This window comes from Paraburkholderia sp. RL17-381-BIF-C, from assembly GCF_046026435.1.
In the GTDB taxonomy this organism is placed as follows: domain Bacteria; phylum Pseudomonadota; class Gammaproteobacteria; order Burkholderiales; family Burkholderiaceae; genus Paraburkholderia.
The window spans coordinates 57672-114646 of record NZ_JARESX010000015.1 but is presented as its reverse complement, the minus strand read 5'-3'; the positions used below and the strand labels follow the sequence as shown (position 1 = coordinate 114646).

The window sequence follows — 56975 nt, the reverse complement described above, 5'->3', positions numbered from 1 at the left end:
CTATATCGGCACCATCAGCTACACGATCTATCTGATTCACCTGAGCGTGCTGTACGCGCTGTGGCCGCTGCATCTGAACCGCTATGTGACCGCCGCGCTCGCGCTAGCGATCACGCTCGTCTACGCCACCTTCACCTGGTTCGCATTCGAGAAGCGCCTGATTTTCGGCTCGGCGGGCAACGCGCATGCGCCGCTAAAAGCGCAGACGCATCCCCAACCGCAAACGCAGCCCGCAGCGGGCGGCGGCGTCAGCACGGCGCCGCAAGCGCCGCAAAGCCGCGCATGAAGCGCCGCGCATGGCTCGTTGCAAGCGTATGGGCGAGCGCGGCGATGCTCGGATCGGCCGCGCTCGCCACGACGCCGGGCCCGCGAACGCAAGTGCTGATCGAGGCCTACGGCGATTCGACCACGCTCGGCATTCCCTGCAGCGACGGCCATTGCGGCCCGCAGGCGCAAAACGCGGTGACGTATCTACAGGACGAATTGCAGGCGCATCACGGCGGCCAGGTGCGCGTCACGAACTACGGCGTGGGCAACACGATGGCGATGCAACTGCGCGACGGCACGGGCAATCGCCGGGCCGGGCCGACGGCCAGTCTGCCGTGGCAGGAGCGGCTCGCCGCTTCGCCCGCGCAGATCGTGCTGATCAACTACGGCATCAACGAAGTCATGCAGAACCAGACGCCCGAGCAGTTCTACACGGCCGAGACGGCGCTCGTGAAGACCGCTCGCGCGCTCGGCAAACAGCCTGTTCTGCAGACCGCGAACCCGATGCCGGACAACCGGCTCAATGCGCGGCTCGCCACGATGGTCGAGATGACACGCCGGGTGGCCACCGAGCAGCAGGTGCCGCTCGTCGATCAGTTCGCCTACATCAGCAGTTTGCCGGACTGGAAGACGTTGATGTCCGACGGTGCGCATCCCAAGCCGGGGTTGTACCGGCTGAAGGCCGAACAGGATTTTCAGGTCGTCGAACCGTTGGTGCGGCGGCTGCTGGACGGCACGCCGTGAAGCGCTTTTTCAAGTGCGTTTCGCCTCTTCGGCATCTTTGCCGCGGGCGAAAACGTGCTTCTGAGATGTGCTTTCCGAGTGCCGATGAAATGCGCCTTAACCGGCGCGACTGCTTTTTCTTTTTCTTTTAACAATTCCGAAGGCAAGCTATGAGCCAACCACGCAAAGCGATCATCACCGGCGTATCCGGACAGGACGGCGCCTATCTGACCAAACTGCTGCTCGACAAGGGCTACCACGTGACCGGCACCTACCGGCGCACGAGTTCCGTCAACTTCTGGCGCATGCGTGAGCTTGGCGTGCTCGATCATCCGAATCTGCGCCTCGTCGAACACGACCTCACCGATCTCGGTTCGACGCTGCGTCTGCTCGAAGGCGCGCAGGCCGACGAGTTATACAACCTCGCCGCGCAGAGCTTCGTGGGCGTTTCGTTCGACCAGCCGGTGACGACCGCTGAAGTGACCGGCATCGGCGCACTGAATCTGCTCGAAGGCATCCGCATTCTCAACCCGAAGACCCGCTACTACCAGGCGTCGACGTCGGAAATGTTCGGCCTCGTGCAGGCCGTCCCGCAACGCGAGGACACGCCCTTCTATCCGCGCAGCCCTTATGGCGTGGCCAAGCTGTTCGCGCACTGGTCGACGATCAACTATCGCGAGTCGTACGGTCTTTTCGCGAGCAGCGGGATTCTGTTCAATCACGAATCGCCGCTGCGTGGCCGTGAATTCGTCACCCGCAAGATCACCGACACCGTCGCCAAGATCAAGCTCGGCAAGCAGGACGTGCTCGAACTCGGCAACATGAGCGCACGACGCGACTGGGGCTTCGCGCTCGAATACGTGGAAGGCATGTGGCGCATGCTGCAAGCCGATGAGCCGGACACCTTCGTGCTCGCCACCGGCCGCACCGAAACGGTCCGCGATTTCGTGCGCATGGCGTTCGCCGCCGCGGGCTACCAGCTTGAATGGTCGGGCAAGGAAGAACGCGAAACCGGTATCGATGTCGCCACCGGCAAGACTCTGGTACGCGTCAATCCAAAGTTCTATCGCCCCGCCGAAGTGGACCTGCTGATCGGCTGCGCCGACAAGGCTCACGAAAAACTCGGCTGGAAGCCGGAAACCACGCTGGAACAGCTGTGCCACATGATGGTTCATGCGGATCTCGGACGTAACCAGCATCACGAGACGTTCTGATTCGCGGTGACGAGGCGCCGCCGTGCCGGCGGTCGCGCATCGTCACCGGCTGGTGTCTTTTCTCATGCCATACCTCGTTGCGAGAACACGCGAACAGGCGTCGCCCCTTATGGAGCGGCGATTCAAGGAATTCGACCGCCTTTCACCGCGCCCGATAGACCTCCGTTAGATCGGCAACAGTTCGACGCAAAGCACGATGATGTTTCGCAACCGGAGGCACAACCGGTGCCGCCAGGGTCCGTCGTGAAGTGCCAGTCGACCCCGCATTCGTGGCCGTCCTTCGCCATGAATCTATACATGCCCCAGCTCACCGAAATCTGCGTGCCGTTACTGCATGGCGCCCGTATCGCGGCCTGACGATCAGTCAGCTTGCGCACGCCTACGCGCGAAGGCGCCCAACTCAGGACGAGGGAGCCCGCACCGTCGATGCGCTCGCGCAATCCAACAGCCTGTCGTAATGATCTGACAGCAGAACCGGAACGGTCCGATACCTGAAACTCTCGCCATGCGGTCAAATCGGGTGTCGCGCTCAGGCGGTCCCGTCAACCGTTCGCTCCGTTCCCGCCTGGCGTGCACCTCTCCCTGGCTAGTCCCCAACCGCGGCCCATGACCGCCCACACCATTACGGCTGCCGTATTTCATTGTGTGGGTTCAATGGCGGGAGAGTCAGCTTGATCGCATCTACCTGTCAGACGGCTGATTGCAGGCAGCGGGGAATGTTGAAGGAAGGCGCTACGGCAGCCGCCCACGCGCCCACGCCCACGCCCACAAAGGTCAACTACGAGATCGGTGTGGAAAATCGTTTCGTTGTCGAGCGGGTTTTGACCGCATCGAATTGGGCCGCGGGGGCAAAGGGCAGCTATCGGGCGATAACGTTAAACACGCTGGAGGAATTCCTTGAATAAACCGCATCAGAATGGGCATGCCTCGACGCGCCCAAAAGCGCCGCCTGATCCGTTTGTTGAAGTGACTATCGTTTTCCGCGATGCACTGAATCACCCTATCGAGCGGCTCGCTGTGCGCGTTGCAGCCGGGACTGGCGCGGCGCCAGCTCCGATTTGGGTGACCGGCTCTGAGACGGCCCCGCGGCCCGAGTCAGAACCGCCAGCACTAGAGGCAAGGGCGAACAACAGTACTGACGCCGTGACAGACAAAGACGGGTACGCCATAACGATCCAGAGCGCCGCGCGCGGCCAGCCGCTTGATGTCCTGGTCAGGAACCGCCATGGACAATATGTATGGAAGGCAACGGTAACGCCAGCAAAGGACGTGAATGCCTATGTGATCAACAGTCCCGAATATCATCTTGAGGGTGTGACGCAGATTACGCCGCAGAATACATTCGAGCAGGACGTGACCATTCCCGTCATGAAAGACGGCGAAATCATGACGATGGATAGGCTGATTAATGAGTTTGGCCCTTACATCGGCTCCGCTCGAAAGGTCACCGAGCAGGGCAAGGTAAAAAAGGACTTTCCGGCGAAAAGGAATGAAACGCAAAACGATCCCGCCACCGGCAAATCAAAAACCACAATCACGATTGAGCATCATTACCGCGTAGTCGATACAGGCAAGCCGCGAACCATCGCGATAAATCTACTTGCATCCCGGTTGAATTTCCCAAAGAGTCTGGATATTTCCGATGCGAAGTACGCCGAGATTTCGCGGAGAATAAATTGCGAAGTCGCTGCTGTTAAGGCTGTAGCCGAGACCGAATCCTCGGGATTGGGATTCTGTGACAATGGGTTGCCAAAGATCGGCTTCGAACGCCATTATTTTTTTAGAGCATCATTGCCTGTCAACAAAAGAGCCAATGGGGTTTGGCAAAAACAGAGGAATCCGTTCCCGAAGGTGCCTGATTTGTCGTGGCCCAAATCAGGAGGCTACAGCATGGGCGAGCCCGCAGAGAATGGAATCTGAAGAGAAACTATGATAAATATAAGTAAATGGGGGCGCCTGTGCCTGATGACGTTGGCTGCACTTACTTGCAATGCCGCCAGCTCCGCAGAGGCATTGATTTTCGACAACCCTTTTTTTGTGGCAATTCGCGCTGGAGACAATGTCTACGGATACTATTACTCCAAAGACGAAAGGTTTTCCTGTCTATTCATGTTTTCAGGAGTCAACCAGCTTAAAAATATCGATAATAGATCCCCCGCCCAAATAAGAATCGAAACATATAGCCCAAACCTTCACCAGGCATCTTTTGCCTACACGGACAGGGATAAACTGTTTGACGTATCAGGAGATTTATTTGTTAGCTCAGAAAAATGGGTTATTAGAACAGAAAAGCCTCAAGGCGCCTGCAATGGGATCGGAGCAGATTTTGGAAAGTCTCCCGACGATCCCGCTGCGACGCGTTTCACCGTCGAGAAAAAGATCGAGGTCGTTGGGATTGGAATTGCGAACCGGAAGACTTTTTTCTATCGCCAGCCTGGCGCAGAAATAGAGAAAAGATTTTTGCTGAGGGGAGATATTGCGCTGATAATTTCGAAGCGCGGCGACTTTGCCCATGTCCGGTTTGCGAACCCCAACCTGGTTTCGTCGACCCGCGATCCCGTTATTACCGGATGGATACGGTCGGCCGATCTAAAAAACCCCCTTCCGCCCCTTGCGCATTAGTTACAACGCCGCAAGTTCCTCCATGCCGGATGTGATGCCAAAAACCGAGTTCCGCGTTCGCTAAGAATGCGCTCTTGCAAGAAGAGACGCGGCGCCTGATCGCACTGATCAACGCCCCGCGTCTTTTTCATTTCACCGCGCCGCAGGCTTGATTCAGTGCACCCCGCCCGCCGCAATCGCCTCGCTATACACGGAGGCCACCCGTTTCGCGATCACCGCGTTATCGAAGTTCTCGCGCGCATAACGGCGGCATGCCTGGGCATCCGGCAATTTCAGCGTACCGTTGAGCGCGCCCGCCAGTCCGTCCGCGATCGCCTTCGCACCCGTCTGCGGCAGCACCAGATCCGGCGACAAACCCGCCACCGCTTCCGGCAAGCCGCCCACCGGCGTGACCAGCACCGGCGTGCCCGAGGCCAGCGATTCGACCGTGATCAGGCCGAACCCTTCCAGCGCGACGGTCGGCACGACACTGATATTCGCCGCGCGATAGAGCGCCGCCAGATGCTGATCGGGCACGAAACCCAGCAGCTTGACGTTATCTTCCAGACCCGCTTCATTGATGCGCGCCTGCAGTTCGCCCTCGAGCCGCCCCTTGCCCGCGATCAGCAGCAGCACGTCCGGCGCACTGCGCTTGAGCAGCTTGATCGCATCGATCAGATCTTCGAGGCCCATGCGGCGCACCAGACGCCGCACTGCCAGCACGATCGGCCGATCTTGCGGCAATTGCAGTTTGAGGCGCGCCTCGGCCGGAGATATCGGCAGATTGAACTGCTCGACATCCACGCAACCGGGCACGACGCGCACGCGGTCCGGCGCGATGCGATAGCGCGAGGTCAGAATCTTGCCGAACGCCTCGGACAACACGATCAGCCGCGACGAGCGCGCATAGACCGATTGCTCCAGATAGCGCTTGGCGCGCTGGCCAAGCGAATCGGCGCCTTCCACGTGACTCTCGTCGGCCCATGGCCCCTGAAAATGCGAGACCTGCGGAATGCCGCGCGTCACGTCGAGGCCCGGAAACGTGTAGAGCGCAAAGTGCGACGAAATCACGTCCGGGCGCGACGTGCTGAGTTCCTGGCGCAGCGCGCGGCGCGCGGCCATCAGCCGCAACGGCAGCGATTGCGCGGCGGAGCCGAAGCCGTTGATCGCGCCACCGGTGTCGGCGGCTACCTTCGGCGAGCCGGCCACCACGCCGCGCACCGCGACGCCCGCGCCCGGCAGCGCGCCGACCAGCGAGTAGTACATGCGGTCGAGGCCGCCCGCGCGCTCGGGGAACCAATGCATCCCGATCTGCAGCGATTTGATAGAGCTCGTCGTCATGGTTGTGACCCCTGTGCGTTTTGAGAGTTGTGATGGTTAAGCGATGAAACCGCCGGCGGGTCGATACGAACCCGCCGCGTCATTCCGCGCTCTTCTGGCCGGCCAGCGTGTTCAGCGTCAGCGCGTCGGTCTTGGCGACCGCCGCCGCTTCCACCTCGCTGCGCCGGCGATCCTTCTGCTGCCCCGCCAACTGGCGATACAGCGCGATGTATTGCGCGGCCATGCGCGCCCAGCCGAAGCCGGTTGCGAGTTCGTTGGCGGCCACGCCCATCGCACGGCGCGCCATGTGGTTCTCGGCGAGGCGTGCGACCGCGTGGGCCAGCGCCTTGGGATCGTCCGGATCGTCGAGCACGATGCCGCATTCCGGCGTGATGATTTCAGCGCCGCCTGCCGTGCGCGCCGTGACCACGGGCAAGCCCGCCGCCATCGCTTCGAGCAGCGACAGGCTCATCGCCTCATAGCGCGACGGGAACACGAAGGCGTCGACCGAATGCATCAGCACCGGCATCTCTTTCACGAGACCGAGAAAATGCACGCGATGCGCGATGCCGAGCGCCTTCGCCTCTTCCGGGTAAGGACTGCCCGGCAGGAAGCCGGCCACCGCGATCTGCACGTGCTCGGGCAAAAACTTGAGCGCGGCGAGTACGGTGCCGAGATTCTTGCGCGGCGTGCGCAGGTCGCCGACGAACAACAGCAGGAACGCGTCCTTCGGCAAACCGAATTTCTCGCGGTCGCCGGAGGCCGCGGCAAAGCCTTGCGTATCGACGCCGTTGTAGATCACATCGACACGGTTGCCGGGCGTGAGGCCGATCGCGCGGATCTCATCGGCGACCTTTTGCGACACTGCGGTGATGACCTTCGAGCGCCGGTAAGCCCAGCGCTCCAGCAGCGCATTGCAGCGCGTATAGACCGACTGATACGCGGACCACACGCCCTTGGTGAGCCCGAATGGGTAGTACTTGCTGCCGAACCAGCCGCTATGCACGAAGTGCGAGGTGTTGACGTCGGCGGGCATCCACGTAATGAAGCCGTTCACGTGCAGCACGTCGTACTCGCGGCGATGCGCGCGCAGCCACATCGCGCTCTTGAATGCGAACACCTGCTGGCGCAGCAGATTGGTCGGCCACCAGCGGCCGATTTTTACCGGCACCCAGCGGACGTTCGGATGCGCGAGCAGATCCGGCGCGACGTGCGAGGCGACCAGCGTGACGCCGATGTTCTCGTCGAGCGCCGCGCGGGCGATCTCGTGGTTGACGCGCCCCTGGCCGTCGTTATGGCGCACAACGTGCGTGACAATGGCGACTCTCAATCAGTGCCTCCGTGGATAGATAGCGTGCGGTATGACGCATTGGCGCGGTTGATTTTTTCGTAATGCACCGCGGAAAGAATCGAGAAAACACCCATGAAAAGCAGCAGGCCGCCGGTGCCGACCAGCGAATTGGTGAACACCAGCATCGCGAAGGTGGCGAGACTCAGGCTCATGCAGGCAGACACGAATTTATCGTTGCGCAGCTTGAACGACGCGAGCACCGCGCGCGTCACCAGCCAGATAATTCCGGACATGTAGAGCAGCGTGCCGGGCCAGCCGAGCACGAACGGAATGTTCATCACGCCGCTGTCGAAGTTGCCGTACTGGCCGAGCTGACCGCCGTCGTTCGAGAGCTTGGTGGAGGTGCCGGTGGCGCCCATGCCTTCGCCCGATACATCGGTAAAGGCCGTTTTGGCGAAGGTCGCGTAGAACTCGTTACGCGCGGCGTAGCTCTGGTCGTCGTTCAGGTTGACGATGGTGGTCAGGCGCGCCTGCATCCGCTCGGCCACCGGGCCGACCGCCAGCAGCGGCACGCATAGCCCCGCCAGCAACACCGCGCTGGCCACGATACGCACGCGCACCTTGTTGTTCGACTTGACGAGCTGGATCAGCAACGCGATGACCCACCCGCCCCACGTCGAGCGCACGAGGCTCAGCGCGAACGAGAAAAAGCCCAGCACCGCGGCAACCCAGCGCACCCGGTGCGTGGCCGCCATCACGAAGACCATCGCGCCCATCATCGCGAACGCGAACGGTCCCGACGAATTCATCGTGCTGAACACGCGCACGCCCATCGGCACCGGATCGCCTTGCGAGTTCATCTGCGAGCCGAGCATCCACAGCGCGTCCCACTGCGGCATGATGAAGAACTGCACGAGGCCGTAGCCGCCCATCACCAGCATGCCCCAGATGAACGTGTTGACGATGGTGTCGCGGTACTGCGGATACTGGCGCGTGTTCGCCATGATGTGAAAGCCGATCAGGATCGGATAGAGCCAGTTGGCGAGGTCGTAGGTTGCCGCGAGCGGCCCGCTCGACATCACGCCCACGAGGAACGCATAGATGAGCCCGAGCAGGACCAGCAGCACCGGCAGGCCGCGCCGTTGCGCGAGCAGCTTGTAGTAGCGCAGCAGCGACAGCGCGCTGATCATCGTCACCGCGAGCGGTGCGACCTGAATCAGGCTGGTCGGTGTGAACGATCCCTTGGACCAGTCGGCCAGACGCCGCACCTCCGGACTCAGGAACCACAGCCACCACATGAAGCCGATATAGCGCGCCGGGCTCTTGAAGTAGAGCCACAGGCCAGTCAGGATCGCGAGCACCGGAAACGCGAGCGTGAGCACCGTGCCCTGATGCGCGCCGATCAGCAGCGTCGTGACGAACCACAGCAAAGCCTCCGGCAGCCATTCCTTGCGGGCGCGGGACTTGGCCCTTCCCGTGCCGTTCGCGCCTGCGGCGCTTCGCGCAATCGTCGACATCGTTCAGAGACCCCCGCGCGACTGGCGCGCCGGCCGCTCGGACTCGGACACACCCGCAGCCGCCGTCGTCATGCCGGCCGCCGAGCGCGCGCGTGTCGCGGCGCGCGAGCGCAGCATCTCCTGCGTGATCCGCACATGCTGCATGGCGTAGTGCTGCGTGGTCAGATCGCGTGCGAGCAGGCCGGCCGCGGCCGCCTGCGCCTGGCGCAATGCGTGCATGGGCTCGGCGGCGAGCTGGTCCACGGCCTCGCGCAACGCCTGCGGGTTGAACGGCGGGATATAAGACGCCTCGCCGGCCGGAAAATAATCCTGCAACGCGCCGACATTCGTGACCACCATCGGCTTGCCGACCGCGGCGGCTTCGAGCATGACGGTGATGCCGGAGGCGTGCGAATTCGGCCGCAGCGGCACGACGATCACATCGGCCCAGTCGTACAGTTCGTGTTGTTTCTTGATGCCGGAGAACAGCGCGATCTCGACGTTGGGCGCTCGCAGCGAAGCGGGAATGCGCCGCCGCGTCGCGAGCTTCACCGTGTAGCGCGCGTCGTTGCCGAATGCCTTGATGAGCGTTTCCCAATCGCGGTCACGGTCGTTGCCGATGGCGGCGATGCGGATCGGCGTGTGCGGCGTCCATTCGGTGGGCGTCTTGACCGGGAAATCGCGCGTATTCAGACCGTACAGCAACGCCTTGGCGTCGCGATCGAAGTAACGCTGGCACAGCCCGGCGTTTTCGCTCGCGAGCGTGGTGAGCTGATCGGCGCGCGTCATCAGCTTGCGATACAGCCAACTGCGCAGCATGCCGTAAGAAGGCCATTTATCGAGCAGCCACACGCTTTGCGCGAGCAGCAAGGGGCCGTGATCGGCGCCGGCCTTGCGGCCGCTCAGCAGCAGCATGAGCGCCGCCGAGAGCCATTCCTGTTCGGTGTGCGTCCAGATCACGTCCGAGCGCAGCATCTCGGCGCGGTTACGCCACGTATGAATGAAGTCGAAGCCGAGCGCCGCCTTCAGCGCACGGCGCAACAGGCGCACCGGTTTGCCTTCGCGGGCGTCCTGCGAATAGGTGAGTTTGAACGCGTCGGATTCCGCGTGGTGATAGCCGTACAGACAACCAATGTCGTCGCCCTGTCGATAAAAGCGCGGGTCGGCGCCGTAAAACAGATGAACGTGAACTTTCGTACTCATGCAGACACTCCGCTCTGCCGGTGGAAAGGGGCATCGGCGGCCCTGATGCGGGCCGTGCGCCGATGCGCGAACGTGCGGGACGTGCGGCGCGGTGTCGTGCTCACGCGGCGCGGGACAGGGCGCGGCGCGCTTCGTGCGCGCCGGTGCGCACGGCTCGCCAGCGCGTGAGCTTCAGGCCCGCCTGCTTCGAGAGCAGCGCGAGCGCCGCGTGCGTGAGCCCTGGATAAACTCGCGTGCCGACCAGCGTCCACCACCACCACGCGGTCTCGCGGTGCAGCGGCGGCAACTGGTCGCGCAGGATCAGATGGAAGTTGAACGCGGCGTTGCGCAAGGCCGCCATGGTTTGCGCGTCGCGCCGGTCGTCGTCGAAACGCTCGGCGGGAAAGTGATCGACCGCCACGCGCGGGTCGTACATCAGCTTCCAGCCGGCGTTCCTCACTGCCAGGCTGAACGCCATGTCGTTGTGAACCTGTGCGCCCGCGCCGCGCAGGCGCGCGTCGAAGCGGATGGTGCGCACCGCCTCGCGGCGGTAGCTCATGTTCGCGCCCTTCAGAATGTCCACTTCGCGCGCACCGCCCACGCCGAGATGATGATTGCCGATAATCTTGCCGTGCGCCGTGACCTTGCCCACCAGCGGCCGCTCGCCGTCGAGCACGCGGCCTTTCTCGTGCACCCAGTCGCGCCCGCCGAGTGCGCCGAGGCGCGCATCGCTCGCGAACGCGGCCGCAATGCGTTCGACCCAGTCGGCGTGCGGCGCGGCGTCGTCGTCGGTGATCGCGATCACGTCGCCTTTGGCCGCGTCCAGCCCGCGATTCAGCGCCGCGACCTGGCCGGGCACCTCGACCAGCGCCACCGAGAGCGGCAACGCGCCCGGCACGGCCGGGTCGCGCAGGCAGGCGTGGGTCGCTTCGTCGTCGGAGCGCGCCACCACCACTACTTCGTCCGGCAGACGCGACTGCCGTTGCAGCGCGGCGAGGCAGCGCGCCAGATCGGCCGGGCGTCGATAAGTCGGAACCAGTACCGTCACTTTCATCGTGATGTCCTTTATTAACGTCGTTGCGCGAGGTTCGAGTTGCATCCCGAAACGCATCCGGCTCAAGTGCTCAGGTATTCCTGAGCCGCCGCGTAGCCCCGGTCGTAGCCGCCGCGCGAGCGGGCCGGCATGCCGTTGAAAATGCCGCCCTGCACGTGCACGCCGGCCGCGCGCAGACGCTTCAACGCGTCCGCGATCTCGCCTTCGCTGTGTACGCCCGAGCGCATCACGAAGAAGGTCGAACCGGCATACGCGCCGATAATCGACGCATCAGTCACGGCCAGCACCGGCGGCGTGTCGATCATGATCACGTCGTAGCGTTTGGCGAGACCGTCGAGGTATTGCGGCAGGCGCGGCGACATCAGCAGTTCCGACGGATTGGGCGGACGGCGGCCGCACGAGATGAAGCTCAGGCCGTCGACGTTCGAGCTGCGGATCGCTTCTTCCAGCGAGATCTGGCCGCTCAGCAATTCGGACAGGCCGTTATCCGGCACGCCGCCCAGATAGCGTTCCAGCACGCCGCGGCGCATGTCGCCATCGATCATCAGCACGCGCTTGCCCGAATTCGCGAGCAGCACGGCGAGGTTGACCGTCAGGAAGCTCTTGCCGACTCCGGCCATCGGACCCGTCAGCATGACGATGCGGTTCTTCGCGTCCATCATGGTGAACTGCATGGAGGTGCGCAGGCTGCGCAGGCTTTCCACCGTGACGTCCTTGGGCCGCGCATTCGCGAGCACGGAGCGCAGGCGTTCGCCGCCGCGCTGGAAGCTGGTCTCGAGCACGGCCTGTTCGGCGCTCTGCGGCACGAGGCCGAACACCGGCAGATGGAATGCGCGCTCGATGTGATCCGGGTCGTCGATGCCCTTGAACATATTGCGGCGCAGGAACACGAAACCCGTGCCCGCGATCAGCCCGAGAATCACCGCCGCCGACAGGATCAGCGCCTTCTTCGGCTTGACCGGCACGCCCGGACGCAGCGCGACGTCGACGATATGCACGTTGCCGCCGGTGCCGGCCTTCTGCACCGACAGTTCCTGCACGCGGTTGAGCAGCAGCACGTAGATGTCTTCGGCCACCTTCGCGTCGCGCTGCAACTGCACGGCCTTCACTTCGGTGGCCGGCAGATCGCGGAAGCGGTCGGCGTATTTGGTGCGTTGCGCCTGCAATTCGGCCATCTGCGCACGCGCGGCGACGAGCATCGGGTGATCGTCCCCGTAACGCTCGGTGAGCTGCGCCATCTGCAGGCGCAAGCCGGCGATCTGCTGCTCGTACTGCACGCTGCCTTCGAGATAGACCTTGGCCTCGTCGCTCGCGTTGATCGAGCCGGACTGACGTTGATACGCGGTCAAGGCGGCCTCGGCGCGTTCGAGATCGGACTTCAGGCGCGGCTCTTCACTCTTCAGGAAGTCGAGCATCTTGCTCGCGTCGGCCTGCTTGTTCAGCACGTGCTGGCGCACATACGACTCGGCCAGCGCATTGGCCACCAGCGCTGCATGTTCGGGGCTCTTGTCTTCCAGCGAGATCTGGATCACGCCGGTTTGCTTACCCTGCTCCTGCACCGTGATGGCCGACTGGAACGCGGAGATCGCGTCGAGGTCGTTGGCGCGCATCACCGTGAATTCCTCGCCCGGGCGCGCCACCAGTTTGTTGACCATCATGGTCACGCCGCCGCCCTGCTCCTGCTGGCCGACGAGGCCGCGCAGCAACAGCGCGCCGTTTGCCGCATACAGTTCGTAGTGCTGGTCGTCGATCACCTTCATGGTGAGCTTCTGGCCTTCCAGCGCGGGCACCACGTCGATCGAATCGACGTCGGCCTCTTCACCGCCCCATGCGTACGACGACAGACCCAGCCACGGACGCGCCGGCTGACCCGGCGTCGCCATGCGCGCGGCGATGCTGCCGAGGAGCGGCAGCGTTTTCGGCGTGACGCTGAAGTTCAGCTTCAGTTGCTGCACGACCGGGCCGACCACGCCGCGGCTCTTGATGATTTCGATTTCCGCGTCGGTGGGCAGCGAGGTCGAGCCGGTGGTGATCGCGGCACCTGTCTGCGTCTGCGTGAGCGCCTGCGACGTGTTGTCGGACTGCTCGACTCGCACGTGCGCATCGGCGGAATAGATCGGCTTGGCGAGGAAACAGTACGCGCCCGCGATCGCGACGATCACGGCGGCAATGGCGATGAGCCACCAGATGTCGTCGAGGATCACCTGGACCAGTTGTCCGAGGACGACGTCCTCTTCTTCGGTCTTGATCGGACCGGCCATGTGTGGAGAGATTTGGTTGCTCACAGTTCGCTTCCCGTATCGGTTACATCGGCATTTGCTTCGGTCCCGCGCCGCGTCCCTGAAGGACGGCGCGGCGCGGGCCTGACGACGGCTCAGACGATTAGCGCGTCAGCTGTTTCAGGTAGAACAACGTCTGCACACTCGGCAACACCTGCTGCAACACACGGTTGAAGGTGGTCGACGCAGCGGTGCCCACGTACACGACATCCAGCGGGTGCAACTGGAACTGCGAGGACAGCATGATGGCGTCCGGTTGCGTCATGTCGAGGCGGTAGACATCCGGCGTGGTCGGATGGTCTTTCATGCCGCGCATCACGAAGATCTGGCGCGGATTGGCGTCCGTGTCGAGAATGCCGCCGCCTTGCGTGAGCGCATCGGCGATCGTCATGCGACCTTTGATGATCGGCAACTGGATCGGCGTCTTCACCTCACCCATCACGAACACGCGGCTGTCGGTGCGGTCCGGCACGTTGATCACGTCGCCGTTTTGCAGCATCACGTTCTGCGTGGTGTCGCCGCGATCGAGCATGCGGTCGGCGTCGAGCACATAGAGTTTGTTGTTGCGCGTGAGACGTACGCGCTGAATGTCGGCGTCCGCATTCGTGCCGCCCGAACGGGTGATCGCGTCGACCAGCGTGAGCGGCACGTCGCTCATGGCAAGCGGGCCCGGCGTCTTCACTTCGCCGGTCACCTGCACCTTCTGGCCGCGGTACGACAGCACGCGCACGTCGACTTGCGGATTGCGGATATAGCGCACGAGGCCGGCGCTCAACTGATCGCGCACCTCGCCGACGGTTTTGCCGGCGGCCCGGATGCGGCCGACGAACGGGAAGAAGATCGTGCCGTCGGCGGCGATGGTCTGGCCGTACGGGTCGGCCTGGCCCGGCAGCGCGGCCGTATACGGCTGCTGCAAGGCGCCGCCGACCGACTGCGTGGTGTTGCCGCCCGCCGACAGCGTGCTGCCCTGTGGCGTGGTCAGTTCAGGGTGGTCCCACACGGTGATGCCGAGAATGTCCTGCGGCGACAGGCGGTACACGTACTGCGACGGGTCGCTCAGCGTCGAGGGCGGCAGCACCTGCGTCTTCGCGGCGGCGGCTTGCGCCTGCGCGGTCACGACGGCGGCGTCGATCACATGGACCGGATAGGTCTCGGCGGGTTGACTGTCGTGCTGGCCATCGTCTTTCAGACGGGAGGTGTCGAGGTAATTGCCAGGTGCCGTGGCGCAGGCCGACAGAAAGGACGTCAGCAAAAGCGTGGCGGCAAGGTTCGACTTGAAATTCGTGTACTTGCCGTTCGCGAACGAGTGTGCAGCGAGTTTTTTCATCAGCATATTTTTTTCAGCCATCCCATGACCAGATGTTCGATGAGCACGAGACTCTCCCTATAAGCGGTTTCCGCACCGCCATGCGGATCGGCGACGTCGGAATCCGCTTCCCACTTGCCGAGCGGATAGACCTTGCCGCGCGAGGCCGGATCGAGCGCTTCGACGTCGCTCACCTGCGCGCGCTCGGTGACCAGCACCAGATCGGCGTTGCGCACGAGTTGCCGGTTCAGACGCCGTGAGTAGTGGATGCCCGAGGCGACGCCCTGCTCGTCGAGCAGGCGCCGCATCACAGGGTCCATGCCGTGGCCGTTCACCGCGCGCAGGCCGGCCGAATGAAACGCGATCGGCGCCGAATGCGAACGCGACGCCGCGCGTTGCCGGGCCTTGAACAGCATTTCCGCGGCAGGCGAACGGCACACGTTGGCGTGGCAAACGATCAGAACGTTGGCAAACATGGCAGGCTCCGTGATGAGGCGCGTGGTGACGGCGTATCCGTGCGTCTGAACCGGATCAGCGGCCGGCTTCGGCCGTATCCGGCGTTTCCGCCGCTTCCGAGCGCGCGAGCGGCAAGCCGTTTGCGCCGACCTTCGCCGGTGCGTTGCGCAGCGCGTGCTGACGGCCGATCGCCTGATACTCGATGCCGAGTTCGAGCAGCGCGTCCGGTTCGTACAGGTTGCGGCCGTCGAAAATCAGCGGCGTCTTGAGAATCCGTTTGAGCGAATCGAAGTCCGGGCTCTTGAACACCTTCCACTCGGTGAGGATCACCAGCGCGTCGGCGCCAACGGCCGCATCCATCTCTTCCTTCACGAATTCGAGGCGCGCGTGCTGCTGCGGCACGTCCTTCAGATCGAGCGCGAACACACGCTTCGATTCGTCGATCGCGACCGGGTCATACGCCTTCACGCGAGCGCCGCGGCGCAGCAGTTCGGCGATCAGCGGACGGCTCGGCGCTTCGCGCATGTCGTCGGTATTCGGCTTGAAGGCTAGGCCCCATACGCCGAAGGTGCGGTCCGACAGGTCTTCGCCCAGACGCGAGACGATCTTGTGCGCGAGCACTTTCTTCTGCGTGTCGTTGACCGCTTCGACCGCTTCGAGAATGCGCAAATTCGCCTTGTGGTCCGCGGCCGTGCGGATCAGCGCCTGCACGTCTTTCGGAAAGCACGAACCGCCGTAGCCGCAACCGGCATACAGGAAGTCGTAACCGATGCGCGGATCGGAACCGATGCCGCGGCGCACCGCCTCGATATCCGCGCCGACGCGGTCGGCCAGATTCGCGAGCTCGTTCATGTACGAAATACGCGTGGCCAGCATGGCGTTGGCCGCGTATTTGGTGAATTCGGCCGAGCGCACGTCCATGTACAGCGTGCGTTCACGATTGCGGTTGAACGGCGCGTAGAGGCGCTTCATCAGTTCGCGCGCTTTCTCGCCGGGCACGTCTTCGTCGCAACCGAGCACGATGCGATCGGGCCGCGTGAAGTCTTCCACCGCCGCGCCCTCTTTCAGGAACTCGGGATTCGACACCACCGAGAACATGTGCGCGGCATTGCGTTCGGCCAGCTCGGCGGCGATCACCTCACGCACGCGCGAGGCGGTGCCGACCGGCACCGTCGATTTGTCGACGATCACCTTGAAGCCCGTCATATATCGGCCAATATTGCGCGCGGCGGCCAGCACGTATTGCAGGTCGGCGGAACCGTCCTCGTCGGAGGGCGTGCCGACCGCGATGAACTGGATATCGCCGTGCGCGACGGCCGCTTCGACGTCGGTCGAGAACTTCAGACGGCCGGCCTTGCGATTGCGCGCGATGATCTCCTGCAGACCCGGTTCATGGATCGGCACACCGCCGTTGTTGAGCACGTCGATCTTGCGCTGATCGACGTCGAGACAGAACACATCGTGGCCGATGTCGGCCAGACACGCGCCCGTCACGAGGCCCACGTAGCCACTACCGATGATCGTCAGGTTCATGTATTACACCTCGAAAATGGAGTTGATTCAGGAATGCGCTCGCGCGATGCATTGCGCGGCTAAGGCTCAATAAGCGTGCAATGAGCGGGTAATCAGCGGGTCAATATGCGTTGCTGCCCACGAAGCCCTTCCACAGCGTCAGCACGACGATCTTGATGTCGAGCCAGAAGGTCCAGTGCTGCATGTAGTACAGATCGAGCTTGACGCGGCCCATCATCTTTTCGATGCGATCGGTTTCGCCGCGATAGCCGTTGATCTGTGCCCAACCGGTAATGCCCGGCTTGATCCGGTAGCGGTGCATGTAGCCCTTCACCAGATCCTTGTAGATGTCGTCGTGTTCGAGCGCATGCGGACGCGGGCCGACCACCGACATCTCGCCGCGCAGCACGTTGATGAACTGCGGCAGCTCGTCGAGGCTCGTGCGCCGCAAGAACGCGCCGACCGCGGTGATGCGCGGATCGCGCCGCGTAGCCTGGGTGATCTTGCCAACCTCTTCCTTGTGCACGCGCATCGAGCGGAACTTGTAGATCTCGAACTGATTGCCGTCGATGCCTTTGCGCTTCTGCCGGAAGAACACGGGACCGGGCGAGTTCAGCTTCACCGCGGCGGCGATCACCAGCATGACCGGCGCGAGCGCGGTCAACGCGGCGAGCGCGAACAGACGGTCGAACACGCGCTTGGGCAGCACGCGCAGATCGGTGATCGGCGAGGCGGCCAGGTTGATCGCCGGCACGCCGAGTAGATCGACCATCGGCTGATTGAAGAGCGTGAGGCTGCGCACGTCCGGAATGAAGCGGATATTCACGAAGTCGTTGCGCAGGTCCATCACGAAGCGATGGATCGCTTTCTCCTTCGAGATCGGCAGCGCGAGCCACAGTTCGCGGATCGCGCGCTGGCGCACGAGGTGCAGCATGCGTTGATAGTCGCGCTCGACCGGCACGCCTTCGATCGCCTCGCCCGCATCCGGGTCCTCATACGGATTGATCGTGCCGTCCTCGTCGAACACCACGACCGGGCTGAACCCAGCCTCCGGACGGCTGCGCATCTGCTGGATCAGAAAGCGCCCATACGGCGCGCCACCGACAATCGCCACCGCGCGCTGATTGAAGCCCTCGCGGCGCAGTCCGCGCAGAATCGAATAGACGATCACCTTGGTGACGATCAGGAGCACGATGGTCGCCACGGCCCAATAAACGAGCCACAGCCGCGACAGGCTGTCCGAGCGGTGCAGGCTGAAGCTGATCAGCACGCCGGTGATTTCCACCAGCAGCCAGCCGCCCGCGACGCGGCTCAGCATGTCATACAGCGGCTTGCCGCGCCATGACTGATAGATCCCGAGCGCGGGGAAAAACACCACCACCAGCAGACAGTCGAACGCGAGCGAGACGCTTTGCATATCGTCCAGCCACACCACTTTCCCGCTGTGCACGGCCGCCGCGATGGCGGCGCCGAGCGCGACCATGGCGATGTCGATGATTCTCGATAGAACGCTCAGCATGCGCTGCCCCTCAGTTCGTCAGTCAAGTGCCATCCGTTGGTTGATTGAAATCCGGTCCGGCGACGGGACGCACAACGCCGGTATGCGCGTCATGCAAATTCATGCGCGACGCGAAACTATTTGAAGCCGTGCTAATTGCCCTTCTGTTTCCCGTTCGAAAAACCGTCTACACGGCCGGATTGGGAAACGCGTGTCGGAATGAGTGAATACCCTTGTACAGGTATAGATAAAGCGATATTAAAATTCCCGCCGCAAGACCGCAAATATCTCAAATTGTATCGGTCAAAATTCCAGCATTTTTTCTCAATTTTGTTCGGCAATTCTTACCGGATTTGGTGTTTGACTGATGCCCGGCAAGCGTTCATACGAGCCAATTTCGCGCTTTCTGAGCGTTTTCCTACGAAGCTTACGCAGCGCCTTCTGTCGTCATTCTGCGGCATGAATGACGATAAAAAAATGGTGCGGGATTTTTTTCGGGTAATTTTTCTTTTTAAAAAATTATCCGGACATTTTTTTTCACGAAATGGATAAATTTATTGGGCGCTTTATATAGTTTCTATTTAACGCGCTTTTATTGATTCCTGAGTTCGTGATAAAACTCGACGCATTCACCCAGCCTCGAGGAGTCCATCATGACAGCTCCGGTTACGGCCACGCCCGCCGACACCCGGTCTACGCAAGTCAAGTCCCTGAACGTCAAGCTCAAGGTTCATCCCGTGATTCTGGCAGGCGGCTCCGGCACGCGGTTGTGGCCGATGTCGCGCGAACAGCACCCGAAGCAGCTCATCGGCCTGCTCGGCGAAGATTCGCTGCTGCAATCCACCACGCGCCGTCTCGACGGACTTGAAGCCGGCTATCCGCTTACCGAGCAACTCGTCGTGGTGGCTAATGAAGACCAGCGCTTCACGACCGCCGAGCAACTGCGCACGAGCGGCAAGCCGACCCGACTGATTCTCGAGCCCGCCGGACGCGACACGGCGCCGGCGCTCACGGTGGCCGCCCTCTCCGTCGCCGCGCAGGACGAAGACGGCATCATGGTGGTCATGCCCGCCGATCACGCTGTCACGGATATTGACGGATTTCATGCGGCAGTGGCGACCGGCGTGCAGCACGCGGCAGCTGGTCATATCGTCACGATGGGTATCGTGCCGACGCGCGCGGAAACGGGCTATGGCTACATTCGTATCGGCGCGGCGCTTGGCACGACTAATGATGCACAGGACGCGGGTGTCGAAACCATCGGTAAGATCGGCGCACACAAGCTCGATCGCTTCGTCGAGAAGCCGCATCTGGAGTTGGCGCAGCGTTATATCGAATCGCAGGAGTACTGGTGGAATAGCGGCATCTTCATCATGCGTGCGTCCACCTGGCTGAAGGCGATCCGCCATTTCCAGCCGGCCATTTATGAAGCCTGCGACGCGGCCTTCGCGGGCGGCAAGGCGGACGGCGACTTCTTCCGTCTGCAACGCGACGCGTTCAGCGCGTCACCGTCGAATTCGATCGACTACGCGGTGATGGAACAGCTCGGCAACGATCAGAGCGCGGCCTCGGGCATCGTCGTGCCTTTGCAGGCGGGCTGGTCCGACGTGGGTTCGTGGGACGCGATCTGGGACATCTCGGACAAGGACGCCGATCAGAACGTAGGGCGTGGACGTGTGATGTTCGAAGGCGCCGCCTCGACCTTCGCGCATTCGGAAGGACGCCTGATTGCCTGCGTGGGCACGCAGGATCTCGTGGTGGTTGAAACGGCCGACGCCATTCTGGTAGCCGACAAGTCGCGCGTGCAGGACGTCAAGAAGATCGTGGGACGGATTCGCAACGACGGCGGACTGGAGGCGGCCAATCATCGCAAGGTGCACCGCCCGTGGGGCAACTACGATTCGGTCGACACCGGCGAGCGCTTCCAGGTCAAACGGATCGTGGTGAAGCCGGGCGCGCGGCTCTCGCTGCAGATGCATCATCACCGCGCCGAACATTGGATCGTCGTGCGCGGCACGGCGCTCGTCACGCGCGGTGAAGAGCGCTTTATCGTCTCCGAAAACGAATCGGCCTATATTCCACTGGGCGTCACCCACCGGCTGGAAAACCCCGGCAAGATGCCGCTCGAAATGATCGAGGTCCAGTCCGGTTCATATCTCGGCGAAGACGATATCGTGCGCTTCGACGACACCTACGGACGCCAGTAACGCACGTCAATCCAGGGCGTCAGGAATGGCGTCCTGCTGACATCACCATTGAATCACAACGAATGAAGCGGGAACCTGCGGCGGTTGCTCCTACCGGCCGCGGGGAAATGCCGTGCTAGCCGCCGCGCTCATCCCGCGTGGGAGATGAGTTCTGTGTACGACGGAAAACGGTCTGATGCACTGCTCTCGGTTGCTGCGTTGACAGCCGCCGGTTCGCCGGGATAACGGCGCAAGGGGCCACGGAACGCGTTCAGCGGTCCATGCAAAGGCGCGCCGTGATTGACCGCGACCGGCTCCGGCACATGGCGCAGGGCTGGCAACGGACGAGCCGCGGCGTGCGCCGGGTTCGCTGACGCATGCGCCGATGCTGCTGATTCAGCTGCCGCTGCCAGCGTGAGGCATTCACGGTCGATCCACTGGCGCGCCCAGTCCAGCGCGTAGTGCTCTGCCGCTTGCGCATCCTCAAAACGCGGGCCGACGAGGCCGGAACGCTCGACGCGTTTGCCGTCCTTCATGATTTCCGCCCATGCGCGATACATGGCGTTCGGCACCCGCTCAGCCGAGACATAGATCACATAGCCGCGGTCGGCGATTTCCGTGCCGCGAGGCGCGAGACTCATCGACAGCGGACTGCGCCGATCATCGGGCGCGGGCGTGCCGCGCGCCGACGCGATGGCGGAGTTCAAACCGTGCATGGCCGCATTCACCGCGCCCGCTTCGTCCGCGCGAGGCAGTTCTGCGCGCGCGACATACCGCGCAGGCGCTGCACCGTGCGACGCCGGTGCGCGCGACACTGGCGAGACGTTCGTCATGCCGTTCGCCGCACCGCTTGAAAGTCCGCTTGAAACCGCGCCTGAAACTCCGTTTGAAGTTCCATTAGCAACCCCGGACAACTGCCGCGTCATGTCGGCAATCGGATCGGCCGAACGCCAGTTGGCGAGGCTGCTCGACATACCGGGCGCCTGCCACGACTCGGGACTTCTCCACGACACGCCACGCAGATTCTCGTCGCGCGTGCGGGGGCTTTCCGCTACCGGTGCGGCGGGTTTGGCCGCGACGGGCGGCGCCGGTTGAGGGACGTACGCAAAAGTGCGACCGGTTTGCGACAACAGCCGAACCATCTCCAGCAGCGTGCCGTTCAATTGCCACTCTTCAAAGCGGCGCCGGCAAGTGGGACCCGACGGGTAACGGCCGGGCAGTTTCGACCAGGGTTCACCGGTTGTGAGAATCCACAGGACGGCGTTCGCCACGATGCGCGGTTCGGCGCGAGGCCGGCCACGCCGGTTTAAACGGACGGCCGGCTCGTCTGAGACAAGCGCTGCCAGCAGCGCCCATTCGTCATTGCTTAGCTCATCGAAAAACATTGGGTTTTCTCCACGCAGCCTGGCCGGGCCGCGGCTTTGGGACGCCACGAATTCAACTTTCACGATTCGTGTGCAGCCCGCGGTTGCACAAATATGTTTTGTACGTTCTGTCAGCTGGTCAAACCCGCCCTTTCTTAGTGCGGCTTATCCCTATTGCGAAGCACAAAACGTGGTCTCACTCGTGCATGGGAGAATTTGTGCACGAAGCATACCATCCCCAGGGTTTCCGTGAATATGAGTGAGACAAGTGTTACGGATAGAAACAATCTTGTCCTTTTTGCTGCGTCTTTTCTCGCATTACCGTCACAGAACTCCTGTCGCTTCCGGGCACAAAACGACGCTATTGCAGCGCACAACATTTAGGCATCACGCGTGAATAGGCTTTAATGAATCGGCGATCTCCTCGACTCGATATTTCGATGCATTTCGCTTGCGGCTTTGTGAGGAACAGGCGTGGGGAAGCCGCGCCCGGAAAGACTATGCGCGGTACGTGAGCGCGTGGACATCGGCCTGTGCGACGCGGCGAACGCAGCGCGCCACCCGCCGACTGACTGCGCGGCTCAGCGCGTCTGCGATACGACCCGCTCGATTGGGTTTCAACGTACCGGCTTTGCCGCGCCCTCGCCGACCACCGTCGTCCATTCACGCACGCGCCAGCGCGTCACGAGACCGGAGAGCACATAGGGATCGGCTTGGGCAAAGGCTTCGGCGACTGCGGGAGAGTCGCTCTGAAAGAGCAGAACAGCGGTGTCGGTGGGCTCGGTCAACGCCCCGCCCAGCAACAGCTCGCCGCGCTCCGCGGCGGCCCACGCGAGCTTCAGATGCTCATCGCGGTATACGGCACGCCGTTCCAGGTAGTCGGACACCAGGTCATATATCAACAGATAGTGCATGGAGAGCCTCCTTGGGACGGTGCGGGGAAGTGGACCAGCGACGCAACCGCGGCATGCATCGCGGTCAATATTACCCATATATCGGGATACAGAATTTCATGCCGATTTACTATTCAATTGCACCTGCAGCAATGCACAAAGCATGTTTGAATTTCCAGATTCATTCTGTCGAATGATGCCGTGCTGATTCGTTTGAATTCGCCTTATGCAATTAATCTGGAATGCATAACATAATTCGACATGGCCGCCATTGCCCTTTCATTCTCCAATCCGGCGCGAATCCCTGCTACGTAGGGGAAAACCAGCGTGAGCGCGTGTCAACCGGATTGCTGTTTTGGCCGTTCTGGCAGACAGCATTTGCCATAATGGACGTGCCGAGGGTCCTGGATACCGTTGACGCCCGCGCGCATGAACGACCAAAAACGTTTTCACCACCGATGGAGTGTCACATGAAAATCCAATCCGCTATCGCTACGCTGGTGCTGGGCGCTGTCCTCGTTTCGCCGGTGTTCGCGGAGAACAGCCAGCAAACGAAAATGGCCGACTGTAACAAGCAGGCCGGCGACAAGAAGGGCGACGACCGCAAGGCATTCATGAAGACCTGCCTGTCCGCCAAGCCGGCCGCCGCCGCGCCGATGAGCCAGCAGGACAAGATGAAGGCGTGCAACACGCAAGCCACCGACAAGAAGGGTGATGACCGCAAGGCGTTCATGAAGAGCTGCCTGTCGTCCGCGCCGTCCAAGTGATCACAGCAAGTCAAACATAGCGAATCGGCGCCACGCGACGAGCGCGGCGCACGAGCGCTTTCCGTTCGAACACAGCGACGCCGTATCCGGCGCGCTGTTTGCCTGCCTCCCGCCCCGCCCTTCACTGTCCACCCGCCCGAACGCGCCATTTTTCTTCTATGATGGCTGCGGAGACGGCCCACCCCCATATACAACATTAGACGGGCCGCCATCTTGTCGTTGGTGCTGCAGAGCATCCATCGGAGGCAAGGATGGTATCGAAGCATAAAAACCGCTGGCTGAGGCGGTGGCTGGTCGTCATCATATTCTGGGCGGTGCCCGTGGCGATCGTGGCGGTGAGCGAGATTCGCGAGGAAATGGCGTACAACGCCGTCGACCTCGACCGCGCGCTCACCAGCTGGAATTTCACCGACGCACAACGCGCCGCCGGCGCCCCTGCGCGCTGCCGCGGCAAGCCCGATGAGGCGCAAGCCGCAGGCTGCCCAAGCGAGGTGCTGGCCGCGAACGCGGCGCGTCAACAGGACGCCCGCAATGAATACAGCGTGCGCCGCGCTACGCTGCTGGCTTACCTCTGGCATGCATTCGTCGGCTACTGGATCGTGCCGGCCGTGACGCTGTTCCTGCTCGGCATGTTGATCGGCATGGTGCGTCGCGTATTGCGGCGTCCGCCTGCGGTCAAAAGTCCGGCGAATCACGGATGAAAGTGCTCATCCGATCCGGCATCAGATCTGCGGCGTCGAAGCAACACTTTCAGTTGGATTGCAACGCTTATACGCCCGGCGAAAAATCGGTAAAAATGATCCGTCGATGCGCTCACGCGTACCCTTCCATTGAGCCCAATCAAATCAGGCACGATTTCCCCGGAACCATTCCAACGCGCGGCGCGCGCGGCTACGCCGCAGGCTTGCGCAGCAGTCAAAATTACAGCACGACGTCTTACGATTTGCCCGAAACCCCCGTCACACAAGGCTCTTGGCCTGCCAAGGAAGCGCGCCATTTGTGCTTGCGTGTGATATAACTCAAAGGCAACCCGGCAATATCAAATGAGGTTGCGCCCCGGAACCATGACGGAGAAAAACGATGCAAAGACGAAACTTCATGTTGAAGACTACCGCTGCGCTCGCTTTCGGAGGCCTTGCACTCGCTGGTTGTACGACGAACAAAGGCAACCCTGACACACCCGCCACCGACGCATCCAAACGCCAGTCGATCGACGCTAGCGTCGAAGGCACCATGTCGCGGCTCTTCACGACCGTGCAAGGCTCGCGCGAACTGGTCTCGAAGGCGCGCGGCGTTCTCGTTTTCCCGTCGGTGCTTCAGGTGGGCTTTATCGTCGGCGGTCAGTACGGCGAAGGCTCGCTGCGGGTCGGCGGCGGCACGGTCGGCTACTACAGCACGATTTCCGGTTCGTTCGGCTTTCAGGCAGGTGCGCAATCCAAGGCGATCATCTTCCTGTTCATGACGCAGGATGCACTGGATAAATTCCGCAATGCCGACGGCTGGTCGGCGGGCGGCGACGCCTCGGTCGCGTTGGTGAAGATGGGCGCAAACGGCGCGATCGACACCAACACGGCAACGGCGCCGGTCGAGGTGTTCGTGCTCACCAATGCCGGCCTGATGGCCGATGTATCACTGCAAGGCACCAAGGTCTCGCGTCTGAAGATCTAACGCGCGCGGTCCGATTGCCGGTCTGCGGGGTGTGCGTCTGATCCGCCGGGTTCCGTGAGCAGCGGTGGCCGGATCAGACGCAATCCCACGCGGACCGCCTGTGCATTGCAAACAACGCGGCACGCGCCGCGCCGGTGAGCTTTTGTGGGCCGAGGTTCAGCGCAGGCGTACCGCATGGCCTGACGCAGAAGTCCCGACCGTCCGCAGCGCCTCGCTGTTCCGCGTGATGCGGCAATAAAGAGCGGCGATGCGCACCACGCATCGCCGCTCTTTTTATCCCGCCGCGTTGGCTGAATCCCTTCGGATCAGCTTCCCGACGTATCGATCACCTTGAAGCGCGAACGCTTCTGCGCGCGAATCACCGACTGATACGCGTTCACATACTGTTGAGCCATGCGGTGCGACGTGAAGCGCTCCTCGAAGCGCTGCCGCACACCCGCACGCGGCATCTTGTGCAGACGATTGACCGCCGCCACGGCGCCGATCTCGTCCTCCACGATATAGCCCGTCACGCCGTCTTCCAGCACTTCCGGCACCGAGCCGCGGTTGAACGCGATCACCGGCGTGCCGCATGCCATTGCTTCGATCATCACGAGACCGAACGGCTCGGGCCAGTCGATCGGAAACAGCAACGCGTGCGCACCGGACAGGAACTCGGCCTTCTGATGATCCGCAATCTCGCCGATGAACTCCACATAGGGCAAATCCAGCAACGGACGGATGTCGCGTTCGAAATATTCGCGGTCGGCCGCGTCCACCTTCGCCGCAATGCGAATCGGCATACCGCAGCGGCCGGCAATCCGGATCGCCGTGTCGACCCGCTTTTCCGGCGAAATCCGGCCGAGAAACGCCAGGTACTTCTGCTCGACCGGCTGCGGCGTATAGAGCTGCTCAGGCAAGCCGTGATACACGGTGGTCAGCCACTTGGCCTGCGGCAGCGGATGGCGCTGCGCGTTCGAAATCGAGATCACGGGCGCCGTGTTGAAGGTGTCGAATACCGGCTGTTGCTCCGGCAAGTCGAGCCGGCCGTGCATGGTCGTCACGAACGGCGTTTCCTGACGCTTGAAAACCGAGAACGAGTAATAGTCGAGGTGAAAATGCAGAACGTCGAAGTCTTCGGCCTGGCGGCGCACCAGTTCCATCAACAGCATATGGGGCGCGACGCGATCGCGAATGCCCGGGTCGAGCCGCAGCGCGCGCGGCCAGACGGCTTCGAGCTTCGCGCTGGTCACGGAATCGCCGCTTGCGAACAGCGTCACGTCATGGCCGAGTTCGACCAGCGCCTCGGTGATGTACGACACGACGCGCTCCGTGCCGCCGTAAAGCTTCGGCGGCACCGATTCGGTCAGAGGGGCGATCTGCGCAATCTTCATATTGTGTCTCCGTAAGCTGACGGCTTGCGCCTTGGGCGGTGCACGTCAGCGGCGCTGCGTATGTCAGCGCCGATACCTCCGATCAATGCAATGGTCGCGCTCGGGCGCGATGCAGGACCGGCATCGATGCATTATTCACTACGGGACAACAAAAAACCGCCAATCTTGCATTTTCTCGGCGCTGTTACATCCAGCTTACATGCGGCCCGCTGCCGAAACGATTGTGCGGTTATCTCGCCGGCCATTTCCACGGCGGCAGATCGCGATCGTCCGGGTCGGCGATACGGGTCGCGCCGAAGTGCTTCTCCAGCACGATCGACTGGCTCGCCTCCTCGCGCTCGAGCGACGCGATCAGCCGCGCCGCGTGCGACACCACCAGCACCTGCGAATGCGCGGCGGCTTGCGCGATCAGGCGGGCGAGCGCCGGCAGCAAATCCGGATGCAGGCTCGTTTCGGGTTCGTTCAGCACGAGGAGTTCGGGCGGACGCGGCGTCAACAGCGCCGCGACCAGCAGCAGGTAGCGCAAGGTGCCGTCGGACAGCTCCGCGCCTTTCAGCGCTCGCAGCAAGCCATGCTGCTGCATCACCACTTCGAAGCGGCCGTCCTGGGTCGCGACGTCGAGGCGCGAGCCCGGAAAAGCGTCGTCGATGGCGGCGTCGAGCGCAGCCGGGTCGCCGATCTCGCGGATGGTTTGCAAGGCCGCGGCGAGGTCCGCGCCGTCGTTCGCGAGCACCGGCGTGTGCGTGCCGATCTGCGGCAGACGCGCGGGCGCTTCGGCGTCGGTGCGGAAATGGTCGTAGAAACGCCACGAGCGAATCTGCTCGCGCACCGTGACCATCTCGGGCGCGGTGCGTGGATCGGAGAACTCCGTCATCATGCTGTCGAAGCTGGCGACGGGTTGCGGAATGGTTTGCCAGTCGCCACGCTCATCGCGCGTGCGCAACGCCGGGCCGTGCCGGTCCACCAGCAAGGCTGAAGGCCGCAGCACCGGGCCGCTCCAGATGCATTCACGCTTGATGACTGGATCAAGCGTGAACTTGCTGGGAATGGGAGGTGACGGCCGCTCTGGCGCCGGCAGACCGAGATCGATCGCATAGCCGAACTGGTCGCCGGCAAAGCCTAGCCGCAGACTCACAGGCTCGTTGCGCCGCGTGCCCTCGACCGGAAACTCGCCCGCCAGCACCGCCCGCGAAAAGCGCTCAGGACCAGCCCACAACGTGGATGGCAGGCCGCCCTCGCGCGCCAGCGAAGTAATCACCCCGCCGCGCGCCGTCTCCGCCAGCAACCGCAGCGACCGATACACGCTCGACTTGCCGCTGCCGTTGGCGCCTGTGATCACGTTCAGGCGGCCGAGCGGCACGATCAACTCGCGCAGCGACCGGTAACCCGCGACAGCCAATGTGGTCAACATGCGTCCGCCTGACGTTCAGCCGCGCATGCGTGCGCGCTCCGTGGCGCCGCTACGCGCCCACACGCGGCGAAACGTCCGCTCGACGAGCGGGCCACGCACTGGTCGATACATGCCGTCATTTATGCCCGCCGCCCTTGCCCGGCTTCTGCACCGGCACGCTGCGCAGATCGCGCAGGAAGGTATCGCGCCAGACACCCAGATCGTTCTTGCGCAGCGCCGCCATGTTGATCTCGTGGCGCCGCTGACGCGCGTCGAGCGGCATCTGCAACGCGCGCTGCAACGCTTCGCACATGCCGATTGCGTCGTGTGGATTGACGAGCAGCGCGCCCGTTAGCTCCGCCGCCGCGCCCGCGAAAATCGACAGCACCAGTACGCCGGGGTCGTCGGGATTCTGCGCGGCGACGTATTCCTTCGCGACCAGGTTCATGCCGTCGTGCAGCGGCGTCACAAAACCGATCTGAGATTCACGAAATAGCGACATCAGCTTCCAGCGGTCGTACTGCTGGTTCAGATAGCGAATGGGCGTGTAATCGAGTCCCGAGTAACGGCCGTTGATGCGCCCTGCTTCGTACTCCAGATCCTGGCGAATCTTCTGGTAGGTGGCGACGTCCGAGCGCGTGGGCGGCGCGATCTGCACCAGCGTGACGTTGCCGCGCCATTCCGGCGAGCGCTCCAGCAGATGCTCGAAGGCGCGGAACCGCTCGACGAGCCCCTTCGAATAATCCAGCCGGTCGACGCTCATGATCAGCTTGCGGCCTTCCAGGCTCTGCTTGAGGTCGAGCACGTGCTGACGGCTTTCGTAGCGCTTCGCCTGCTCGGCGATTTCGTCGGGGAACACGCCGATCCGGTACACGCCGGTGCGCAGCTTGCGGCCGAATGCTTCGACCACGCCGTCCGCGCCCACCGTACCGCGGGCGTGGCGCGTGACGTAATCCTTGAACGCGAGTTCGTCGGTGGCGGTCTGGAAGCCCAGCAGGTCATAGCACGACAGCGACTTCACCAGTTCTTCATGCGGCGGAATGTTGAGCAGGATCTGCGGCGCGGGAAACGGAATATGCAGGAAGAAGCCGATGCGGTTCGTCACGCCCTCGTTGCGTAGCGCCTCGGCGAACGGGATCAGATGGTAGTCGTGAATCCAGATCACGTCGTCGGGTTCGAGCAGCTTGATCAGCTTGTGCGCGAGCCACGCATTGACGCGCCGGTAGCCCGCGTACTCCTCGCGCTCGTAGCGTGCGAGGTCGTTGCGGTAGTGGAACACCGGCCACAGCGTCGCGTTCGAAAAGCCGCGATAGTACTGGTCATAATCCTTGCGCGTCAGACCCACGGTCGCGAAGGTCACCGCGCCGTCCTGCTCCAGCGTCGGACCCGCGTTGGCGACGGTCTCGCTGACCACGTCGCCGCTCCAGCCGAACCACACGCCTCCGGCATCTTTCAGCGCACCGAATACGCCGACCGCGAGGCCGCCGGCCGATCCTTTGGTTTCCGTCGGCGTTGCGACGCGATTCGACACGACGATGAGTCGGCCCATGTTGCATGTCCTCCTTGGTTCGCGCGGCGCGCTCGCGTATCGATCATCGGGTCTTTCGCGATGTCTCGTCTCGTGCGCCATCGCGCGAGGAGAACCCAAAACACGATGAGACACGCGAAGCCGCGCCGGCTTCGTGAGTGAGTGGACGGTTCGACCGCTTTGGTGCCCGATCAGTTGCATTCATCGGCGTCGGCGTGCCACAGTCTGGCGGTTTCGTGGTCAAAGCCGTGGTTAGAGCCGCGATCGAACCTGCCGCCGGACTGCTGTCAAGCCTCCGTCAAAACGCCCTCAAGCCGCATGTTTGATCGCCTGTTTGATCGCTTGTCTGGCCGCATGTCTGATCGCTGTCAAGCCCGCCGTCAGACCGCCGTCAAATTTTTTCCTTCACATGCTGCGGCAGTTCGCCCGCCGGCGGCCTCGCGGCGCGGCTCGCCACCGGATCGGCCTCGGTGTGCGCGGCCGTGCTGCCAGCCGGCGTCTGCGTGCTGCGCGGCACCCAGTCGAGCGCTTCGCCCTTGCCGGCTTCGAGTTCCGCCGACACTTCCGCGCGCGCCCGCGGCAGGTACTGCGGGTAGTGCTTCTGAATGTAGTCGAGCAATCCCTCGCGCACCCGGCAGCGCAAATCCCAGTTCAGGCCGGAATCGAGCGAACTGACGAGGGCGCGCAATTGCATCGAGCGCTCGGTGCCGTCCGTCACCTGCAACACCTGCACGCGGCGATCCCACTCGGGCGCGTCCTCGACGATGCGCGCGAGTTCTTCGCGCAACGGCGCGAGCGGCATGCGGTAGTCGACGTAGAGAAACACCGTGCCGATGATCTGCGAACTGCTGCGGGTCCAGTTCGAAAACGGGTTTTCGATAAACCATTGCAGCGGAACGATCAACCGACGTTGATCCCACAGACGCACCGATACATACGTACCGGTGATTTCCTCGATACGCCCCCACTCGCCCTGAATCACGACGACGTCATCGAGACGGATCGGCTGCGACAGCGCAATCTGCAAGCCGGCGATCAGATTGCCGAGCACCGGCCGCGCGGCGATACCGGCGACCAGTCCCGCCACACCCGCCGAAGCAAGCAGGCTCGCGCCGATCTGCCGGACATTGGGGAACGTCATCAATGCGCCGCCCACGCCGACGATCACGATCACGAACATCACCGAACGCGCGAGCACGCGCGCCTGGGTATGGATGCGGCGCGCCTGGAGGTTGTCGGCGGTATCGAGCGGATGGGCCTGAATGATCGCCTCGCCGATCGCCGCCGCCGAACGCACCGAGAGCCAGGTGATCGCGCCGATCAGCGCGATTGCGGCGGCGTCGCGCAACGGCGTGATGAAGGTCAGCGTGTCGGGCGCTTCCCAGCCCACTGCCTCCAGCGCGAGGATCACGAGCATGAATAGCGCCGGCTTGTCGATATAGCGCAGCACCACGCTGGTGAGCGGATAAGGCCGCGCGAGCCGCGTCACGATACGCGCGCCGACCCGATGGATGCCCACGGCCAGCACCACCGCGATCACCGAGACGATCAACGCGCCGAGCCACGTGTGCAGCGGCGCTTCGGCGATACGGCTGAGGTCGTCGAGAGTAGGCATGAAGGGGAATGTCCTCCTGGCATGAGTGCTGAGCTGAGCCGAGCCGGCGCGGAACCGGCCACCGACATGGCCGCGGGGTAGCCGCGGAGTGGCGAAAGGCGCCCGGCTGCCGGGCGGCGCCGGTCGCGAGGCGCCGCTGAAGCGGACGCGAGGCCGCACGACTGCACGGCCTGCCTACTGACATCTTAGATTGTTCTTCCGCGCGATCCGCGAAAGGTGGCGAGGCCCGCCGCCTCTACAAGCGGACAGCCGGCGTTGAGACCGGGTCTCAGGTAGAGCTATGAGAAATGCCCCGAAGTGCCCACGGCTGAAAAGCCGGAAAACCCTCATGGGCCGAAACGCCCAACACGCCGGATGCCGACGCGCAGGGCATCAGCCGTGCTTCATTTCAACTGCCGCTCTTGCAGGGAAACGCTTTACCGAGCCCGAGCGAGATCGCCGTGCTGGCGTTATAGCCCGCGACGATCGGATTCTCAGCGATATATTTGCGCACCGCGTCGGTCAGCTGCGCCGAGCGCGCGTCCTGCGGCAGGCAGAAGTACTGGCCGACGCGCGGGCCGGTCGTGCCGCCGATCGCGTCGATGGTGTTGAAGATGCCGTCGGCGGCGCCTTCGATATAAGCGGCGCACGCGCTACGCGATGCCACGTCCGTCTTGGTGCACAGCTTGTTGAGGTCGCCTCCCGTAAACGCGGCTGCCGATAGCGGTACGGCGAGCGCGCTGGCGAAAATCAAAGCCCGCAGCATGGTGTTCCTTTCCAGGGTCGTTTATCAGGCGGTCTTTCGCCGCATCCAAAGGGCGCGCACATGTGGCGCGCCAAAGTCGACATTCTGCACTGTTTTGCGAAGCGCAAGCGTGCGCGCCACCGCTATCTTCAGGCACTTTTTTTAAGCCGGGTGAGTTGGCGGCGCCAAGTGCTCCGCCGCTTGCGTGCTCCAGCGGTACCACGGCAGCGTTTCGCGGGCTGCGCCCGTCGCGGCAGGCAGACCGAGCGGGCTTTTGACAGGAGCTCAGATGGCTGTCAGTGCGGGTGGGCCTTCGATTGGCGCTTCAGGCGGCAGGCAGAGCGCGTGGACCTTCGACTCGCGCTCCGGGCCGCCGACAGAGCGCGTAGATCTTCGACTCGCGCTCCAATTGGCCGGCCAGAGCGCATACACCTTCGGCTCGCGCTCCAGACTGCCGACGGAGCGCAGACACATTCGACTCGCGCTCCAGCCGCCGGCAGAGCGCATAGACCCTCTACCCGCGCCCCAAGCCGCCGGCAACCGGCCGCCGTGAGCCGCGCACACTATTTCTGTTGCATCTGCTGCAGGCGCGCGGTCAACCCTTCGACCACGTCCGGCTCCTTGTAAGTCTTCGCGAAATCGAGCGCCGTCATGCCGATCTGGTTCTTCACCGTCAGGTCCGCGCCGTTGTCGAGCAACAGCTTCACGGTCGACACGTGGCCGCCGCGCGCGGCCATCATCAGCGGCGTGGTGCCGTTCGGCGAGCCGGCGTCGACGTAGGCCGAATGGTCGAGCAGCACCTTGACGATGTCGTCGTTGCCGTTCGCCGCCGCGTAGTGCAACGGTGCCCAGCCCTTCTTGTTGACCTCGGCGTCTTTCGCGATCAGCTGGTTGACGAAGGCGAGATCGCCGTTCAGCGCGGCCATCATCATCGCGTTCTCGCCGGCCTTGTCCTGAATCTCGATGTTGGTCTTCGGATTGGCGAGCAGCGCAGCGCCGACTTTGTCCGATTTCTCGCGCGCGGCCAGCACCAGCAGCGGAATGCCCTGGTTATCCACGCTGTTCGGGTCCATGCCCTTGGCGAGCAACTTGTTGACGCCGTCCACGTCGTCGAACTTTACCGATTTGATCAGCGAATCGATCGGCGCCGCCTGGGCCGGCGACACCGCCAGCGAAGTCAGCGCGGCACAAACGAGCGCAGCGGCGAACGTGACGCGCGAGACGCCGCGCCGTGCCGAAGCCAGCGCGCCACGCGTTGTCACGCCTGCTGCGAAAGTGTCCTGCGGGGCAGTCAACGACATCGAAATTTCTCTCATATTTAACTTTATGAAAATTCCCTATCCTATTGATATTTATCGACTTTACGCCTCACGCACCAGCCGGCGCGGGAATCTTGAAAAGGCGGAAGAAGTTTTGCGTGGTCGCCTCGGCCAGCGCCGCTTCCGGCATGTCGCGTTGTTGCGCGATGAACCGTCCGACATAACTTACGTACGCAGGTTCATTAGGCTTGCCGCGATATGGCACGGGCGCGAGATACGGCGAGTCGGTTTCGATCAGTAAACGTTCGAGCGGCACGCGGCGCGCGACGTCCTGCACGTCCGTCGCGCTCTTGAACGTGACGATGCCCGACAACGAGATGTAAAAATTCTGCGCAAGCGCCTGTTCGGCGACATGCCACGGCTCGGTGAAACAATGCATCACGCCGCCCGGCTCGCCTGCGCGCTCCTCGGCCATGATGCGCAGCGTGTCTTCCGACGACGATCGCGTATGGATGATCAGCGGCTTGTTCGCGGCGTGCGCCGCCCGGATATGGGTGCGAAAGCGCTCGCGCTGCCATTCCATGTCGGCGATGGTGCGGCCTTCCAGCCGGTAGTAGTCGAGGCCGGTCTCGCCGATCGCGACCACTTTGGGATGCGCGGCCAGTTCGACCAGTTCGGCGACGCTCGGCTCGCGCATGTGCTCGTGATCCGGATGCACGCCGACCGACGCGTACACGTTCTCATGGCGGCTGGCGATATCCAGCACGGAAGGCAGCGTTTCGAGATCGACGGACACGCACAGCGCATGCGTGACCGAATGGCTGCGCATGTTCTCGAGCACCTGCGGCAGGCGGTCGGCGAGTCCTTCGAAATTGATATGGCAATGTGAGTCGACAAACATGGGGGTGTCCTGCGTAGGGCTGGCTCGAAGGGAATCAGGCGGCGGCCGGAGCTGTCGCGGCGGCGTCGAGGCGTTTGCCGAGAATCACCAGATCGCGCTCCACGCCGTCCAGCACGGCCACGCGCGGCAACGATCCCCACGTGTCGAAACCGAAGCCGCGGAACAGGCGCAAGCTCGCGTCATTGTGGCCGAAGATGAAGCCGAGCACGGTATCGATGCCGAGCGCCGGCGCCGCCGCTAGCGAAGCCGCCAGCAATTGCTTGCCGAGACCCTTGCCACGCGCGCTTTCGTCGAGATAGATGCTGACTTCGGCGGTGCGCAGATAGGCCGGGCGGCCGTAAAAGTCCGAAAAGCTCAGCCATGCGATCACGCGGCCGGGCTGTTGCGAGTCTTCCACCACCCACAACGGACGCTTGTGCGGGCCATGCGCGTGAAACCAGGTCAGCCGGCTTTCGACGCTGACCGGCTCGAGATCGGCGGTGACTTGCCGCGACGGCACCGTCGAGTTGTAGATGGCGACGATAGCGGGCAGATCGTCGAGCGTGGCATCGCGGTAGGAAAGGCTCATGGTGCGTTGAACGTGAGATGGAAGCGGATAATGGACGAACGGCGGACGAACGGCGGACGAACGGCGCAGGACGAATGGCGGGCCGGCGCCGGCTGTGAGGCGCGGCGCAGCGCGCCAGCGGCCGGGAACGCGCCCCGCACGCAGCGGCGGCTTACGCGAACAACTCGCGATAGCCGATAAACAGCTCTTCGAACACCAGCCGCGCATTCAGCGGATGGTTCTCGACGGCGCGTTGGCGCGTCACAGTGCGCATGAAGCGCGCGAACGCGCTGGCGTCGGCCTGCGACGCGCAGCGCGTCAATGCCGCCGAGGCTTGCGGGAAGTAACGGGGCGCGCCGGCCGTGCGCTGCGCCAGCAAATCGTACATCCAGCGTTGCAGCCAGCCTAGCACCAGCGGCACTGGCAGCTTCTGCAACGCCTCGCCGCAGGCGAAGGCGTCGCACCCGGGGCCGGCGGCCAGTTGCTTGAGCGTCCAGTCGCGCAGCGTGCGGTTCTCGTCGCTGGCGAGCGCGAGCGCCGTGAGCGGCGCGCCGCCGGCTTCTGCGAGCAGCGCGGGCGCCTCGGCCACGCCTTGCGCGGCAAGCCACTTCGTCGCCACGTCCGGTGCGGGCACGGTCATCGGCCACTGGCGGCAGCGGCTGATGATGGTGGGCAACAGGCGATCGATACGCGCCGACACCATCAGGAACACGACTCCCGCCGGCGGTTCTTCGAGCGTCTTCAGCAGCGCATTGGCCGCGGCGATATTCAGCCCTTCCGCCGGATACAGCACGACCACGCGCGCGCCGCCGCGGTGCGAGCCCACGCCGACAAAATCGAGCAAACCGCGAATCTGTTCGATCTTGATTTCCTTGCTGGGCGTGCGCGTCTTCTTGGCTTCGTCGGCATCGGCCTTGTCGGCTTTTTCGTCCGCGGCGTTGTTCAGGCCCGCTTCGGCGGCCAGCGCCTCGGGCACGACGATCCGGTAGTCCGGATGATTGCCCTGCGCGAACCAGTTGCAGGCCACGCACGCGCCGCACGGCTCCCCGTTGGCCTGCTGAGCCTCGCACAGCAAGCCCTGCGCGAGATGCTGCGCGAAGCGCAGCTTGCCGATGCCCGCCTGCCCATGCAGCAACAGGGCGTGCGGCCAGTGGCCGCGCAATTGCTGCAGGCGGTTCCAGTCATCGGCTTGCCACGGATAAATCATCTTTTCTCTTTTAAATCAAATTGTTGCAGAATTTACATGAAGTACGACATGAACTCTGAACGCCGATATAAACCAAGTTTATATTCTTTTTAAATCAAAGAACTGCGATCAATTCTTCAAGTCTTCTCTGAATCTGCGTAATGCTCTGCGCGGAGTCAATGATAGCGAACCGGTACGGCGCTTCTTCGGCGCGGCGCAGATATTCGGCGCGGGTGCGATTGAAAAATGCCGCCGATTCGCTCTCGAAGCGATCCGGATCGCGTGCCGCACTGCGCCGCTCGCTGGCGATTTCGGGCGCGAGGTCGAACAGCACCGTCAGGTCCGGCTGGAAACCGCCCTGCACCCAGCGCTCCAGCGTTTCCAGCTTGTCGCGCGGCAGTCCGCGGCCACCGCCCTGATAGGCGAAGGTCGCATCCGTGAAACGGTCCGACAGCACCCAGTCGCCGCGCGCGAGCGCAGGCTCGATCACTTCGGCCAGGTGCTGGCGGCGCAGCGCGAACATTAGCAGCGCTTCGGTTTCGAGGTCCATTTTCTGATGCAGCACGATTTCGCGGATCTGCTCGCCGAGCGGCGTGCCGCCCGGTTCGCGCGTCATGACGACCGCGCGGCCGGTGCTTGCCACTTTCTGTTCGAGGCGCTCCCGAAACCAGCTGAGGTGGGTGGTCTTGCCCGCCCCGTCGATGCCCTCAAACGTTATGAATTTGCCCCGCGCCATCATTGCCCTCGAATGTATTTGTCCACGGCCTTGTTGTGATCGCCGAGGGTGTCGGAAAAGATACTGCTGCCGTCGCCGCGCGAGACGAAATACAGCGCGGTGCTGGGTGCCGGGTTCAGCGCCGCCTGCAGCGACGCCACGCCGGGCAGCGCAATGGGCGTTGGCGGCAGCCCCATCCGGGTGTAGGTATTGTAGGGAGTGTCGGTCTGCAGGTCTTTCTTTCTGATGCGTCCGCTGTAGCTCTCGCCCATGCCGTAGATCACGGTCGGGTCGGTTTGCAGCGGCATACCCACGCGCAGCCGGTTCGCGAACACCGCGGCCACCATGGGCCGGTCAGACGGCTTGCCGGTTTCCTTTTCGATGATGGACGCCATGGTCAGCGCGTCGTACGGCGTCTTGTACGGCAGATTCGCCGCGCGCGCGGTCCATGCCTCGTCCAGACGCAGGCGCATCAGACGGTAGGCGCGGCGGTACACGTCGAGGTCGCTGGTGTTTTTGTCGAACAGGTAGGTGTCGGGGAAAAACAGTCCCTCGCCATTGCCGATCGACGCCTCCGGTGCGTTGATCGCGTTCATCAGGTCGGCGTCGCTCATCCCGGCCGTGTCGTGCTTGAGCGCCGGATTGGCATCCAGCTCGGCGCGCATGCGCTTGAAGGTCCAGCCTTCGATAATGGTCGCCACGTATTCGTTGACGTCGCCGCGGGCGATTTTCTGCAGCACCTCATACGGCGTCACGCCCGTCTTGAACTCATAGTTGCCCGACTTCAGCTCGCTTTGCAGTCCGAGCAGCCGCGTCATGATGACGAACAGCTCCGCTTCGACCGGCACGCCGCCGCGATTGAGTTGCAGCGTGACGCTGCGCAAGCTGCTATGCGGCTTGACCGTGACATCGAGTTGCGCAGGAGTCAGATCGAGCGGACTGGTGGCCCAATGGTATCCGCCAGCAATTGCGGCTGCGGCCAGCACAACGACGAGTGAGCCGGCAATGAAACATTTCTTGAACAGGGACATGCGAAACGTGGCAGGGTTGGACTGCATATAATACTTGTTTGCCTTAGCCAAAGTCAGAATTGACTGTTCCAGGAATCCATGAACACACCGCTCGCTACCGCTTCAGGCACGCCTCCAAACACAGCTCCTACGGCAGCCGCCGCCACGCCGGCAAGTCTTCCCGCGCTGCCGCGCCCCTCCGCCGATGAATTCGACGCGCTCGTTCAGCAAGGCGCGTATATGCCGCTCACGCAGTTCGGCGTGATCGACGCCACCGGCGACGACGCGGCAAGCTTCCTGCACGGCCAGTTGACCAACGACACCCAGCACCTCGACGCCGCCAATGCGCGTCTGGCCGGTTACTGCTCGGCCAAAGGGCGTCTGCTGGCGTCGTTCCTGACCTGGCGCAGCGGCGATACGATCCGCCTGCTGGTGTCGAAAGACGTGCAGGCCGCCGTGCAGAAGCGGCTCTCCATGTTCGTGCTGCGCGCCAAGGCCAAACTCACTGACGCGAGCGGCGAACTGGCGGTGATCGGTCTCGCCGGCGACGTGCGCAAGGCGCTCTCAAATGTGTTCGACGCGCTGCCGGACGGCGTGCACGTGAAAGTGGACGGCGCGGCGGGCTCGCTGATTCGCGTACCGGACGCGCTCGGGCGCCTGCGTTATCTGTGGATCGGCCCGAAGGTGCAGATCGAGTCGCACTTGCCCTTGCTGGACGAAAAGCTCAAACGCGTCTCGCCGGCCGTGTGGGACTGGCTCGACATTCGCGCGGGCGAGCCGCGCATCACCCAGCCGGTGGTCGAGCAGTTCGTGCCGCAAATGGTCAATTTCGACGTGCTGGGCGCGGTGAATTTCCGCAAAGGCTGCTATCCCGGCCAGGAAGTGGTGGCGCGCAGCCAGTATCGCGGCACGATCAAGCGGCGCACTTCGCTCGCCAATGTGGCTGGCGAACTCGACACGGTGCGCGCGGGCGCGGAACTGTTCCATTCGGACGATCCGGGCCAGCCGTGCGGCATGGTGGTGAACGCGGCGTCGGCGCCGGAAGGCGGCGTCGATCTGCTGGTCGAGATCAAGCTCGCGGCGCTGGAAAACGGCTCGGTGCATCTGGGCGCGGCGGACGGCCCGGCGCTGCGCTTCCTTGCGCTGCCCTACGGGCTGCCCACCGAAGTCTGACATTCTCGCGGGGAACGAAGCGGCGCAGTCAGGCGCCGCTTTTTACTGGCCTTTTCAACTGCAACGCCTCCACCGGGAGACGCCCCCGATGTGCCTGATCGTGTTCGACTGGCGACCCGACGCGGTCGACGGCCCGCTCTTCACGCTTGCCGCCAATCGCGACGAGTTCTTTCGCCGCACGGCCGAACCGGTCGGCTGGTGGCACGACGCGCCGACGGTGCTGGCCGGGCGTGATCTGCAAGGCGGTGGCACGTGGCTCGGCTCGTCGCGCGACGGCCGCTTCGCCGCGCTGACCAATTACCGCGCGCCGCACGAAATGCGCGCCGACGCGCCGACCCGCGGCACGCTCGTCAGCGACTGGCTGAGCGGCGCCACGCGCGACTCGAATGGCAACCCGCACGGCACGCCGCTCGCGTACCTGCGGCACGTCGCGCAAACCGGCGACATCTATAACGGGTTCAATCTGCTGGTGGGCGACTGGACGCGCCGCGAACTCGCCTGGTACTGCAACCGTTCCGAGCGCGCGCCGACGCTGCTCGAACCCGGCACGCACGGCATCTCAAACGCGGTGCTCGATACCGCGTGGCCGAAGCTCGTCAAAAAGCGCGCCGAACTGGGCACGCTGCTCGCGCGCAACGCGATGCCACCGCTCGAACGCCTGATCGACCTGATGCGCGATCCGCGCCTCGCCCGCGACGACGAACTGCCGTCCACCGGCATTCCGCTCGAACGCGAACGGGCGCTGTCGGCTGCATTCATCGAAACGCCGGAGTACGGCACACGCGGGACGACCGCACTGCGCGTGACCCTACACGGCGAAGTGATCAGCGTGGCCGTCGCCGAGCGCAGCGACGACAACGGCTCGCATCGGATCGCGCGGCCCGGCGACTTCGAGCGCAGCTTCGCCTTCAATATCGAACGCGAAATCGCGTGACCAGGGTCCGGTGGCTCGTTGGCCGCCGACAACCCGGTGAACGCCCTCAGTCGGAATCGAAGGCCGCGCGCAAGGCCGCTGCGGCATCCGCGTGCGCCTGCGCGACGTCCGGCACGAAACCGCCCATCTTGAAGAACTCGTGGATCATGCCCGGATAGCGCTTGAGCGTGACCCGATTACCCAGCGCGTGCAATTTCTCCGCGTAGGCGTCGCCCTCGTCGCTCAAGGGATCGTATTCGGCGGTGGCGATCCACGCAGGCGCGACGCCGCTGAATTCGGGCGCGCCAAGCTGGCCGTCCAGCGGCGCGAAACGCCAGTCGTCACGGTCGCTGCGCGCGCGCACGTAGTGGTCGAAGAACCATTGAATCGTGTCGCCCGACAGCAGAAAGCCGTTGGCGAAGCGCGAGTGCGAATCGGTTTGCTGATGGCCTGTCGTGCCCGGATAGATCAGCAATTGCAGCGCGAGTTCGATGCCGGCGTCGCGTGCGAGCACCGCGCAGACCGTGGCCAGCGTACCGCCCGCGCTATCGCCGCCCACTGCCAGCCGGCCGGCGTCCAGCCCGTATTCGGCTGCGTGCGCGTGCAGCCAGGTCAAGGCGTCGAAAGCGTCCTCGACGGCAGTGGGAAATTTGTATTCCGGTGCGAGGCGATAGTCCACGGACAACACCGCGCAATTGCCGTCGCGCGCGAACATCCGGCACAGCGCATCGTGCGTATCGACGCTACCCACCGTGAAGCCGCCGCCGTGGTAATACACGAACGCCGGCGCGGGCTCGGCCCAACTCGGCTCGACCGGATGGTACAGACGCGCACGAATCGTCGCGCCGTCGCGTGTCGCGATTTGCAGATCTTCGATCGCGAACATCGGCGCGCTCGCGATCTCCAGAATCGGCGCGCTTTTTTCGTACGAGGCCCGCGCGTCCTGCGCGGTCATTTCATGGAGCTTCGGGCGCCTGGCCCGCTCGATCATATCGAGCACCTGCTCGATCTTCGGATTCAGCGGCATGGTGCGTCTTATGGCGCATAAGCGCCGAAGGTTTGAAATAAACCGGCGCGGTTCAAAAAGAAACCGGCGCCCTGGATCTCAGCGGGCGCCGGCGATACGGCAAGCGTCCCGTCTAGCCGGCGTTGTTCACTTCCGGCTTCAGCGACATTGGATCAGTGGGATTGCGCAACTGCTCGATATCCTCGTGGCGCAGCTTCACCGTTGCCATGATGCCCGGATGCGTGACGATGTAAAAACGCCGCGCCGCGATCGCTTCGAAGGTGATGTCTGCGACGTCGTCGGCACTCAGCTTGCCCGACTGCACCGCGCGCTGCAGCTGCTTGCCCGCGGCGATCTGCGAGCGGGTCGGGCCGCTGTCGTTGCGCAGATCAGCAGGCCGCGCGCGTTCCGCATTGGCGATGCCGGTCGGCACGAAGGCCGGGCACAACAGCGAACAGCCGACCTGACCGCCTGCCGTTCCCGCCTGCGCGGCCTGCGCCAGCTGCAGGTCGTGATACAGCGTTTCGGTGAGCGACACCACCGCGTGTTTCGACGCGTTGTAGATGCCCATGGCGGGCGGCGACAGCAAGCCCGCGACGGACGCCGTGTTGACGATATGCGCGGGCTCGTTCTGCGCCAGCATGATCGGCGTGAACACCCGCACGCCGTGCGCGACGCCCATCACGTTCACGCCGAACACCCACGACCAGTCGTTCGCCGAGCTTTCCCACAGAAAGCCGCCCGCGCCTACGCCTGCGTTGTTGAACAGCAGATGCACCTTGCCGTAGGCGGTCAGTGCGGCTTGCGCGAGCGCTTCGACCTGCGCCGCGCTCGCGACGTCGGTCGGCACGCCGATCGCTTCGGCGCCGCCGGCGCGCAATGCGTCGACGGTTTGCGCGAGCGCGTCGGGATTCACGTCGGCCAGCACGAGCTTCATGCGGAGCGAGGCGCCCTTCTGCGCGAATGCGCGGCCGAAGCCGCTGGCCGCACCGGTGATCACCGCCACCTTGCCTGCGAAATCGAACATCGTGTCACTCCATTGGATTGAGCGGCGCCTTGCGTGGGCTGCCCGACTGCCGCCGCGCTCAGATCAGCTTGACGAGTTGCTTGCCGAAGTTCCTGCCTTTGAGCAGGCCAATGAACGCCTCAGGCGCCGCATCGAGTCCTTGCGCGATGGTCTCGCGATAGTGCAGCTTCTTCTGCGCAACCAGCGTGCCGAGTTGCGTGAGCGCTTCGGGCCATACGTCCATATGCTCGCTCACGATGAAACCCTGCACCAGCAGACGCTGCGTGAGCATCAGCGACGGATGCTTGAGCGGCAACGGCTGGCCGTCATAGCCCGCGATAAACCCGCACAGCGCGATCCGGCCGAATGCGTTCATACGCGCGAGCGTCGCGTCGAGCACCTCACCACCGACGTTCTCGAAGTAGCCGTCCACGCCGTCCGGCGTCACCGCCTTGAGGTCCTGATAGAGATTGCCGGCCTTGTAGTCGACGCACGCGTCGAAGCCGAGCGTCTCGGTGACATAGCGGCACTTGTCCGCGCCGCCGGCAATGCCGACTGCGCGCGCGCCGGCCAGCTTCGCCAGTTGGCCGACCACGCTGCCCACCGCGCCGCTCGCCGCGCTGACCACCACCGTCTCACCCGCTTTCGGCGCGATGATGCGGTTCAGGCCGTACCACGCCGTGACGCCGGGCATGCCGACCGGGCCGAGATAGGCCGATAGCGGCACATGCGTGTCGTCGACCTTCTGCAGGCCCGTTCCGTTCGACGTGCCGTACTCCTGCCAGCCGAACATCGCAACGACCTTGTCGCCGACTGCGAACTTCGGATTTTTCGACTCGACCACTTCACCCACCGTGCCGCCGATCATCACTTCGTTCAGCGGCTGCGGCGGCGCATACGACTTGCTGTCGTTCATGCGGCCGCGCATGTAGGGGTCGAGGGACAGGTAGTGATTACGCACGCGCAATTCGCCTTCGGCCAGCGGCGCGAGCGGCGTTTCGACGAGGCGGAAGTTGTCGGGGGTCACGGCCCCCTGCGGGCGCGACGCCAACACGAGTTGGCGGTTGATCTGGGTCATGGCGATCGTCTCCATAAGTTGCCGATGGGATCGGCGGATGATTCGAACGGCTTACACGAAGGCGGAACCGGAGGCGCGAGCGCCTCCCTGACACGCGCGGTTCAAGGCGGCGCTCAGCCGTCGCTCGGACCGGGTTTCGCCGACGGGTCGCTGCGCAAACGCTGTTGCCTCACTTCGCGGCCGACGGCGAGACGCCGCATGTATTTGAACGTGCCGAGCGCCTTGGCGACGAAGTGGCCTTCGCTGTCGCGAATCTCGCCTTCGCAATAAGCCATGGTGGTCGAGCGGTGCAGCACGCGCGCGGTGGCACGTAATTCGCCGCGGCCCGGCTGCATGAAGTTGACCTTCATTTCGACCGTGACCACGCCCACGCCGTCGCCCGCGAGACTGCGCGCGGCCATGGCGAGCGCGATGTCGGCGAGCGTCATGGTGACGCCGCCGTGGGCGACGTCCCAGGTGTTCATATGATCCGGCTGCAACGGCAGCGCGACTTCGCTAGCGCCGTCCGCGGCCGACACTAACTGCGCGCCTAACCGGTCGACGAACGGGCTCTCGAGCAGGGTTTCGGTACTCGCTTTGGATGAAGGCGAATCGGTCATGGCTGTTTTCGAATTTCGTGGTCAGTGCGTTCATGCGGTTGATGCAGGACGCGAGAATGCCTTCGGCCGAGGCAAACACTAAGCCTATCAAACTTACACCTTCGATGGAGCTTTATCAGGAGGTCGGGTCGGCAGGTAACGGCACAGGCGATGCCGGTAATGGCTCGCTCGCGAGCATTGCGCTTCGCTGTGAATTGCGCCGGCAGGATCGAAACGAAGGACGATTGGAGGGGTGGTGACCCGATTGGGCTCCGCGCTCCGCGAGTTGCGCCAATCGGGTACGGACTTTATCGACGATAAATCAGAGAGTGGCTGCCAGACGTTCAGACACGCAATTCTTTCAGCGATCTAGTGGCTGAAGTCAGCCCCCAACCAACCCGCTGCAGTGGTTTTAGCATGAGTGACGGCGCCTTGTGCGTCGGGGAAAATGCCAAGCTCGTCCCACCGTTCTTCCGCCGCGAAAGGCCCCTTGATTCCAAGCGCCTTCTGAATGCTCAACTGCGCCGCATACCTGCCGTCCTCGAGAGGCCGGGCCGTTGCCACCACTTTGTGCGGGAGTCCTTGCCGCACGGGCTGAATCAGTTCCAGAGGACCACCGGCCGCACCCACATCGATCAACTCGTTGCGCGTGTTGCAGTCGGGGCAATAGAAGAAAAACGCGTTGTTATCCCGGTTCGGTTTGACCTGTTTGCGGGCCAGCACAGCTCGACACTCGACGTTTTCGCAAATGAATGGCATATCGGTCTCCGTGATGATTTTCGAATCGTGGCGCGGTGCAGATCGCCATTGGCCTCCGGGAAACGATCTGCCAGAAGCCGCCGGGGAGCAATCAGCAGATGACCGGATTGCTAATGGCGGGGAGATGCCACTAGCCGGGCAATATGCTTTTTCAGGTACTTGTCAATTGTACGTCGGCGCCACGTCCGTGCCGCGCCAGCTCAGCCCGCGTGCGTCGCCAGACGCGCAGCCAGCCGCCCTAGCCTGCGCACGGCATCGTCGGCGCGATCGAGATCCGTGCTTGGTGAACTGAGCCGGATGAAATGATCGAAACGCCCCGCGTTCGAAAACACCGTCCCCGGCATCACGCGAATGCCGTCGTTCAACGCCGCCTCGAAGAGCGCCGCCGACGACATCTCTCGCGGCAATTCGATCCAGAAAAACATCCCGCCGGCCGGCGGGGTGAAGCGCGTGCCATCCGGAAACGAAGTGGCGATCGCCGCCGCCATCCGTTCGCGCTGAAGCCGCAGCCGCTCGCGCAGACGCCGCAAATGCCGCTCATACGCGTTCGTCTCCAGAAACTCGGCGAGCACGACTTGCGACAGCTGTTCGTTGTGACGCGACTGCGCGAACTTCAGCATGCCGATACGTGGATGCCAGCGGCCGCCATTGATCCAGCCGACCCGCATGCCGGGTGCCAGCACCTTGTTGAACGACGTGCAGTGGATCACGGTGCCGTCCGTATCCCAGGCCTTCAACGATCTGGGCGGCTGTGCCGCGTCGGCCAGCTCGCGATATGGATCGTCCTCGATCAGCGCAATACCGGCTCGCGCGCACAGTTCGACGAGCCGCGCCTTGTGGGCGTCGGGCATTACGCTGCCGAGCGGGTTCTGCAGGTTCGGCACCACGACTACGGCCTTGATGTCGGGATGCGTGTGCAGCGCGAACGCCAGCGCTTCGATGGCGAGGCCGGTGGTCGGACTGGCGGGAATTTCGAGCGCGCGCAAGCCGAGGCTTTCCAGCGCCTGCAGCAGACCGAAAAAGCACGGCGATTCGACCGCGACGGTGTCGCCGGGTTGAGTCACCGCTCGCAATGCAAGATTCACGGCTTCGATACCGCCGTGCGTCATGATGATGTCGTCCGCGCCGATCTGGATGCCGGCGTCGAGCGCGCGGCGCGCAATGATCGCGCGCAAGGCCGGATCGCCCTGGTCGTGCCCGGCGGCGGTCAGCAAGGTGGGCCGCTTGCGCAGTGCACGCAGCGCGGCTTTCTGCAATGCATCGGTGGGATAGAGATCGGGCGAGGCGGTCGCGCCGCCGAGATTCAGCGCGTCCGGATGTCGCTGCAATCTCGACACGATCGCGGAAATCGCCGAATGGATGCCGACGAACTGCGCGGCGCCCGGCAGCACCGCCAGATCGGGCTCGGACGCGGCCGGCAACGCAGCCGTGGGCGGCACACGCACGAAGTAACCGGCGCGCGGACGGGCGTCAATCAGCGCGGCGCGTTCCAGTACGCGGTAGCTCTCGGTCGCGGTCGCAAGACTGACGCCGTGCCGGCGCATGAATGCGCGCATCGACGGCATTCGGTCGCCCGGGCGCAGCACGCCGCTGCCGATCGCGCGGCGATATTGATCGGCCAGCTGCCGGTACAGCGGCTGGTTATCGGGCAGCGGGTCCGCAGCCTGCCGGGTCAGAATGGATTGAATCATCCGCCGATGGTGCGGACAGTTCGCGCGTCGCAACAGATACACATCCGCACGATTCCAGCCGATACAGCGCACTAAACCGCGTTGCTGTACCGGTTCACATTGCTGATGGCTGCGGCTGTTTTCATTTGAGCGGACTCAATAAGCTGAGTGGCATGAAAACGCTTTGAAGGAAACGGCCATGTCTCTTCGTCAATGTCGCTCCGATCCGGCGCGCCGCACTGCTTCTCGTCTCGCCGCAGGTCAAATGGCCGTGCATGAGTTGCGCGCCGGCACCTCGATTGTCGCCGTCGAAGGCGATCTTCAGCTCGCGTTCCGCGATCACGCTCTCGCGTGGCTGGGCGACGCCGTGCCTGTCACGTCGATCACCTTGCACGAGGGCGAGTGCTTCGTGACGCCGCAACGCGGCGTCGTGTCGATCAGCGGAGTGCGTGCGAACACTGCCGCGTTCGTCGTGCAGCCCTCGCGCGCTCTTCACGACGGCCGCAGTCTGATCCGTCAAACCGCGCGCCATCTGGCCAGTCTCGTCAAAACACGCCTGCGGCGCGCAGCCTGAAACGCCGCTCGGCGGCCAACACGGCCCGGTACAATGCATGATCCAAGCCGCTTGTTTCGAGGTGCAGGTCATGTCCTTCTTCCGCGCGCTGCTGTTAGGCCGTTCCATTCGTCTGGCCACGGTCCTCGCCATCGTCACGCTAACGCTCAACGGCTGCGCGGGCCTGTTCGGCGGCGATCCATTGCGCGTGAACGTGGCCGGTCTCGAACCGATCGACGGCCAGGGTCTGGAGATGCGCTTCAACGTAAAACTGCGCGTGCAGAATCCCAACGATTCCACGATCAGCTTCAACGGCGTGTCGCTCGATCTCGAGCTGAACGGCAAGCCGTTCGCAAGCGGCGTGAGCGATCAGGCCGGCAGCGTGCCGCGCTTCGGCGAAACGGTCGTCAACGTGCCGTTGACCGTGCCGGCATTCGCCGCGGTTCGCCAGGCGTTCGCCTTCGCAGGCGCGGCGCAGTCGGGGCAAATTCCGTACATTCTGCGCGGCAAGCTCGCGGGTGGCCTCACGGGCACGACGCGATTCGTCGATCAAGGCACGTTGAGCCTGCCGTCGACCGGCATGGCGTTGCCGTGATACGGGTAATCGGCGCCCACACCGCGCGCGGATAAAAAAACGAGTGCCGCGGGTTCATCGCCATCGCGCCGAACCACACGGCACCCGCCGTTCTTTACCGCACGAACGGGATCACACCACTTCGAACAAACCCGCCGCGCCCTGCCCGCCGCCAATACACATCGTCACGACGACGAGCTTCGCGCCGCGCCGCTTGCCTTCAATCAACGCATGGCCGGTCAAACGCGCGCCCGATACGCCATACGGATGGCCCACCGCAATCGCGCCGCCGTTCACGTTCAGGCGATCGTGCGCAATACCGAGCTTGTCGGCGCAATACAGCACCTGCACCGCGAACGCTTCGTTCAGCTCCCACAGGTCGATGTCCTCGACCTTCAAACCCGCCTGCCTGAGCAGCTTCGGCACCGCGAACACCGGGCCGATGCCCATCTCGTCCGGCTCGCAACCGGCCACCGCGAAGCCGCGAAAAATACCGAGCGGCTGCAAGCCTTCGCGCTCCGCCACCTTCGCGTTCATCACCACGCAAGCCGACGCGCCATCCGAGAACTGGCTTGCGTTGCCCGCAGTGATCACGCCGCCCGGCATCGCGGTACGAATCTTCGACACACCTTCGAGCGTCGTGTCGGCGCGAATGCCTTCGTCGCCGCTGACGGTCACTTCTTTCGTGAAGAGACGGCCGGTCGCCTTGTCGGCAACACCCGCGAGCACCGTCAACGGCACGATCTCGTCCTTGAACTTGCCGGCTTCGAGCGCGGCGGCCGCGCGCTGTTGCGAACGCACGCCATATTCGTCCTGGCGTTCCTTTGAGATCGAGTAGCGTTTCGCCACATTCTCCGCGGTCTGCAACATCGACCAGTAGATTTCGGGCTTGTTCTGGCTGAGCCAGCCTTCGGTCATCATGTGCCGGTTCATCTCGTTCTGCACGCACGAGATCGACTCCACGCCGCCCGCCACATACACGTCGCCTTCACCGGCGATCACGCGTTGCGCGGCAAGCGCGATAGTTTGCAATCCAGACGAACAGAAACGGTTCACCGTCATACCCGGCACGCTGACCGGCAAACCGGCGCGCAGCGCGATCTGCCGAGCGATGTTCATGCCCGTCGCGCCTTCCGGATTGGCGCAACCCATGATCACGTCCTCGACGCGCGCCGGGTCGAGCTTCGCGCGCTCGACGGCAGCCTGAGTGACATGGCCGCCGAGCGTCGCGCCGTGCGTCATGTTGAAACCGCCGCGCCATGATTTGGCGAGGCCCGTGCGGGCGGTCGATACGATTACGGCGTCAGTCATGCGTGTCTCCTGTGTCGACCAGAGTTAGCGCTTTAGCTGTCGCCGGAGTCGCGCTTCGGCGCGTAATGCAGCCCCATGCGAAGCTCGTTACTCCGGTCTCGCGCAGCGCGCTTTGGTCCCATACAAGTTGGTGGATATTTGCAAATTGCAAATGTCGGTCGTGGCGCTGGCCGGCGCATCGCCGATCAGCGCCGCGTCGGTCTTTTCACTCGCGCCGTAATTCAGCCGTTGAATCCGCGTCCCTCGGCCGCCAGTGCCGCGATGCCCGGCGCCAGTTGCCAGGCATCGCCGTTCGGCTGCGCGGCATAGCGGCGAATCGCGCGCTCGACGTTGTAGAGGCCGACCGTGTCCGCGTATAGCATCGGGCCGCCGCGATAGAGCGGAAAGCCGTAGCCGGTCAGATAGACCATATCGATGTCCGACGCCTTCGACGCGATCCCCTCTTCGAGAATCTTCGCGCCTTCGTTCACGAGCGCGAACACGAGGCGCTCGACGATTTCCTCGTCGCTGATCTTGCGGCGCTCGGCATTGGCTTCCTTCGAAAACGCAACGATCATCTCGTCGACCACTTTCGACGGATACGCGGTGCGATCACCCGCCTTGTAGTCGTACCACCCGCCGCCCGTCTTCTGACCGAAGCGCCCGGTCTCGCAGAGCCGGTCGGCGATCTTCGAGTAGTGCATCTCAGGCTGTTCCTGATAGCGGCGTTTGCGGATCGCCCAGCCGATGTCGTTACCCGCCAGGTCGCTCATGCGGAACGGACCCATGGCGAAGCCGAACTTCTCGATCGCGCGATCCACCTGCGCGGGCAGCGCGCCTTCCTCGAGCATGAAGAGCGCCTGGCGGATGTACTGCTCGATCATCCGGTTGCCGATAAAGCCGTCGCACACGCCCGAGACAACCGCGGTCTTCCGGATCCTCTTGGCGAGTTTCATGACGGTGGCGAGCACGTCCTTCGCCGTCTCCTTACCGCGCACCACTTCGAGCAGCTTCATCACGTTGGCCGGGCTGAAGAAGTGCATGCCGACAACGTCCTGCGGACGCTTCGTAAAAGCGCCGATCTTGTCGACGTCGAGCGTCGAGGTGTTCGAGGCGAGGATCGCGCCTTCTTTCGCCACTTCGTCGAGACGCTTGAATACCTGCTCTTTCACGCCGAGTTCTTCGAACACGGCTTCGACGATCAGGTCGGCGTTTTTCAGGTCGTCATAGGAAAGCGTGGGCGTGATCAGCGCCATGCGCTGGTCGAGCGCTTCGGGCTTGAGCTTGCCCTTCTTGATGGTCGCTTCGTAGTTCTTGCGGATCGTGGCGAGGCCGCGGTCCAGCGCTTCCTGCTTCGTTTCCAGCAGCGTGACCGGAATGCCCGCGTTGATGAAATTCATCGCGATGCCGCCACCCATCGTGCCGGCGCCGATCACGGCCACCTGCTTGATATCGCGCACCGGCGTATCGGAAGGCACATCGGGAATCTTGCTCGCCGCGCGTTCACCGAAGAACGCGTGACGCAACGCGCGGCTTTCCGGCGTCTGCACGAGTGCGATGAAGCAGTCGCGTTCGAAAGCGAGGCCCTTATCGAAGCCGTTTTGCACGCCTGCTTCCACGGCGTCGATACATTTCTGCGGCGCGGGGAAATTCTTCGCGACCGCCGCTACGCTGTTGCGCGCGAACTGAATGAAGCCGGCGGCGTTCGGATGCTCGATCTTGCGCTCGCGCACCTTCGGATGCGGGCCGGCTTGCGCACCCACCTTGCGGGCGAACGCGAGCGCGGCTTCGGCCAGATCGCCTTGCGCGAGTTCATCGAACAGCCCGGAATCGGCGAGTTTCTCCGACATGACGGGCGCGCCGGAGACGATCATGTTGAGCGCGGCTTCGAGACCGATGGCGCGCGGCAAACGCTGCGTGCCGCCCGCGCCCGGCAGAATGCCGAGCTTCACTTCTGGCAGCGCGATCTGCGCACCGGGTGCGGCGATGCGGTAATGCGCGCCGAGCGCCAGTTCCAGCCCGCCGCCCATCGCGACGCTGTGAATTGCCGCGACCACCGGCTTCGCGCTGCCTTCCACGGTCTTGATGACGGTGGCGAGCGTCGGCTCCTGCATCGCTTTCGGCGTGTTGAATTCGGTGATGTCGGCGCCGCCCGAGAAAGCTTTGCCCGCGCCAGTCAGCACGATCGCCTTGATGGCCGGATCGTTCTGCGCGCGCTCGATCCCGTCGACGATGCCCGCTCGCGTCGACAGGCCGAGGCCGTTGACGGGAGGATTGTTCAGCGTGATGACGGCCACGCCGTCATGGGTTGTGTAGTCCACTGCCATCTGCCTGCCTCCATGCGATCCATGCAATAAGGCGTCGCTCAGGCGCGCCGCCCTTCCGGTTCATCGAGTCGGAGTATCGATCCGACTCATTGTCTGATTTTCCGGGGTCAGCAGGCAGAATACACAAAAAAGCACGCTCGTTCAATTTGTCAGGAGACGGGGTTTCCCCTGGCAAGCGGCGTGAGCGGGCAGTCCTTTTCGTCTTCGAGCGCGGACGGCAGAACATGGTCGCGGAAGATGTCGCGCAGCTTGAGTTTTTGCAGCTTGCCGGTCGCCGTGTGCGGCAGTTCGTCGACGAAGGCGACGTCGTCGGGAATCCACCATTTTGCGACCTTGCCGTCGTAGAAGGCGATCAGCTCCTCGCGCGTCACGTCGAAGCCACGCCGCTTGACGACCACCAGCAGCGGCCGCTCGGTCCATTTCGGATGCGCGCACGCAATACAGGCCGCTTCGGCCACGGCCGGATGCGCGATCGCGACGTTTTCGATGTCGATCGAACTGATCCATTCGCCGCCGGACTTGATTACGTCTTTCGAGCGGTCCGTGATGTGCAGAAAGCTGTCGCGGTCGATGGTGGCGACGTCGCCGGTCGAAAACCAGCCGTCGATGAGCGGCGAGTCGTCCTTGCGGAAATACCGGTCGATCACCCAGGGCCCGCGCACATGCAGATCGCCGAACGCCACGCCGTCCCACGGCAGATCGCGGCCGTCTTCGCCGACGATTTTCATATCGACGCCATAGAGCACATGTCCCTGCTTCTCCAGCAATTTGCGCTGCTCTTCCAGCGGACGCTGGCTTTGTTCCCACGTCAGCTTCGCGAGCGTGCCGAGCGGCGACATTTCGGTCATGCCCCACGCGTGGATTACCTGCACGCCGTAGTCGTCTTCGAACGTGCGCAGCATGGCCGGCGGACACGCCGAGCCGCCGATCACCGTGCGATTGAGCGACGAAAAGCGCACCTTCGCCTCGCGCAGATAATTGAGCAGGCCGAGCCACACGGTCGGCACGCCGGCTGAATACGTGACGCGTTCGCTTTCCATCAACTCGTACAGTGACTTGCCGTCGAGATCCTTGCCGGGGAACACGAGCTTTGCGCCGGTCAGCGGCGCCGAGTGCGGAATGCCCCACGCGTTCACATGGAACATCGGCACGACGGGCAGCACGCAGTCGCGCGCGGACAGACTCATGGCGTCGGGCAAGGAGGCGCCGAACGCATGCAGCACCGTCGAGCGATGCGAATACAGCGCGCCCTTCGGATTGCCGGTGGTGCCGGACGTATAGCACAGGTACGACGCTTGCCGTTCGTCGAGCGGCGGCCATTCGTAATCGCCGTCCTGCGCGGTGACGAGCGTCTCGTAACTGAGCGCCGGGGTCTGCATGGCGGGCCGATGCGCTTCGTCCGCGAGCGCGATCCAGCCACGCACTCTCGGGCACTGCGGTGCGAGGACATCGACGAGCGGCGCGAACGTGGTGTCGAACAGCACGTAGGCGTCGTCCGCATGATTGATGATGTACGCGATCTGATCGGGAAAGAGACGCGGATTGATCGTGTGACAGACCGCGCCGAAGCCGGTCGTGCCGTAATACGCTTCCAGATGCCGGTAGCCGTTCCATGCGAGCGTGGCGACCCGTTCGCCGGGTTCGACGCCGAGCGCGATCAAAGCCTGCGCGAGCTGCTTCGCGCGCTTTTCGCAATCACGATAGGTATAACGATGCAGGTCGCCTTCGATCCGCCGCGATACGATTTCAGTGCTGCCGAAATGCCGCGCGGCGTGCGCGAGCAACGAAGGCACGGTGAGCGGCACGTCCATCATCTGGCCAAGCAGCGGCGTCGTCATAAAGGGTGGTCTCCTCGGCTTGATTGTTTCAATCGGTTTGCAGCTCGGGGGGCGCGCCTCAGCCTCGACGCGCCGTCAGCAAAATGCAGAGGAAATGCGGCAAACGGCTCCTGCAGGCTCGATGCGGCAGGGATACAGGGCCGGCCAGCAGCTCCGCGGGCGCGGACTTACAATATCGGTTAATCCAGAGGCGCTCAACATGTCGTTTTCCCCAAGCATTGCAGGGTTATCCGGGCCTTTGTCGGCTCTTTCCGACTCGCTCACCAATGTGCCCGAGAGCGCGTTCGCACGGCTCGGCAGCGTCTTTATGACGCGTCTGCCCGCGGCGCCGCTCAGCGCGCCGTACGTGGTCGGGTTCTCCGCTGAAACCGCCGCGCTGCTCGGATTAGAGCCCGGTCTCGAGAACGATCCGGGCTTCGCCGAGCTGTTCTCCGGCAACGCCACGCGTGAATGGCCGGAGCAGGCGCTGCCTTACGCATCGGTGTATTCAGGCCACCAGTTCGGTGTGTGGGCGGGCCAGCTCGGCGACGGCCGCGCGCTTGGCCTCGGCGAGGTCGAACATAACGGCCGGCGCTTCGAGCTGCAGCTCAAAGGCGCGGGGCGTACGCCCTATTCGCGCATGGGCGACGGCCGCGCGGTGTTGCGTTCGTCGATCCGCGAGTATCTATGTTCGGAAGCGATGCACCACCTCGGCATTCCGACCACGCGCGCGCTGTGCGTGATCGGCTCCGATCAGCCGGTGCGGCGCGAGACGGTCGAAACGGCCGCCGTGGTCACGCGCGTGGCGCCGAGCTTCGTGCGCTTCGGCCACTTCGAGCATTTCTATTCCAACGATCGCACCGATGCACTGCGTGCGCTCGCCGATCATGTGATCGAACGCTTCTATCCGCATTGCCGCGAAGCCGACGATCCGTATCTCGCGCTGCTGAACGAAGCGGTGATCTCGACCGCCGACCTGATGGTCGAGTGGCAGGCGGTCGGCTTCTGCCACGGCGTGATGAACACCGACAACATGTCGATCCTCGGTCTCACGATCGACTACGGCCCATTCGGTTTCATGGACGGCTTCGACGCCGGCTACATCTGCAACCACTCCGATTCACAAGGCCGTTACGCGTACAGAATGCAGCCGCAGATCGCTTACTGGAACCTCTTCTGCCTCGCGCAAGGCCTGTTGCCGCTGCTGGGCGAAAAGCATGAGGAAAGCGTGCGCGGCGACAAGGCGATCGAAGACGCGCAGCGCGTGCTCGGCGGCTTCAAGGACCGTTTCGCGCCGGCACTGGAGCGGCGCATGCGCGCGAAACTTGGCCTCGAAACCGAGCGTCCCGGCGACGACGCCCTCGCCAATCGCCTGTTCGAAGTGATGCACGCCAATCGCGCGGATTTCACGCTGACCTTCCGCAATCTGGCGCGCGTATCGAAGCACGACGCGAGCGGCGACGCCGCGGTGCGCGACCTGTTCCTCGACCGCGCCGCCTTCGACGCGTGGGTGAACGACTATCGTGCGCGGCTGTCCGAGGAAACACGCGACGACACCGCCCGCGCCATTGCAATGAACCGTGTGAACCCCAAATTCGTACTTCGCAATCATCTGGCGGAAACGGCAATCCGCCGCGCGAAAGAGAAGGATTTTTCCGAAGTGGAACGACTGGCGGCCGTGCTGCGCCGTCCGTTCGACGAACAGCCCGAGCATGAAGCGTATGCCGGGTTGCCGCCGGACTGGGCGAGTTCGCTGGAAGTGAGCTGCTCGTCGTGACGCGACGCATACCGGCTGATTTCGCGCGATTCCAGCCGATCGCAGCCGATTGTGTGTACACACGCAGCGAGCCGAATCCGCCTGAGCATCTAGCCTCCCCCAAAACAAGCCCGAGACAGGAACCCGACCATGAACAAGCCCGACGAACTCAATACCGACGCCCCCGCCGTGCAGAAAGACGACGCCGAATGGCGCAAGCAGCTCTCCGACATCGAATATCAGGTGACGCGCCACGCGGCCACCGAGCGCCCGTTCACAGGCCGCTATCACGACCACTGGGACCGCGGCATCTATGACTGCGTCTGTTGCGGCACGCCTCTGTTCGAATCGGACACCAAATTCGACGCCGGTTGCGGCTGGCCGAGCTACTTCAAACCGATCGACGGCGAAGTGATCGCCGAGAAAACCGACCGCTCGCACGGCATGCTGCGCATCGAGGTGCAATGCAAGAACTGCGGTGCGCATCTGGGCCATGTATTCGAAGACGGACCTGCGCCGACCGGCCTGCGCTACTGCATCAATTCGGCTGCGTTACAATTCGAGCCCAAGTAACGCAGCGCGGAGTCCGGCGCGTTGCCGGCCGGCGTCTGCTCGATCGCGCGCAAGCCGGCCGCGACACCCTCATCCGGCTTGCGAGCCGGTCGATCCGGTCGACCCGTTCCGCACCGCGTCCCTATTCTCCGATTCGCTCTCCGATTCCCCGACCAGATAATGAAATTCCTGTTCGATCTGTTCCCGATCATCCTGTTCTTCGTCGCCTTCAAGATCTGGGGCATTTTCACGGCGACGGCAGTGGCGATCGTCGCCACGCTGGTGCAGATCGCATGGGTGGCTTTCCGCCACCGTAAGGTCGACCCGATGCTGTGGGTGAGCCTCGGCGTCGTCACCGTGTTCGGCGGCGCCACGCTCGTGCTGCACAACGACACGTTCATCAAATGGAAGCCGACCGTGCTGTACTGGGCTTTCTCGGTCGCGCTGATCGTCTCGCAACTGGCCTTCAACAAGAACCTGATCGAGGCGATGATGGGCAAGCAGATCACGCTGCCGCATGCGATCTGGGGCAAGCTGAATGTGGTGTGGGCGATCTTTTTCGTGCTGCTCGGACTCGTCAATCTGTTCGTCGCGTACAACTACACGACCGACCAGTGGGTCAATTTCAAGCTGTTCGGCGCAACCGGCTGCCTCGTCGTGTTCATCGTCGGACAGAGTTTGTGGCTGTCGAAGTATATGAAGGAAGAATGACATGACGAGCAACGCCGATGTATTCATGCACGCCACCACCGCCGAGCGCGCCGCGCTGATCGAGGCCCGCCTCGTCGCCGCCCTCGCGCCGGTCACTTCCATCCAGATCACCGACGACAGTGCGCAGCACGCAGGCCATGCTGGCGCGTCGGCCGGCGGTCATTTCAGTGTCACGATCGTGGCTGCCGCATTTGCCGGCAAGGCCCGCGTGGCGCGGCATCGCATGGTGTATGATGCGCTGGCCGATGCCATGCAGCGCGGCATTCACGCCCTTGCAATCACGGCGTACACGCCCGAAGAATTCGCTTTGTTGCCCCGCTAGGAAAATTTTCGATGACCTTGAAGAAAACCCGCCTCTGGGTATTGCTGGCTGCATTTGCGGCCCCACCTGCATTCGCACAGAACATCGCCGTCGTGAACGGCACGCCGATTCCGAAAGCGCGTGCCGATGCGCTGATCGATCAACTGGTCCATCAAGGCCAGCAAAATACGCCGCAACTGCAAACGGCTGTCCGCGAAGAGCTGGTGAACCGCGAGATCCTGATGCAGGAAGCGCTGCGCCGTGGCCTGCCGAACCGTCCGGACATCAAGGCGCAAATCGCAGTCGCCCAGCAAACCGTCGTGCTGCGCGCGCTGATCGAAGATTTCGTGAAGAACAACCAGCCGACCGACGCCGAAGTCACCGCACGCTACAACGCGCTGATCAAGGACGCAGGCGGCAAGGAATATCACCTGCACCACATTCTCGTGGACAACGAACAGCAGGCCAAAGACCTGATCGCGAAGATCAAGGCCGGCGCGAGCTTCGAAGACCTGGCCAAGCAATACTCGAAGGATCCGGGATCGGGCAAGAACGGCGGCGATCTGGACTGGTCGGACCCGAAGGCCTACGTACCTGAATTCGCGGACGCGGCCACGCATCTGCAGAAAGGCCAGATGACCGACACGCCGGTGCATACGCAATTCGGCTGGCACATCATCCGTGTCGACGACGTGCGCAGCATTACGCCTCCGCCGCTCGAACAGGTGCGCCCGCAGATCGTGCAACAGATCCAGCAGGAAAAACTGCAAGCGTTCGAAGAAGGTCTGCGTAAGAACGCGAAGATTCAGTAAGCGGAGTTGGCCGCTGGATCAACGTGGCGCTTCGCATTAGCGCTTCTGCTGAACAGCGGCATTCGAGTCTGCGCAAGGCGCTGTTCGGTCAATGACTGAACAGCGCTTTTTCATTTGGGATTGGGATTGACCGTCCCGGCGTAACCGCCGCACTTACTTGCGCAAGGCTGCGCTCATCTCCGCAAGCGGCATCGCCACGATCGAGTCGAGCAGCCGGACTTCGCCGGCATTCGGCCGCGCGATCTCGTCGACGGCGCGCCGTGTGTCGGCCACACGTGCGTCGAGCGTGACGAGCATGTCATCCAGCAACTTTTCCGAGCCCTTTGGCGCAAGACGAAGCGCCTCGCCGAATGCAAGCATGTTCTTTCTGGACATGTCTGCGAACTGCGTGGCGTCGCCCACGGGCATGGTCAGGTCGCAGCGCGGCCAACGGTCACGCTGTTGCGGCTGGTAGGTCGGCGTATGGTAGACGACCGTGCTCACCAGATCGTAAAACGGAGCCAGCATGTAGCCGCGAGGGCTGACAAAGAACGAGAGGTTCTTCAGATGCGAGTCGGCGTTGCCAATCAGCACGTTGAAGACCGCCCATCGGAAAACGTCGAGACGCGCCATTGCCCGAGTGCTCGTTTTTTCGATGGCATCACTCAGTACCTGCGCCGTTGCGTTCTGATATTTGAAGCTGCGGTCGTAGTTCAACAACTGCATGGCGTCGACGGTATGCAGTCGCCGAGCCGGCTCGCTGGTCGTGTCACGGTCAAAGCGATCGATCACGTA

At 63.4% G+C, this 56975-nt stretch carries 54 protein-coding genes (2 of these 54 cut by a window edge); 20 read left to right on the top strand and 34 right to left on the bottom strand.

Annotated elements, in window-relative coordinates; genetic code table 11:
* The 6 genes from P0D70_RS12510 to P0D70_RS12485 all read left to right on the top strand — a co-directional run.
* Positions 1-286: the end of an acyltransferase family protein gene (locus P0D70_RS12510; RefSeq protein WP_408184704.1), read on the top strand. The gene continues 845 nt to the left of window position 1, outside the view; the window shows 286 of its 1131 coding nt (coding positions 846-1131); its start codon lies off the left edge, out of view; its stop codon occupies positions 284-286.
* Positions 283-1011 (top strand): SGNH/GDSL hydrolase family protein, encoded by a 729-nt coding sequence (locus P0D70_RS12505; protein ID WP_408184703.1) that lies wholly within the window; start codon positions 283-285, stop codon positions 1009-1011. The genes P0D70_RS12510 and P0D70_RS12505 overlap by 4 nt, the downstream gene beginning before the upstream one ends.
* A gap of 149 nt (positions 1012-1160) precedes the next feature.
* Positions 1161-2204: a GDP-mannose 4,6-dehydratase gene (gene gmd / locus P0D70_RS12500; RefSeq protein ID WP_408184702.1), complete on the top strand. Its 1044-nt coding sequence runs from the start codon at positions 1161-1163 to the stop codon at positions 2202-2204.
* Positions 2205-2920: 716 nt separating this feature from the next.
* Positions 2921-3109 (top strand): hypothetical protein, encoded by a 189-nt coding sequence (locus P0D70_RS12495; protein ID WP_408184701.1) that lies wholly within the window; start codon positions 2921-2923, stop codon positions 3107-3109.
* Positions 3102-4124 (top strand): N-acetylmuramidase domain-containing protein, encoded by a 1023-nt coding sequence (locus P0D70_RS12490; RefSeq protein WP_408184700.1) that lies wholly within the window; start codon positions 3102-3104, stop codon positions 4122-4124. Before P0D70_RS12495 ends, P0D70_RS12490 begins: the two co-directional genes overlap by 8 nt.
* A gap of 9 nt (positions 4125-4133) precedes the next feature.
* Positions 4134-4826, top strand: coding sequence for a hypothetical protein (locus P0D70_RS12485; RefSeq protein ID WP_408184699.1), 693 nt, complete (start codon positions 4134-4136; stop codon positions 4824-4826).
* Positions 4827-4979: 153 nt separating this feature from the next.
* Here P0D70_RS12485 and P0D70_RS12480 read toward each other — a convergent pair whose 3' ends face one another.
* The 10 genes from P0D70_RS12480 to P0D70_RS12435 all read right to left on the bottom strand — a co-directional run bounded on the left by P0D70_RS12480 (position 4980) and on the right by P0D70_RS12435 (position 18220).
* Entirely contained in the window at positions 4980-6146 is a 1167-nt protein-coding gene (locus tag P0D70_RS12480; RefSeq protein WP_408184698.1) for a glycosyltransferase family 4 protein, read from the bottom strand.
* Between the two features lie 79 nt (positions 6147-6225).
* Entirely contained in the window at positions 6226-7455 is a 1230-nt protein-coding gene (locus P0D70_RS12475) for a glycosyltransferase family 4 protein (protein ID WP_408184697.1), read from the bottom strand.
* Positions 7452-8933, bottom strand: a complete 1482-nt coding sequence (locus tag P0D70_RS12470) for a glucose-6-phosphate isomerase (protein WP_408184696.1) — start codon at positions 8931-8933, stop codon at positions 7452-7454. The genes P0D70_RS12475 and P0D70_RS12470 overlap by 4 nt, the downstream gene beginning before the upstream one ends.
* Before the next feature lie 3 nt (positions 8934-8936).
* Entirely contained in the window at positions 8937-10115 is a 1179-nt protein-coding gene (locus P0D70_RS12465) for a glycosyltransferase (protein WP_408184695.1), read from the bottom strand.
* Positions 10116-10215: 100 nt separating this feature from the next.
* Positions 10216-11148, bottom strand: a complete 933-nt coding sequence (locus P0D70_RS12460; RefSeq protein ID WP_408184694.1) for a glycosyltransferase family 2 protein — start codon at positions 11146-11148, stop codon at positions 10216-10218.
* A gap of 62 nt (positions 11149-11210) precedes the next feature.
* Complete coding sequence (locus P0D70_RS12455; protein WP_408184712.1) at positions 11211-13409, bottom strand: polysaccharide biosynthesis tyrosine autokinase; 2199 nt, start codon at positions 13407-13409, stop codon at positions 11211-11213.
* 121 nt (positions 13410-13530) lie between these two features.
* Positions 13531-14760 (bottom strand): polysaccharide biosynthesis/export family protein, encoded by a 1230-nt coding sequence (locus P0D70_RS12450; RefSeq protein WP_408184711.1) that lies wholly within the window; start codon positions 14758-14760, stop codon positions 13531-13533.
* Positions 14754-15209: an arsenate reductase/protein-tyrosine-phosphatase family protein gene (locus P0D70_RS12445; protein WP_091794292.1), complete on the bottom strand. Its 456-nt coding sequence runs from the start codon at positions 15207-15209 to the stop codon at positions 14754-14756. The genes P0D70_RS12450 and P0D70_RS12445 overlap by 7 nt, the downstream gene beginning before the upstream one ends.
* 55 nt (positions 15210-15264) lie before the next feature.
* A complete protein-coding gene (locus tag P0D70_RS12440) occupies positions 15265-16722 on the bottom strand; it encodes a UDP-glucose dehydrogenase family protein (protein ID WP_091794294.1) in 1458 nt (485 codons plus the stop codon).
* Between the two features lie 100 nt (positions 16723-16822).
* On the bottom strand, positions 16823-18220 hold the full coding sequence (locus tag P0D70_RS12435) for an undecaprenyl-phosphate glucose phosphotransferase (protein WP_091794297.1): 1398 nt from the start codon (positions 18218-18220) through the stop codon (positions 16823-16825).
* Between the two features lie 632 nt (positions 18221-18852).
* Between P0D70_RS12435 and P0D70_RS12430 the strand changes: the two genes are divergently transcribed.
* Positions 18853-20406 carry a mannose-1-phosphate guanylyltransferase/mannose-6-phosphate isomerase gene (locus P0D70_RS12430; RefSeq protein ID WP_408184693.1) on the top strand — a complete coding sequence of 518 codons (1554 nt, stop codon included), beginning with the start codon at positions 18853-18855 and terminating at the stop codon, positions 20404-20406.
* Positions 20407-20534: 128 nt separating this feature from the next.
* On the opposite strand, the gene P0D70_RS12425 is transcribed toward P0D70_RS12430, so the two are convergent.
* Complete coding sequence (locus P0D70_RS12425) at positions 20535-21770, bottom strand: DUF6566 family protein (RefSeq protein WP_408184692.1); 1236 nt, start codon at positions 21768-21770, stop codon at positions 20535-20537.
* A gap of 596 nt (positions 21771-22366) precedes the next feature.
* The gene (locus P0D70_RS12420) at positions 22367-22663 is read right to left on the bottom strand and encodes a YciI-like protein (RefSeq protein WP_408184691.1); all 297 of its coding nucleotides are present in this window, start codon (positions 22661-22663) and stop codon (positions 22367-22369) included.
* A 449-nt stretch (positions 22664-23112) separates the two neighbouring features.
* On the opposite strand from P0D70_RS12420, the gene P0D70_RS12415 reads away from it, so the two are divergent.
* From P0D70_RS12415 to P0D70_RS12400, 4 genes are all read left to right on the top strand, one after another.
* Entirely contained in the window at positions 23113-23409 is a 297-nt protein-coding gene (locus P0D70_RS12415) for a PsiF family protein (protein WP_408184690.1), read from the top strand.
* A 251-nt stretch (positions 23410-23660) separates the two neighbouring features.
* Positions 23661-24110, top strand: coding sequence for a hypothetical protein (locus P0D70_RS12410; RefSeq protein WP_408184689.1), 450 nt, complete (start codon positions 23661-23663; stop codon positions 24108-24110).
* The gene (locus P0D70_RS12405; RefSeq protein ID WP_408184688.1) at positions 24107-24427 is read left to right on the top strand and encodes a hypothetical protein; all 321 of its coding nucleotides are present in this window, start codon (positions 24107-24109) and stop codon (positions 24425-24427) included. The genes P0D70_RS12410 and P0D70_RS12405 overlap by 4 nt, the downstream gene beginning before the upstream one ends.
* Positions 24428-24489: 62 nt before the next feature.
* Positions 24490-25077, top strand: a complete 588-nt coding sequence (locus tag P0D70_RS12400; RefSeq protein WP_408184687.1) for a BPSL1445 family SYLF domain-containing lipoprotein — start codon at positions 24490-24492, stop codon at positions 25075-25077.
* 305 nt (positions 25078-25382) lie between these two features.
* Here P0D70_RS12400 and P0D70_RS12395 read toward each other — a convergent pair whose 3' ends face one another.
* From P0D70_RS12395 to mltG, 12 genes are all read right to left on the bottom strand, one after another.
* A complete protein-coding gene (locus P0D70_RS12395) occupies positions 25383-26450 on the bottom strand; it encodes a glycosyltransferase family 4 protein (RefSeq protein WP_091794311.1) in 1068 nt (355 codons plus the stop codon).
* Between the two features lie 229 nt (positions 26451-26679).
* On the bottom strand, positions 26680-27861 hold the full coding sequence (locus P0D70_RS12390) for an AAA family ATPase (RefSeq protein ID WP_091794313.1): 1182 nt from the start codon (positions 27859-27861) through the stop codon (positions 26680-26682).
* 115 nt (positions 27862-27976) lie between these two features.
* Entirely contained in the window at positions 27977-29389 is a 1413-nt protein-coding gene (gene otsA / locus P0D70_RS12385; RefSeq protein ID WP_408184686.1) for an alpha,alpha-trehalose-phosphate synthase (UDP-forming), read from the bottom strand.
* A 370-nt stretch (positions 29390-29759) separates the two neighbouring features.
* Positions 29760-30983: a mechanosensitive ion channel family protein gene (locus P0D70_RS12380; RefSeq protein ID WP_408184685.1), complete on the bottom strand. Its 1224-nt coding sequence runs from the start codon at positions 30981-30983 to the stop codon at positions 29760-29762.
* 388 nt (positions 30984-31371) lie between these two features.
* Positions 31372-31728: a Rap1a/Tai family immunity protein gene (locus tag P0D70_RS12375; protein ID WP_091794320.1), complete on the bottom strand. Its 357-nt coding sequence runs from the start codon at positions 31726-31728 to the stop codon at positions 31372-31374.
* Positions 31729-31992: 264 nt separating this feature from the next.
* Positions 31993-32181, bottom strand: a complete 189-nt coding sequence (locus tag P0D70_RS12370) for a hypothetical protein (protein WP_408184684.1) — start codon at positions 32179-32181, stop codon at positions 31993-31995.
* An 89-nt stretch (positions 32182-32270) separates the two neighbouring features.
* Positions 32271-33008, bottom strand: coding sequence for an ankyrin repeat domain-containing protein (locus tag P0D70_RS12365; RefSeq protein WP_408184683.1), 738 nt, complete (start codon positions 33006-33008; stop codon positions 32271-32273).
* 67 nt (positions 33009-33075) lie between these two features.
* Positions 33076-33867 carry a TatD family hydrolase gene (locus tag P0D70_RS12360; protein ID WP_091794324.1) on the bottom strand — a complete coding sequence of 264 codons (792 nt, stop codon included), beginning with the start codon at positions 33865-33867 and terminating at the stop codon, positions 33076-33078.
* 34 nt (positions 33868-33901) lie between these two features.
* Positions 33902-34435, bottom strand: a complete 534-nt coding sequence (locus tag P0D70_RS12355; RefSeq protein WP_091794327.1) for a GNAT family N-acetyltransferase — start codon at positions 34433-34435, stop codon at positions 33902-33904.
* A gap of 151 nt (positions 34436-34586) precedes the next feature.
* Positions 34587-35621: a DNA polymerase III subunit delta' gene (locus P0D70_RS12350; protein WP_408184682.1), complete on the bottom strand. Its 1035-nt coding sequence runs from the start codon at positions 35619-35621 to the stop codon at positions 34587-34589.
* Positions 35622-35715: 94 nt separating this feature from the next.
* Complete coding sequence (gene tmk, locus P0D70_RS12345; protein WP_408184710.1) at positions 35716-36336, bottom strand: dTMP kinase; 621 nt, start codon at positions 36334-36336, stop codon at positions 35716-35718.
* Positions 36336-37346, bottom strand: a complete 1011-nt coding sequence (gene mltG, locus P0D70_RS12340; protein ID WP_091800527.1) for an endolytic transglycosylase MltG — start codon at positions 37344-37346, stop codon at positions 36336-36338. Before mltG ends, tmk begins: the two co-directional genes overlap by 1 nt.
* Positions 37347-37424: 78 nt before the next feature.
* Between mltG and ygfZ the strand changes: the two genes are divergently transcribed.
* A complete protein-coding gene (gene ygfZ / locus P0D70_RS12335; RefSeq protein ID WP_408184681.1) occupies positions 37425-38498 on the top strand; it encodes a CAF17-like 4Fe-4S cluster assembly/insertion protein YgfZ in 1074 nt (357 codons plus the stop codon).
* Between the two features lie 88 nt (positions 38499-38586).
* On the top strand, positions 38587-39432 hold the full coding sequence (locus P0D70_RS12330; RefSeq protein ID WP_408184680.1) for an NRDE family protein: 846 nt from the start codon (positions 38587-38589) through the stop codon (positions 39430-39432).
* A 46-nt stretch (positions 39433-39478) separates the two neighbouring features.
* On the opposite strand, the gene P0D70_RS12325 is transcribed toward P0D70_RS12330, so the two are convergent.
* The 6 genes from P0D70_RS12325 to P0D70_RS12300 all read right to left on the bottom strand — a co-directional run bounded on the left by P0D70_RS12325 (position 39479) and on the right by P0D70_RS12300 (position 45529).
* A complete protein-coding gene (locus P0D70_RS12325; protein ID WP_408184679.1) occupies positions 39479-40438 on the bottom strand; it encodes an alpha/beta hydrolase in 960 nt (319 codons plus the stop codon).
* Between the two features lie 112 nt (positions 40439-40550).
* Positions 40551-41444 (bottom strand): SDR family oxidoreductase, encoded by an 894-nt coding sequence (locus P0D70_RS12320; RefSeq protein ID WP_408184678.1) that lies wholly within the window; start codon positions 41442-41444, stop codon positions 40551-40553.
* Between the two features lie 58 nt (positions 41445-41502).
* Positions 41503-42501, bottom strand: a complete 999-nt coding sequence (locus P0D70_RS12315) for an NADP-dependent oxidoreductase (protein ID WP_408184677.1) — start codon at positions 42499-42501, stop codon at positions 41503-41505.
* Positions 42502-42614: 113 nt separating this feature from the next.
* Complete coding sequence (locus tag P0D70_RS12310) at positions 42615-43100, bottom strand: PaaI family thioesterase (RefSeq protein ID WP_091794342.1); 486 nt, start codon at positions 43098-43100, stop codon at positions 42615-42617.
* Between the two features lie 348 nt (positions 43101-43448).
* Entirely contained in the window at positions 43449-43838 is a 390-nt protein-coding gene (locus tag P0D70_RS12305) for a hypothetical protein (RefSeq protein WP_091794346.1), read from the bottom strand.
* Between the two features lie 200 nt (positions 43839-44038).
* Positions 44039-45529, bottom strand: coding sequence for an aminotransferase-like domain-containing protein (locus P0D70_RS12300; RefSeq protein WP_408184676.1), 1491 nt, complete (start codon positions 45527-45529; stop codon positions 44039-44041).
* A gap of 178 nt (positions 45530-45707) precedes the next feature.
* Between P0D70_RS12300 and P0D70_RS12295 the strand changes: the two genes are divergently transcribed.
* Entirely contained in the window at positions 45708-46082 is a 375-nt protein-coding gene (locus tag P0D70_RS12295; RefSeq protein ID WP_408184675.1) for a hypothetical protein, read from the top strand.
* Between the two features lie 70 nt (positions 46083-46152).
* Complete coding sequence (locus P0D70_RS12290; RefSeq protein WP_408184709.1) at positions 46153-46656, top strand: LEA/WHy family protein; 504 nt, start codon at positions 46153-46155, stop codon at positions 46654-46656.
* A 111-nt stretch (positions 46657-46767) separates the two neighbouring features.
* On the opposite strand, the gene P0D70_RS12285 is transcribed toward P0D70_RS12290, so the two are convergent.
* The 3 genes from P0D70_RS12285 to P0D70_RS12275 form a co-directional block, all read right to left on the bottom strand.
* On the bottom strand, positions 46768-47946 hold the full coding sequence (locus P0D70_RS12285; protein WP_408184674.1) for an acetyl-CoA C-acyltransferase: 1179 nt from the start codon (positions 47944-47946) through the stop codon (positions 46768-46770).
* A gap of 221 nt (positions 47947-48167) precedes the next feature.
* On the bottom strand, positions 48168-50252 hold the full coding sequence (locus P0D70_RS12280) for a 3-hydroxyacyl-CoA dehydrogenase NAD-binding domain-containing protein (RefSeq protein WP_408184673.1): 2085 nt from the start codon (positions 50250-50252) through the stop codon (positions 48168-48170).
* A 149-nt stretch (positions 50253-50401) separates the two neighbouring features.
* Positions 50402-52090: a 3-(methylthio)propionyl-CoA ligase gene (locus tag P0D70_RS12275; protein ID WP_408184672.1), complete on the bottom strand. Its 1689-nt coding sequence runs from the start codon at positions 52088-52090 to the stop codon at positions 50402-50404.
* Positions 52091-52289: 199 nt separating this feature from the next.
* Here P0D70_RS12275 and P0D70_RS12270 point away from each other — a divergent pair, with 199 nt between their 5' ends.
* The 5 genes from P0D70_RS12270 to P0D70_RS12250 all read left to right on the top strand — a co-directional run bounded on the left by P0D70_RS12270 (position 52290) and on the right by P0D70_RS12250 (position 56201).
* Positions 52290-53846 carry a protein adenylyltransferase SelO gene (locus P0D70_RS12270; protein ID WP_408184671.1) on the top strand — a complete coding sequence of 519 codons (1557 nt, stop codon included), beginning with the start codon at positions 52290-52292 and terminating at the stop codon, positions 53844-53846.
* Positions 53847-53975: 129 nt separating this feature from the next.
* Positions 53976-54398 carry a peptide-methionine (R)-S-oxide reductase MsrB gene (msrB, locus tag P0D70_RS12265; protein WP_091794360.1) on the top strand — a complete coding sequence of 141 codons (423 nt, stop codon included), beginning with the start codon at positions 53976-53978 and terminating at the stop codon, positions 54396-54398.
* 159 nt (positions 54399-54557) lie between these two features.
* Entirely contained in the window at positions 54558-55088 is a 531-nt protein-coding gene (locus tag P0D70_RS12260; protein ID WP_091794362.1) for a septation protein A, read from the top strand.
* Position 55089: 1 nt separating this feature from the next.
* Positions 55090-55410, top strand: coding sequence for a BolA family protein (locus P0D70_RS12255; protein ID WP_408184670.1), 321 nt, complete (start codon positions 55090-55092; stop codon positions 55408-55410).
* A gap of 11 nt (positions 55411-55421) precedes the next feature.
* The gene (locus P0D70_RS12250) at positions 55422-56201 is read left to right on the top strand and encodes a peptidylprolyl isomerase (protein ID WP_408184669.1); all 780 of its coding nucleotides are present in this window, start codon (positions 55422-55424) and stop codon (positions 56199-56201) included.
* 153 nt (positions 56202-56354) lie between these two features.
* Here P0D70_RS12250 and P0D70_RS12245 read toward each other — a convergent pair whose 3' ends face one another.
* A protein-coding gene (locus tag P0D70_RS12245) for a HipA domain-containing protein (protein ID WP_408184668.1) crosses the window boundary here: on the bottom strand, positions 56355-56975 show its final stretch. The gene runs 672 nt beyond the window's last position; only the last 621 of its 1293 coding nucleotides appear in the window; its start codon lies off the right edge, out of view; the stop codon is at positions 56355-56357.

Coding starts and splice junctions, on each gene's coding strand:
- P0D70_RS12495 (WP_408184701.1), top strand. CDS start 2,921: ATGTTGAAGGAAGGCGCTACGGCAGCCGCCCACGCGCCCACGCCCACG.
- mltG (WP_091800527.1), bottom strand. CDS start 37,346: ATGTCCCTGTTCAAGAAATGTTTCATTGCCGGCTCACTCGTCGTTGTG.
- P0D70_RS12400 (WP_408184687.1), top strand. CDS start 24,490: ATGCAAAGACGAAACTTCATGTTGAAGACTACCGCTGCGCTCGCTTTC.
- P0D70_RS12465 (WP_408184695.1), bottom strand. CDS start 10,115: ATGAGTACGAAAGTTCACGTTCATCTGTTTTACGGCGCCGACCCGCGC.
- P0D70_RS12255 (WP_408184670.1), top strand. CDS start 55,090: ATGACGAGCAACGCCGATGTATTCATGCACGCCACCACCGCCGAGCGC.
- P0D70_RS12425 (WP_408184692.1), bottom strand. CDS start 21,770: ATGTTTTTCGATGAGCTAAGCAATGACGAATGGGCGCTGCTGGCAGCG.
- P0D70_RS12375 (WP_091794320.1), bottom strand. CDS start 31,728: ATGCTGCGGGCTTTGATTTTCGCCAGCGCGCTCGCCGTACCGCTATCG.
- P0D70_RS12485 (WP_408184699.1), top strand. CDS start 4,134: ATGATAAATATAAGTAAATGGGGGCGCCTGTGCCTGATGACGTTGGCT.
- P0D70_RS12295 (WP_408184675.1), top strand. CDS start 45,708: ATGTCTCTTCGTCAATGTCGCTCCGATCCGGCGCGCCGCACTGCTTCT.
- P0D70_RS12445 (WP_091794292.1), bottom strand. CDS start 15,209: ATGTTTGCCAACGTTCTGATCGTTTGCCACGCCAACGTGTGCCGTTCG.
- P0D70_RS12395 (WP_091794311.1), bottom strand. CDS start 26,450: ATGAAGATTGCGCAGATCGCCCCTCTGACCGAATCGGTGCCGCCGAAG.
- P0D70_RS12440 (WP_091794294.1), bottom strand. CDS start 16,722: ATGAACCTGACGATCATCGGTAGTGGCTACGTGGGCCTCGTGACGGGC.
- msrB (WP_091794360.1), top strand. CDS start 53,976: ATGAACAAGCCCGACGAACTCAATACCGACGCCCCCGCCGTGCAGAAA.
- P0D70_RS12260 (WP_091794362.1), top strand. CDS start 54,558: ATGAAATTCCTGTTCGATCTGTTCCCGATCATCCTGTTCTTCGTCGCC.
- gmd (WP_408184702.1), top strand. CDS start 1,161: ATGAGCCAACCACGCAAAGCGATCATCACCGGCGTATCCGGACAGGAC.
- P0D70_RS12460 (WP_408184694.1), bottom strand. CDS start 11,148: ATGAAAGTGACGGTACTGGTTCCGACTTATCGACGCCCGGCCGATCTG.
- P0D70_RS12315 (WP_408184677.1), bottom strand. CDS start 42,501: ATGACCCAGATCAACCGCCAACTCGTGTTGGCGTCGCGCCCGCAGGGG.
- P0D70_RS12415 (WP_408184690.1), top strand. CDS start 23,113: ATGAAAATCCAATCCGCTATCGCTACGCTGGTGCTGGGCGCTGTCCTC.
- P0D70_RS12430 (WP_408184693.1), top strand. CDS start 18,853: ATGACAGCTCCGGTTACGGCCACGCCCGCCGACACCCGGTCTACGCAA.
- P0D70_RS12290 (WP_408184709.1), top strand. CDS start 46,153: ATGTCCTTCTTCCGCGCGCTGCTGTTAGGCCGTTCCATTCGTCTGGCC.
- P0D70_RS12480 (WP_408184698.1), bottom strand. CDS start 6,146: ATGACGACGAGCTCTATCAAATCGCTGCAGATCGGGATGCATTGGTTC.
- ygfZ (WP_408184681.1), top strand. CDS start 37,425: ATGAACACACCGCTCGCTACCGCTTCAGGCACGCCTCCAAACACAGCT.
- P0D70_RS12285 (WP_408184674.1), bottom strand. CDS start 47,946: ATGACTGACGCCGTAATCGTATCGACCGCCCGCACGGGCCTCGCCAAA.
- P0D70_RS12325 (WP_408184679.1), bottom strand. CDS start 40,438: ATGCCGCTGAATCCGAAGATCGAGCAGGTGCTCGATATGATCGAGCGG.
- P0D70_RS12250 (WP_408184669.1), top strand. CDS start 55,422: ATGACCTTGAAGAAAACCCGCCTCTGGGTATTGCTGGCTGCATTTGCG.
- P0D70_RS12350 (WP_408184682.1), bottom strand. CDS start 35,621: ATGATTTATCCGTGGCAAGCCGATGACTGGAACCGCCTGCAGCAATTG.
- P0D70_RS12275 (WP_408184672.1), bottom strand. CDS start 52,090: ATGACGACGCCGCTGCTTGGCCAGATGATGGACGTGCCGCTCACCGTG.
- P0D70_RS12420 (WP_408184691.1), bottom strand. CDS start 22,663: ATGCACTATCTGTTGATATATGACCTGGTGTCCGACTACCTGGAACGG.
- P0D70_RS12360 (WP_091794324.1), bottom strand. CDS start 33,867: ATGTTTGTCGACTCACATTGCCATATCAATTTCGAAGGACTCGCCGAC.
- tmk (WP_408184710.1), bottom strand. CDS start 36,336: ATGGCGCGGGGCAAATTCATAACGTTTGAGGGCATCGACGGGGCGGGC.
- P0D70_RS12410 (WP_408184689.1), top strand. CDS start 23,661: ATGGTATCGAAGCATAAAAACCGCTGGCTGAGGCGGTGGCTGGTCGTC.
- P0D70_RS12365 (WP_408184683.1), bottom strand. CDS start 33,008: ATGTCGTTGACTGCCCCGCAGGACACTTTCGCAGCAGGCGTGACAACG.
- P0D70_RS12355 (WP_091794327.1), bottom strand. CDS start 34,435: ATGAGCCTTTCCTACCGCGATGCCACGCTCGACGATCTGCCCGCTATC.
- P0D70_RS12310 (WP_091794342.1), bottom strand. CDS start 43,100: ATGACCGATTCGCCTTCATCCAAAGCGAGTACCGAAACCCTGCTCGAG.
- P0D70_RS12320 (WP_408184678.1), bottom strand. CDS start 41,444: ATGTTCGATTTCGCAGGCAAGGTGGCGGTGATCACCGGTGCGGCCAGC.
- P0D70_RS12435 (WP_091794297.1), bottom strand. CDS start 18,220: ATGCTGAGCGTTCTATCGAGAATCATCGACATCGCCATGGTCGCGCTC.
- P0D70_RS12330 (WP_408184680.1), top strand. CDS start 38,587: ATGTGCCTGATCGTGTTCGACTGGCGACCCGACGCGGTCGACGGCCCG.
- P0D70_RS12270 (WP_408184671.1), top strand. CDS start 52,290: ATGTCGTTTTCCCCAAGCATTGCAGGGTTATCCGGGCCTTTGTCGGCT.
- P0D70_RS12305 (WP_091794346.1), bottom strand. CDS start 43,838: ATGCCATTCATTTGCGAAAACGTCGAGTGTCGAGCTGTGCTGGCCCGC.
- P0D70_RS12300 (WP_408184676.1), bottom strand. CDS start 45,529: ATGATTCAATCCATTCTGACCCGGCAGGCTGCGGACCCGCTGCCCGAT.
- P0D70_RS12370 (WP_408184684.1), bottom strand. CDS start 32,181: ATGTGTCTGCGCTCCGTCGGCAGTCTGGAGCGCGAGCCGAAGGTGTAT.
- otsA (WP_408184686.1), bottom strand. CDS start 29,389: ATGGGCCGACTCATCGTCGTGTCGAATCGCGTCGCAACGCCGACGGAA.
- P0D70_RS12505 (WP_408184703.1), top strand. CDS start 283: ATGAAGCGCCGCGCATGGCTCGTTGCAAGCGTATGGGCGAGCGCGGCG.
- P0D70_RS12405 (WP_408184688.1), top strand. CDS start 24,107: ATGAAAGTGCTCATCCGATCCGGCATCAGATCTGCGGCGTCGAAGCAA.
- P0D70_RS12470 (WP_408184696.1), bottom strand. CDS start 8,933: ATGTCGACGATTGCGCGAAGCGCCGCAGGCGCGAACGGCACGGGAAGG.
- P0D70_RS12380 (WP_408184685.1), bottom strand. CDS start 30,983: ATGCCTACTCTCGACGACCTCAGCCGTATCGCCGAAGCGCCGCTGCAC.
- P0D70_RS12455 (WP_408184712.1), bottom strand. CDS start 13,409: ATGGCCGGTCCGATCAAGACCGAAGAAGAGGACGTCGTCCTCGGACAA.
- P0D70_RS12280 (WP_408184673.1), bottom strand. CDS start 50,252: ATGGCAGTGGACTACACAACCCATGACGGCGTGGCCGTCATCACGCTG.
- P0D70_RS12390 (WP_091794313.1), bottom strand. CDS start 27,861: ATGTTGACCACATTGGCTGTCGCGGGTTACCGGTCGCTGCGCGAGTTG.
- P0D70_RS12450 (WP_408184711.1), bottom strand. CDS start 14,760: ATGCTGATGAAAAAACTCGCTGCACACTCGTTCGCGAACGGCAAGTAC.